67 protein-coding genes and 1 pseudogene (2 of these 68 only partly in view) are annotated in these 55,553 nt (G+C 45.0%); 60 read left to right on the top strand and 8 right to left on the bottom strand.

The genetic code is table 11. The features are described 5' to 3' along the window. The 4 genes from NQS30_RS15230 to NQS30_RS15215 form a co-directional block, all read left to right on the top strand. Positions 1 to 539, top strand: partial view of a menaquinol-cytochrome c reductase cytochrome b/c subunit gene (locus tag NQS30_RS15230; RefSeq protein ID WP_007409471.1) — the 3' portion only. It extends 229 nt beyond the left edge of the window; only the last 539 of its 768 coding nucleotides appear in the window; its start codon lies beyond the left edge, outside the window; its stop codon occupies positions 537 to 539. Between the two features lie 108 nt (positions 540 to 647). Beyond that, entirely contained in the window at positions 648 to 1,241 is a 594-nt protein-coding gene (gene lhaT, locus NQS30_RS15225; RefSeq protein WP_015240097.1) for a lipoprotein heptaprenylglyceryl N-acetyltransferase LhaT, read from the top strand. Positions 1,242 to 1,308: 67 nt separating this feature from the next. After that, positions 1,309 to 2,091: a sporulation protein YpjB gene (ypjB, locus tag NQS30_RS15220; RefSeq protein WP_007612217.1), complete on the top strand. Its 783-nt coding sequence runs from the start codon at positions 1,309 to 1,311 to the stop codon at positions 2,089 to 2,091. A gap of 29 nt (positions 2,092 to 2,120) precedes the next feature. Next, the gene (locus NQS30_RS15215; protein WP_218791277.1) at positions 2,121 to 3,296 is read left to right on the top strand and encodes an oxalate decarboxylase family bicupin; all 1,176 of its coding nucleotides are present in this window, start codon (positions 2,121 to 2,123) and stop codon (positions 3,294 to 3,296) included. A 23-nt stretch (positions 3,297 to 3,319) separates the two neighbouring features. Here the strand turns inward: NQS30_RS15215 and NQS30_RS15210 are convergent, their stop codons facing one another. Next, a complete protein-coding gene (locus NQS30_RS15210) occupies positions 3,320 to 4,192 on the bottom strand; it encodes a YitT family protein (RefSeq protein WP_003153493.1) in 873 nt (290 codons plus the stop codon). A 142-nt stretch (positions 4,193 to 4,334) separates the two neighbouring features. On the opposite strand from NQS30_RS15210, the gene NQS30_RS15205 reads away from it, so the two are divergent. The 18 genes from NQS30_RS15205 (at position 4,335) to NQS30_RS15120 (ending at position 20,550) form a co-directional block, all read left to right on the top strand. Beyond that, positions 4,335 to 4,670 (top strand): nucleotide pyrophosphohydrolase, encoded by a 336-nt coding sequence (locus NQS30_RS15205; protein WP_003153495.1) that lies wholly within the window; start codon positions 4,335 to 4,337, stop codon positions 4,668 to 4,670. 8 nt (positions 4,671 to 4,678) lie between these two features. Beyond that, positions 4,679 to 5,482, top strand: coding sequence for a 4-hydroxy-tetrahydrodipicolinate reductase (gene dapB, locus NQS30_RS15200; protein ID WP_015240095.1), 804 nt, complete (start codon positions 4,679 to 4,681; stop codon positions 5,480 to 5,482). A gap of 23 nt (positions 5,483 to 5,505) precedes the next feature. Then, positions 5,506 to 5,919, top strand: coding sequence for a methylglyoxal synthase (gene mgsA, locus NQS30_RS15195; protein WP_003153499.1), 414 nt, complete (start codon positions 5,506 to 5,508; stop codon positions 5,917 to 5,919). Beyond that, entirely contained in the window at positions 5,912 to 6,625 is a 714-nt protein-coding gene (bshB1, locus tag NQS30_RS15190; RefSeq protein WP_015240094.1) for a bacillithiol biosynthesis deacetylase BshB1, read from the top strand. The genes mgsA and bshB1 overlap by 8 nt, the downstream gene beginning before the upstream one ends. Next, positions 6,622 to 7,755 (top strand): N-acetyl-alpha-D-glucosaminyl L-malate synthase BshA, encoded by a 1,134-nt coding sequence (bshA, locus tag NQS30_RS15185; protein WP_015240093.1) that lies wholly within the window; start codon positions 6,622 to 6,624, stop codon positions 7,753 to 7,755. The genes bshB1 and bshA overlap by 4 nt, the downstream gene beginning before the upstream one ends. Before the next feature lie 4 nt (positions 7,756 to 7,759). Continuing rightward, positions 7,760 to 8,950, top strand: coding sequence for a CCA tRNA nucleotidyltransferase (locus NQS30_RS15180; RefSeq protein ID WP_059368453.1), 1,191 nt, complete (start codon positions 7,760 to 7,762; stop codon positions 8,948 to 8,950). Beyond that, the gene (locus NQS30_RS15175; protein ID WP_069007168.1) at positions 8,935 to 9,912 is read left to right on the top strand and encodes a biotin--[acetyl-CoA-carboxylase] ligase; all 978 of its coding nucleotides are present in this window, start codon (positions 8,935 to 8,937) and stop codon (positions 9,910 to 9,912) included. Before NQS30_RS15180 ends, NQS30_RS15175 begins: the two co-directional genes overlap by 16 nt. A gap of 244 nt (positions 9,913 to 10,156) precedes the next feature. Further along, positions 10,157 to 10,990: a 3-methyl-2-oxobutanoate hydroxymethyltransferase gene (panB, locus tag NQS30_RS15170; RefSeq protein WP_012117845.1), complete on the top strand. Its 834-nt coding sequence runs from the start codon at positions 10,157 to 10,159 to the stop codon at positions 10,988 to 10,990. Between the two features lie 3 nt (positions 10,991 to 10,993). Continuing rightward, on the top strand, positions 10,994 to 11,854 hold the full coding sequence (gene panC, locus NQS30_RS15165; protein ID WP_069007169.1) for a pantoate--beta-alanine ligase: 861 nt from the start codon (positions 10,994 to 10,996) through the stop codon (positions 11,852 to 11,854). A gap of 1 nt (position 11,855) precedes the next feature. Then, positions 11,856 to 12,239 (top strand): aspartate 1-decarboxylase, encoded by a 384-nt coding sequence (gene panD / locus NQS30_RS15160; RefSeq protein WP_003153510.1) that lies wholly within the window; start codon positions 11,856 to 11,858, stop codon positions 12,237 to 12,239. A 121-nt stretch (positions 12,240 to 12,360) separates the two neighbouring features. Next, positions 12,361 to 15,147: an ATP-dependent DNA helicase DinG gene (gene dinG, locus NQS30_RS15155; protein WP_218791276.1), complete on the top strand. Its 2,787-nt coding sequence runs from the start codon at positions 12,361 to 12,363 to the stop codon at positions 15,145 to 15,147. A 147-nt stretch (positions 15,148 to 15,294) separates the two neighbouring features. Further along, positions 15,295 to 15,465: a YpmA family protein gene (locus tag NQS30_RS15150; protein WP_003153512.1), complete on the top strand. Its 171-nt coding sequence runs from the start codon at positions 15,295 to 15,297 to the stop codon at positions 15,463 to 15,465. A 9-nt stretch (positions 15,466 to 15,474) separates the two neighbouring features. Continuing rightward, positions 15,475 to 15,960, top strand: coding sequence for a cell wall elongation/penicillin-binding protein regulator TseB (tseB, locus tag NQS30_RS15145; RefSeq protein ID WP_122504092.1), 486 nt, complete (start codon positions 15,475 to 15,477; stop codon positions 15,958 to 15,960). A 22-nt stretch (positions 15,961 to 15,982) separates the two neighbouring features. Next, positions 15,983 to 17,164, top strand: coding sequence for a pyridoxal phosphate-dependent aminotransferase (locus NQS30_RS15140; RefSeq protein ID WP_020955983.1), 1,182 nt, complete (start codon positions 15,983 to 15,985; stop codon positions 17,162 to 17,164). Positions 17,165 to 17,298: 134 nt separating this feature from the next. Further along, positions 17,299 to 18,591: an asparagine--tRNA ligase gene (gene asnS, locus NQS30_RS15135; protein ID WP_012117840.1), complete on the top strand. Its 1,293-nt coding sequence runs from the start codon at positions 17,299 to 17,301 to the stop codon at positions 18,589 to 18,591. 94 nt (positions 18,592 to 18,685) lie between these two features. After that, entirely contained in the window at positions 18,686 to 19,384 is a 699-nt protein-coding gene (dnaD, locus tag NQS30_RS15130; protein ID WP_003153516.1) for a DNA replication protein DnaD, read from the top strand. 18 nt (positions 19,385 to 19,402) lie between these two features. Continuing rightward, positions 19,403 to 20,062 (top strand): endonuclease III, encoded by a 660-nt coding sequence (gene nth / locus NQS30_RS15125; protein WP_007612187.1) that lies wholly within the window; start codon positions 19,403 to 19,405, stop codon positions 20,060 to 20,062. After that, positions 20,059 to 20,550, top strand: coding sequence for a YpoC family protein (locus NQS30_RS15120; protein ID WP_032870046.1), 492 nt, complete (start codon positions 20,059 to 20,061; stop codon positions 20,548 to 20,550). The genes nth and NQS30_RS15120 overlap by 4 nt, the downstream gene beginning before the upstream one ends. Before the next feature lie 77 nt (positions 20,551 to 20,627). Here the strand turns inward: NQS30_RS15120 and NQS30_RS15115 are convergent, their stop codons facing one another. Both NQS30_RS15115 and recU read right to left on the bottom strand, forming a co-directional pair. Beyond that, complete coding sequence (locus NQS30_RS15115) at positions 20,628 to 23,411, bottom strand: PBP1A family penicillin-binding protein (RefSeq protein WP_218791275.1); 2,784 nt, start codon at positions 23,409 to 23,411, stop codon at positions 20,628 to 20,630. A gap of 38 nt (positions 23,412 to 23,449) precedes the next feature. Further along, positions 23,450 to 24,058, bottom strand: coding sequence for a Holliday junction resolvase RecU (gene recU / locus NQS30_RS15110; RefSeq protein ID WP_012117837.1), 609 nt, complete (start codon positions 24,056 to 24,058; stop codon positions 23,450 to 23,452). Between the two features lie 41 nt (positions 24,059 to 24,099). On the opposite strand from recU, the gene NQS30_RS15105 reads away from it, so the two are divergent. Then, positions 24,100 to 25,062: a DUF2515 domain-containing protein gene (locus NQS30_RS15105; RefSeq protein WP_014305287.1), complete on the top strand. Its 963-nt coding sequence runs from the start codon at positions 24,100 to 24,102 to the stop codon at positions 25,060 to 25,062. A 43-nt stretch (positions 25,063 to 25,105) separates the two neighbouring features. On the opposite strand, the gene sspM is transcribed toward NQS30_RS15105, so the two are convergent. After that, a complete protein-coding gene (gene sspM / locus NQS30_RS15100; RefSeq protein ID WP_003153525.1) occupies positions 25,106 to 25,210 on the bottom strand; it encodes an acid-soluble spore protein SspM in 105 nt (34 codons plus the stop codon). Between the two features lie 205 nt (positions 25,211 to 25,415). On the opposite strand from sspM, the gene NQS30_RS15095 reads away from it, so the two are divergent. Further along, positions 25,416 to 25,661, top strand: coding sequence for a DUF5446 family protein (locus tag NQS30_RS15095; protein ID WP_015240083.1), 246 nt, complete (start codon positions 25,416 to 25,418; stop codon positions 25,659 to 25,661). A gap of 45 nt (positions 25,662 to 25,706) precedes the next feature. Then, on the top strand, positions 25,707 to 26,075 hold the full coding sequence (locus NQS30_RS15090) for a YppE family protein (RefSeq protein WP_098081526.1): 369 nt from the start codon (positions 25,707 to 25,709) through the stop codon (positions 26,073 to 26,075). Positions 26,076 to 26,113: 38 nt separating this feature from the next. On the opposite strand, the gene NQS30_RS15085 is transcribed toward NQS30_RS15090, so the two are convergent. Next, the gene (locus NQS30_RS15085; RefSeq protein WP_003153532.1) at positions 26,114 to 26,296 is read right to left on the bottom strand and encodes a YppF family protein; all 183 of its coding nucleotides are present in this window, start codon (positions 26,294 to 26,296) and stop codon (positions 26,114 to 26,116) included. A gap of 186 nt (positions 26,297 to 26,482) precedes the next feature. On the opposite strand from NQS30_RS15085, the gene NQS30_RS15080 reads away from it, so the two are divergent. Continuing rightward, on the top strand, positions 26,483 to 26,917 hold the full coding sequence (locus tag NQS30_RS15080; RefSeq protein ID WP_025284916.1) for a YppG family protein: 435 nt from the start codon (positions 26,483 to 26,485) through the stop codon (positions 26,915 to 26,917). 29 nt (positions 26,918 to 26,946) lie between these two features. On the opposite strand, the gene NQS30_RS15075 is transcribed toward NQS30_RS15080, so the two are convergent. After that, entirely contained in the window at positions 26,947 to 27,360 is a 414-nt protein-coding gene (locus NQS30_RS15075; RefSeq protein ID WP_017418017.1) for an Hsp20/alpha crystallin family protein, read from the bottom strand. Positions 27,361 to 27,498: 138 nt separating this feature from the next. On the opposite strand from NQS30_RS15075, the gene NQS30_RS15070 reads away from it, so the two are divergent. Then, a complete protein-coding gene (locus NQS30_RS15070; RefSeq protein WP_012117833.1) occupies positions 27,499 to 28,005 on the top strand; it encodes a PTS sugar transporter subunit IIA in 507 nt (168 codons plus the stop codon). A 98-nt stretch (positions 28,006 to 28,103) separates the two neighbouring features. Beyond that, positions 28,104 to 29,921, top strand: a pseudogene (locus tag NQS30_RS15065) (DEAD/DEAH box helicase); the annotation flags it as partial. Between the two features lie 24 nt (positions 29,922 to 29,945). Here the strand turns inward: NQS30_RS15065 and NQS30_RS15060 are convergent. Together NQS30_RS15060 and NQS30_RS15055 are read right to left on the bottom strand one after the other, a co-directional pair. Next, complete coding sequence (locus NQS30_RS15060) at positions 29,946 to 31,769, bottom strand: recombinase family protein (RefSeq protein WP_218791274.1); 1,824 nt, start codon at positions 31,767 to 31,769, stop codon at positions 29,946 to 29,948. A 112-nt stretch (positions 31,770 to 31,881) separates the two neighbouring features. Next, the gene (locus NQS30_RS15055; RefSeq protein WP_218791273.1) at positions 31,882 to 32,277 is read right to left on the bottom strand and encodes a helix-turn-helix domain-containing protein; all 396 of its coding nucleotides are present in this window, start codon (positions 32,275 to 32,277) and stop codon (positions 31,882 to 31,884) included. Positions 32,278 to 32,425: 148 nt separating this feature from the next. Here NQS30_RS15055 and NQS30_RS15050 point away from each other — a divergent pair, with 148 nt between their 5' ends. The 32 genes from NQS30_RS15050 to NQS30_RS14895 form a co-directional block, all read left to right on the top strand. Continuing rightward, the gene (locus NQS30_RS15050; RefSeq protein WP_218791272.1) at positions 32,426 to 32,638 is read left to right on the top strand and encodes a helix-turn-helix transcriptional regulator; all 213 of its coding nucleotides are present in this window, start codon (positions 32,426 to 32,428) and stop codon (positions 32,636 to 32,638) included. Positions 32,639 to 32,688: 50 nt separating this feature from the next. Then, the gene (locus NQS30_RS15045; RefSeq protein ID WP_212098268.1) at positions 32,689 to 32,892 is read left to right on the top strand and encodes a hypothetical protein; all 204 of its coding nucleotides are present in this window, start codon (positions 32,689 to 32,691) and stop codon (positions 32,890 to 32,892) included. 436 nt (positions 32,893 to 33,328) lie between these two features. Beyond that, positions 33,329 to 34,750 carry an AAA family ATPase gene (locus NQS30_RS15040; RefSeq protein ID WP_218791271.1) on the top strand — a complete coding sequence of 474 codons (1,422 nt, stop codon included), beginning with the start codon at positions 33,329 to 33,331 and terminating at the stop codon, positions 34,748 to 34,750. Positions 34,751 to 34,767: 17 nt separating this feature from the next. Next, the gene (locus NQS30_RS15035) at positions 34,768 to 35,001 is read left to right on the top strand and encodes a hypothetical protein (protein ID WP_218791270.1); all 234 of its coding nucleotides are present in this window, start codon (positions 34,768 to 34,770) and stop codon (positions 34,999 to 35,001) included. 3 nt (positions 35,002 to 35,004) lie between these two features. After that, a complete protein-coding gene (locus tag NQS30_RS15030) occupies positions 35,005 to 35,640 on the top strand; it encodes an AAA family ATPase (protein WP_218791269.1) in 636 nt (211 codons plus the stop codon). A gap of 11 nt (positions 35,641 to 35,651) precedes the next feature. After that, on the top strand, positions 35,652 to 36,044 hold the full coding sequence (locus tag NQS30_RS15025; RefSeq protein WP_218791268.1) for a hypothetical protein: 393 nt from the start codon (positions 35,652 to 35,654) through the stop codon (positions 36,042 to 36,044). Beyond that, entirely contained in the window at positions 36,041 to 37,030 is a 990-nt protein-coding gene (locus NQS30_RS15020) for a metallophosphoesterase family protein (RefSeq protein WP_218791267.1), read from the top strand. Before NQS30_RS15025 ends, NQS30_RS15020 begins: the two co-directional genes overlap by 4 nt. Before the next feature lie 13 nt (positions 37,031 to 37,043). Further along, complete coding sequence (locus NQS30_RS15015) at positions 37,044 to 37,316, top strand: hypothetical protein (RefSeq protein ID WP_218791266.1); 273 nt, start codon at positions 37,044 to 37,046, stop codon at positions 37,314 to 37,316. Next, entirely contained in the window at positions 37,294 to 37,572 is a 279-nt protein-coding gene (locus tag NQS30_RS15010; RefSeq protein ID WP_218791265.1) for a hypothetical protein, read from the top strand. Before NQS30_RS15015 ends, NQS30_RS15010 begins: the two co-directional genes overlap by 23 nt. Next, complete coding sequence (locus NQS30_RS15005) at positions 37,572 to 38,213, top strand: hypothetical protein (protein WP_218791264.1); 642 nt, start codon at positions 37,572 to 37,574, stop codon at positions 38,211 to 38,213. The genes NQS30_RS15010 and NQS30_RS15005 overlap by 1 nt, the downstream gene beginning before the upstream one ends. 29 nt (positions 38,214 to 38,242) lie before the next feature. Continuing rightward, on the top strand, positions 38,243 to 38,806 hold the full coding sequence (locus NQS30_RS15000; RefSeq protein ID WP_218791263.1) for a hypothetical protein: 564 nt from the start codon (positions 38,243 to 38,245) through the stop codon (positions 38,804 to 38,806). A gap of 25 nt (positions 38,807 to 38,831) precedes the next feature. Beyond that, entirely contained in the window at positions 38,832 to 39,134 is a 303-nt protein-coding gene (locus NQS30_RS14995; protein ID WP_218791262.1) for a hypothetical protein, read from the top strand. Then, positions 39,134 to 39,673: a hypothetical protein gene (locus NQS30_RS14990; protein ID WP_218791261.1), complete on the top strand. Its 540-nt coding sequence runs from the start codon at positions 39,134 to 39,136 to the stop codon at positions 39,671 to 39,673. Before NQS30_RS14995 ends, NQS30_RS14990 begins: the two co-directional genes overlap by 1 nt. Beyond that, on the top strand, positions 39,636 to 41,300 hold the full coding sequence (locus NQS30_RS14985) for a DEAD/DEAH box helicase (protein WP_218791791.1): 1,665 nt from the start codon (positions 39,636 to 39,638) through the stop codon (positions 41,298 to 41,300). Before NQS30_RS14990 ends, NQS30_RS14985 begins: the two co-directional genes overlap by 38 nt. A 14-nt stretch (positions 41,301 to 41,314) precedes the next feature. Beyond that, positions 41,315 to 41,581, top strand: a complete 267-nt coding sequence (locus NQS30_RS14980) for a DNA-entry nuclease (protein ID WP_218791792.1) — start codon at positions 41,315 to 41,317, stop codon at positions 41,579 to 41,581. A gap of 52 nt (positions 41,582 to 41,633) precedes the next feature. Beyond that, positions 41,634 to 42,374, top strand: a complete 741-nt coding sequence (locus NQS30_RS14975; RefSeq protein ID WP_218791793.1) for a hypothetical protein — start codon at positions 41,634 to 41,636, stop codon at positions 42,372 to 42,374. 22 nt (positions 42,375 to 42,396) lie between these two features. Then, positions 42,397 to 45,489 (top strand): DNA primase small subunit domain-containing protein, encoded by a 3,093-nt coding sequence (locus tag NQS30_RS14970; protein WP_218791794.1) that lies wholly within the window; start codon positions 42,397 to 42,399, stop codon positions 45,487 to 45,489. A 26-nt stretch (positions 45,490 to 45,515) separates the two neighbouring features. Next, positions 45,516 to 46,130, top strand: coding sequence for a hypothetical protein (locus NQS30_RS14965; protein WP_218791795.1), 615 nt, complete (start codon positions 45,516 to 45,518; stop codon positions 46,128 to 46,130). A gap of 4 nt (positions 46,131 to 46,134) precedes the next feature. Continuing rightward, positions 46,135 to 46,815: a sigma-70 family RNA polymerase sigma factor gene (locus NQS30_RS14960; protein ID WP_218791796.1), complete on the top strand. Its 681-nt coding sequence runs from the start codon at positions 46,135 to 46,137 to the stop codon at positions 46,813 to 46,815. A 43-nt stretch (positions 46,816 to 46,858) separates the two neighbouring features. Further along, positions 46,859 to 49,315 carry a bifunctional 3'-5' exonuclease/DNA polymerase gene (locus tag NQS30_RS14955; protein WP_218791797.1) on the top strand — a complete coding sequence of 819 codons (2,457 nt, stop codon included), beginning with the start codon at positions 46,859 to 46,861 and terminating at the stop codon, positions 49,313 to 49,315. Beyond that, positions 49,312 to 49,641, top strand: coding sequence for a MazG-like family protein (locus NQS30_RS14950; protein WP_232603432.1), 330 nt, complete (start codon positions 49,312 to 49,314; stop codon positions 49,639 to 49,641). The genes NQS30_RS14955 and NQS30_RS14950 overlap by 4 nt, the downstream gene beginning before the upstream one ends. Next, positions 49,638 to 49,889 carry a hypothetical protein gene (locus tag NQS30_RS14945; protein WP_232603431.1) on the top strand — a complete coding sequence of 84 codons (252 nt, stop codon included), beginning with the start codon at positions 49,638 to 49,640 and terminating at the stop codon, positions 49,887 to 49,889. Before NQS30_RS14950 ends, NQS30_RS14945 begins: the two co-directional genes overlap by 4 nt. After that, positions 49,873 to 50,394: a hypothetical protein gene (locus tag NQS30_RS14940; protein ID WP_218791798.1), complete on the top strand. Its 522-nt coding sequence runs from the start codon at positions 49,873 to 49,875 to the stop codon at positions 50,392 to 50,394. The genes NQS30_RS14945 and NQS30_RS14940 overlap by 17 nt, the downstream gene beginning before the upstream one ends. 33 nt (positions 50,395 to 50,427) lie before the next feature. Then, entirely contained in the window at positions 50,428 to 51,171 is a 744-nt protein-coding gene (locus NQS30_RS14935; protein ID WP_218791799.1) for a 3D domain-containing protein, read from the top strand. Between the two features lie 171 nt (positions 51,172 to 51,342). Further along, positions 51,343 to 52,788 carry a DNA cytosine methyltransferase gene (locus tag NQS30_RS14930; RefSeq protein WP_218791800.1) on the top strand — a complete coding sequence of 482 codons (1,446 nt, stop codon included), beginning with the start codon at positions 51,343 to 51,345 and terminating at the stop codon, positions 52,786 to 52,788. A gap of 12 nt (positions 52,789 to 52,800) precedes the next feature. Further along, entirely contained in the window at positions 52,801 to 53,691 is an 891-nt protein-coding gene (locus NQS30_RS14925; protein ID WP_218791801.1) for a hypothetical protein, read from the top strand. Positions 53,692 to 53,804: 113 nt separating this feature from the next. Then, complete coding sequence (locus NQS30_RS14920) at positions 53,805 to 54,083, top strand: hypothetical protein (protein WP_218791802.1); 279 nt, start codon at positions 53,805 to 53,807, stop codon at positions 54,081 to 54,083. After that, on the top strand, positions 54,080 to 54,355 hold the full coding sequence (locus tag NQS30_RS14915) for a DUF5052 family protein (protein WP_218791803.1): 276 nt from the start codon (positions 54,080 to 54,082) through the stop codon (positions 54,353 to 54,355). The genes NQS30_RS14920 and NQS30_RS14915 overlap by 4 nt, the downstream gene beginning before the upstream one ends. Before the next feature lie 12 nt (positions 54,356 to 54,367). Continuing rightward, positions 54,368 to 54,826 (top strand): hypothetical protein, encoded by a 459-nt coding sequence (locus NQS30_RS14910; RefSeq protein ID WP_218791804.1) that lies wholly within the window; start codon positions 54,368 to 54,370, stop codon positions 54,824 to 54,826. Positions 54,827 to 55,089: 263 nt separating this feature from the next. Continuing rightward, a complete protein-coding gene (locus tag NQS30_RS14905; protein WP_218791805.1) occupies positions 55,090 to 55,299 on the top strand; it encodes a hypothetical protein in 210 nt (69 codons plus the stop codon). Positions 55,300 to 55,302: 3 nt separating this feature from the next. Beyond that, positions 55,303 to 55,503 carry a hypothetical protein gene (locus tag NQS30_RS14900; protein WP_218791806.1) on the top strand — a complete coding sequence of 67 codons (201 nt, stop codon included), beginning with the start codon at positions 55,303 to 55,305 and terminating at the stop codon, positions 55,501 to 55,503. Next, a protein-coding gene (locus NQS30_RS14895; RefSeq protein WP_218791807.1) for a hypothetical protein crosses the window boundary here: on the top strand, positions 55,503 to 55,553 show its 5' end (the start). It continues 201 nt past the right edge of the window; only the first 51 of its 252 coding nucleotides appear in the window; it begins with the start codon at positions 55,503 to 55,505; its stop codon lies beyond the right edge, outside the window. The genes NQS30_RS14900 and NQS30_RS14895 overlap by 1 nt, the downstream gene beginning before the upstream one ends.

Raw genomic sequence — 55,553 nt, 5'->3', positions numbered from 1 at the left:
GGTATATTCCGCTGCCGGATTGGTATTTTCTATTTTTATACCAGCTATTAAAATATGAATATGCCGCAGGGAGCTACACCGTTATCGGCGCGATGATTATACCGGGTCTTGCTTTCGGGTCGCTGCTTTTGGCTCCGTTTCTCGACAGGGGGTCTGAAAGAAGGCCGTGGAAGCGTCCGGTTGCGGTCGGCATGATGCTTTTGGCGCTTTGCGCTACGGTCTTTTTAACGTGGCAGTCAGTCGCAACGCATGACTGGGCGAAGGCGGAGGAGCAAGGGAAAATCAAAAAAGAAGCCGCCATTGATACTGAATCAGACGGTTATAAGGTATTTAAAGAACAAGGCTGTATTTCCTGTCACGGGGATAATCTTCAAGGCGGAAGCGCCGGTCCGTCCCTGGTCGATAACGGGCTGAGCCCGGAAGAAATTAAAAAAATCGCCGTTAAAGGGAAAGGGCAGATGCCAGCCGGTATTTTTAAAGGGAATGACAAACAGCTTGATCAGCTGGCGAAGTTCATTTCTGAAACGACAGCGAAATAACGTATTGTGAAGTAGACAATAGCAGGATATACTTTTATGAAAAGAGCTGACTTGGATGTCAGCTTTTTTTGCATAATACATACTTTTTACGGACTGAGAGTTGATGGTATGAGGTGGATTTCTTATCTTTTAGGGTTGCGCGGCATGCTTCTGCTTGTTCTTGCCGTTAATTTTATCGGTACGGTATACGGCTATTATTGGTATGTGCCTCAGCTTGCGGACACGCCGTTCCGATTTCTGATATTTGTGCCTGACAGCCCGACGGCGACGTTTTTCTTCCTGTTCGTGCTTCTGGCATTTCTCATGGGAAGAAACGCGCCGCTGTTTGAAGCGCTGGCTCTTGTAACCCTTGTAAAATACGGGCTGTGGGCGGTCGGAATGAATGTCTTTGTGCTGGTCAAAATGGGGCAGATGCCTTGGGAAGGGTACATGCTGATTGCTTCACATTTTGCCATGGCCGTTCAAGGCGTTTTATACAGCCCGTATTTTCGGTTCCGGTTAAGGCATCTTGCCGTTGCCGCTGTTTGGACGCTTCATAATGATGTCATTGATTATCTTTTCGGCATGATGCCCCGCTACTCAATGCTCAATGACTATATGCAAGAGATCGGCTATGCTACATTCTGGCTGAGCATATTTTCACTCGGCCTTGCATACTATTTGGTGATTTCTAAAAGACGGATAAAGCTTGACTTACACTGATAGAATCTTGGTCTAACCTTGTCCCGCTCCTCATATTCTGTAAAGAGAAGGAGTGGGAGGGACCTCTATGAAACGAAAGCTGACGATCTGTCTTTTACTTGCTCTTATGTGTTTCATCACAACTGCCAAAGCTGAAGATGAGGGCGGTCTCAAGGAACTGAACGACCTTTCGGATACCGTTTTCCAAATGACGCGGCATTCGCAGTATGATGAGGCTCTGCAAGTGCTTGGCTACTTTAAGAAAAAAATGACACACGTAAACTCACTGAGCGGCGCCGAAGTCAGGCAGGTGACTCTGGGTTTCAATGATTTAGTGCGCGTTCTGAAACAGGCAGACGCCTCAGATACCGAAAAAATCCGGGCAGCCGCCCAGTTCAGGTTGGTAATGGATGCGATGGAAGACCACTCCGATCCGCTGTGGGGTTCGCTTGAAAGACCGATTATGGCGACATTCAGCGCCTTAAAAGAAGATGTCAGCGGAAACGGAAGTGAAAATTTCAATGAAAAGTGGAATGAATTTATATCATTATATGATTTAATTTATCCCAGCCTGACAATGGATGTGTCGGCCGGCCAGCTTGATACGGTGGCGAAACATATCGAGGTGATTGAGCAGGACGGGTTTCAGCAGATGACAAAAGGAACAAAGCTTGAGCGTCTGACGCTCCTGCAGCAGGATTTAAAGCGGGTTTTTGACAAGGTGGAGCGGGATGACGCTGACCCTTCGCTGCTCTGGGTCATTCTGACAACAGGCGGTATCATTATTACTGCGCTGACATATGTCGGCTACCGAAAATACAGAGCGGAAAAAAAGAAAGAGAAAAAGCGTGAGTATCCTAAGTCTAAATAAACACAAATTGCTGTAAAGGAGCTAAGGCAGTGAAAAAACTCATCCAGCAATTGGCTTCAAAACACCTCCCGCAGCCGATCAGAGGCAGAAAAGGGGCGACTGACGAAGGACCGCGAAACCTCGCGCGTGACTTCCAGAATCCTGACATGCTCGTTCCGCCTTCAACGGATGCAGGAACGGTTCAAAACTTGAAATTCTCATTTTCTGATACGCATATGAGGCTTGAAGACGGCGGATGGTCCAGAGAGGTGACGGTCAGGGAACTGCCGGTATCCAAAAACATCGCGGCGGTGAACATGAGACTGAAGCCGGGAGCTGTGCGGGAGCTTCATTGGCATAAAGAAGCCGAATGGGGATATGTGATTAACGGAGGAGTCCGTTTAACTGCGGTCGATCAAAATGGGCGGAATTTTATTGACAACGTAAGTGAAGGGGACCTGTGGTATTTTCCTTCCGGCATTCCTCATTCCATTCAAGGATTAGAGCAGGGCAGTGAGTTTTTGCTCGTCTTTGATGACGGCTCTTTTTCAGAAAACAGCACCTTTTCAGTAACGGACTGGTTTGCCCATACCCCGCGCAGCGTGCTGGAGGCGAACTTCGGTGTTCCCGGATATGATTTGGCTTACATCCATAAAAAAGAGCGTTACATGTTCCAGCTGGAACCGCCTCCCCAGATTGAGCGGGCAGCAGTTTCTTCCCCGGAAGGCACCGTTTTGGAGCCGTTCAGCTACAAGCTTTCCCGGCAGGAGCCCCTTGTTACCAGCGGGGGAAGAGTAAAGATTGTCGATTCAAAAACGTTTAAGGTGTCAAAAACGATTGCCGCAGCTCTCGTGGAAGTCGAACCCGGAGGCATGAGAGAATTGCATTGGCATCCGAATACGGACGAGTGGCAGTATTATCTTTCAGGAGAAGCGAAAATGACGGTGTTTGCGGCGGAGGGAAGAGCGCGGACATTTAACTATCAAGCAGGTGACGTAGGATATGTTCCTTTTGCAATGGGACATTATGTTCAGAATACCGGTGACACCGTACTTCGCTTTCTGGAAATTTTCAAAAGCGACCGTTTCGAAGACGTCTCCTTAAACCAATGGCTGGCACTGACGCCGCAGCGCTTCGTCGAACAGACGCTCAATGTCAGTCCGGCATTCGCCCGCCGATTAAAAAAGAAAAAATCACCGGTTGTCAAATGGAAACACAAACAGTAAAGGCGGCAAAAGCCGCCTTTTTATTATCGTCTGATCGGATTTTTATTTTCATCAAGCGTAAATCCTTCGCCGAGCACATCATGAACGTCGCTTACTGCAACAAAGGCGTGCGGGTCAACGGAAGTGATGACGCTTTTCAAAAGCACAATTTCGTTTTTCGGAACGACGCAGTAAAGAACGTCCCTGTCTTCTTTTGTATATGATCCCTGTCCTTTTAAAACGGTGACGCCGCGCTCCATCTCTTCAATGATTTTTTGCTGGATCAAATCGTTTTTCGAAGAAATAATCGTTGCCCCTTTTGCGGCATAGCCGCCTTCCTGGATAAAATCGATCAATCTCGCAGCGACAAAAACGGCTACAAGCGTGTACATCGCTTCCTTGTAAGAAAGATACGTAAACAAAGAAAGCAAAATGACACAGGCGTCAAAGGCAAACATCGTCCGGCCCATCGGGATTCCGAAAAATTTGTTGATCAGCCTGGCGATGATATCGACCCCGCCCGTCGTGCCGCCGTATTTAAAAATAATGCCGAGACCCGCGCCGATAAATACACCGGCGAATAAGGCGGCCAGCGCTAAATCATGCGACAGCGGCATATGAATTTCGTAGCGCTGAAAAACACTCAGAAAAACGGAAAGAGAGACGGTGCCGATAAGGGTATAGACAAACATCGTCCGGCCGAGCATACGCCAGCCGATGAAAAAGATAGGAATGTTCAATACCAGGTTGGAAATAGAAGGGCTGATGTGGAATAACGCATATAAAAGCAGCGTAATGCCGGTAAATCCGCCTTCCGCCAAATTGTTCTGCATATTAAAGTGAACCAGTCCGAATGAAAAAACAGCGGCGCCGATTAAAATAAAGCAAATGTTTTTGATTCTGATTTCTCCAAGCATTGCATCAAACCCCTTTTCCTTCCATAAGATTGCGTAAATATTATAGTGGATACAAAAGAAAACAGCAAACTGCCGTTTTTAACATTTGTCAAATGTACTTGAATTAGCTAACATGGAAGAGATGACAGGAGGTATTCGCACAGTGAGTGACAAAACGATGAAAGACTTACAAGCTGAGGTCGATGAATATATCGGCCAATTCAAAGAAGGCTATTTCAGCCCGCTTGCCATGATGGCCCGTCTCACGGAAGAACTGGGCGAACTTGCAAGAGAAGTCAACCATTATTATGGGGAAAAGCCGAAGAAAACGACGGAAAATGAGAAAAGCATGGAAGAGGAAATGGGCGATGTGCTGTTCGTCCTGATCTGCCTCGCCAACTCTCTTGATATTTCATTGGAGGAAGCTCATAACCGCGTCATGCATAAATTTAATACACGTGATAAAGACCGCTGGACTAGAAAAGAAGAAGGAAAGTAGGAGAAACCATGTCAAATGAAACCATTAAAGTCGTCATTGCAGGACCGAGAGGCAGAATGGGCCAGGAGGCCGTAAAACTTGCCGTCCGCACGCCTCATTTTGAGCTTGTCGGCGCCATTGACCATACATACGATCAGCAAACATTGCGGGAAGTGATGTCAGCTGATTCAGACGCTCTTATTTATACGGATATCCGCGCATGTTTCCAAGAAACAAAACCGGATGTGCTGATCGATTTGACAACGCCTGAAATCGGCAAAAAACATACGAAAGCCGCTCTTGAACACGGCGTCCGCCCCGTTGTGGGAACGACCGGATTTTCTGAAGCGGATTTAGAGAAGCTTCAAGCCTTGACTGAAGAAAAAGGAATCGGCGCCATCATCGCTCCGAACTTTGCATTGGGCGCGGTGCTGATGATGAAGTTCTCACAAATGGCCGCCAACTATTTTGAAGATGTAGAAATCATTGAGCTTCATCATGATCAAAAGCTGGATGCCCCGAGCGGAACGGCGCTGAAAACAGCGGAAATGATCTCAAGCGTCCGTACAGAAAAGCAGCAGGGCCATCCTGATGAAAAAGAAATTCTGCCGGGCGCCCGCGGTGCTGAATTAAACGGCATCCGCCTTCACAGCGTGCGTCTGCCGGGCCTTATCGCCCACCAGGAAGTCATGTTCGGCATGGACGGCCAGACGCTGAAACTGCGCCATGACTCCTATAACCGGGCTTCCTTTATGTCAGGAGTGAAGCTGTCAGTGGAGCAAGTGATGAAAATCGACCAGCTTGTATACGGACTCGAAAATATTATCGACTGAATCGGCAAGGGGGAGAACATCAAATGAAAATCGCTTTGATTGCTCACGATAAAAAAAAGCAGGATATGGTTCAGTTTACGACCGCATATAAAGATATACTGAGCCATCATGAGTTATACGCGACAGGTACGACAGGCCTGAAAATCCAGGAAGCGACCGGATTGTCCGTTGAACGTTTTCAATCCGGCCCGCTCGGCGGAGATCAGCAAATCGGCGCATTGATTGCGGCAAATGCCCTGGATCTCGTCATTTTTCTGCGCGATCCGTTAACTGCGCAGCCTCATGAACCGGATGTCTCGGCGCTGATCCGGCTGTGTGACGTATACGCGATCCCGCTCGCCACAAATATGGGGACAGCGGAAATCCTCGTCCGGACGCTGGACGGCGGGGCATTTGATTTCCGCAATCTTGTGCGCGGAGGAGAGCCGAATGTCTGAACACGTTGATATTCTGGCGTTCGGCGCCCATAGTGATGATGTCGAGATCGGTATGGGCGGCACGATCGCAAAATTTACGGCTCAAGGGAAAACCGCGGTGATATGCGATTTGACCGAGGCCGAACTATCATCCAACGGAACGGTAGGGATAAGAAAAGAAGAAGCGGCAAAGGCGGCCCGAATTCTCGGCGTAAAAGAGAGAATCCAGCTTACGCTTCCCGATCGCGGGCTTTTGAAAAATGAGGACGGCATCCGCCGGATTGTCAGTGTCATCAGAGCCTGCCGGCCGAAAACCGTTTTCATGCCTTATCCGAAAGACCGCCATCCTGACCACGGCAATGCGGCGGCTTTGGTCGAAGAAGCGGTGTTCTCGGCGGGGATTCATAAATACAGAGATCACCAAGAACTGCCGGCTCATAAGGCTCAGCGCGTATACTATTATATGATCAACGGGTTTCACCGTCCGGACTTTGTAATCGACATAACGGAAACCATCGATCTGAAAAAAGAAAGCCTGCACGCCTATCAAAGCCAGTTTATTCCTACGGCGCAGTCAGTGAACACACCGCTGACCAACGGTTATATCGAAATGGTGGAAGCGCGGGAAAAACTGTATGGCAAAGAAGCCGGGACGGGGTATGCCGAAGGCTTCTTTTCAAAACAGCTTCCCGTTTTGAATGATGATGTTTTTGGGGGCGGACAATGAGACCATTAAAAATAGGGATTACATGCTACCCGAGTGTCGGAGGCTCGGGTATTATTGCGACGGAACTCGGCAAGCTGCTTGCGGAAAAAGGGCACCAGGTTCATTTCATCACATCAAGCATCCCGTTCAGATTAAATACATATCATCCGAATATTCATTTTCATGAGGTGGAAGTCAACCAATACGCGGTATTTAAATATCCGCCTTATGACCTTACGCTGGCGAGCAAAATCGCCGAGGTTGCCGCGCGGGAAAATCTTGATATCATTCACGCGCATTATGCGCTGCCGCATGCGGTATGCGCTTATCTTGCCAAACAGATGCTCAAGCGCGACATCGGCATCGTGACGACGCTTCACGGTACGGACATCACCGTTTTAGGATATGATCCGTCATTAAAAGATTTAATCCGTTTTGCCATCGAAGCGTCCGACAGAGTGACGGCGGTATCAACCGCGCTTGCCGGAGAAACATATGACTTAATCAAGCCGGATAAAAAAATTGAGACCATCTACAACTTTATTGATGAACGTGTTTATCTTAAGAAAAATACAGAGAGTATAAAAGAGAAACATGGCATTTTGCCGGATGAAAAAGTCGTCATCCATGTCTCGAACTTCAGAAAGGTAAAACGTGTTAAAGATGTCATCCGCGTTTTCCGTAATATCGCAGCCAAAACAAAGGCGAAGCTCCTGCTTGTCGGCGACGGACCGGAAAAGTGCGTCGCTTGGCAGCTAGTCGAAAAATACGGTCTGCAGGATCAAGTGCTGCTCCTCGGAAATCAGGACAGGGTGGAAGAGCTGTATTCCATCAGCGATCTTAAGCTTCTTCTGTCTGAAAAAGAAAGTTTCGGACTCGTACTTCTGGAGGCGATGGCCTGCGGCGTGCCGTGCATCGGAACAAATATCGGCGGAATACCGGAAGTGATTAAAGATCAAGTAAGCGGTTTTCTGGTGGAAGTCGGCGATATTCAGGCGGCATCTGAAAAAGCGCTTGCCGTTTTAGAAGATAAACAGCTCAGCAAACGATTGACTGATCATGCGCTGAAAATGGTGGAGACCGCCTTTTCTTCGCAAAGAATCGTCAGTCAGTATGAACGGATTTATGACGAATTGGCAGGACCGGAGTGATCTTATGGAACAGGAATTTGTCAAAGCCCTCCCCATCCTTCATCACCTGATGAAGGCGGGCCATCAGGCGTACTTTGTCGGGGGAGCCGTCAGAGACAGCTATATGAAACGAAAAATAGGTGATGTGGACATCGCAACCAGCGCTTCGCCGAATGAGGTGGAGCGTCTCTTTAAGCGGACTGTCGATGTAGGAAAAGAGCACGGCACCGTCATCGTCCTGTGGGAAGATGAAACCTATGAAGTCACCACTTTTCGTGCCGAATCAGAATATAAGGACTACCGGCGCCCTGAAGCTGTGCGGTTCATTACTTCTTTATCAGAAGACTTAAAGCGGAGAGACTTAACGATTAACGCGATGGCGATGTCTGCCGAAGGAGAGCTGCTTGATTATTTCGGAGGCGCACATGATATCGGACAAAAGCTGATCCGTACGGTGGGTAATCCTGAAGACCGTTTTCGGGAAGACGCTCTGCGGATGATGAGAGCCGTCCGCTTTATGAGTCAGCTCGGCTTTCTGTTAGAAAAAGAAACAAGAGAGGCCGTCATAAAAGACAGGGAGCTTTTGGCACATGTATCAGTAGAACGAAAGACCGTCGAGTTTGAAAAGCTGTTGCAGGGCGCTTTCTCACAGGAAGCAATTCAAACGATGGTGCAGACAGGTCTGATACAAGAGCTGCCCGGCCTTTCCGGTTATGAGCAGCAAATGCTGGAAGCAAGCGGATTTCCCTTTTCTTCTTTAGATGCACGCGAAGAACGCTGGGCGGCGCTGTTATTGTTTCTCGGTCTTTGTCCGAAAAGCGCCGAGGCGTTTTTAAAACAATGGAAACTGCCGGGAAAAGTCATAAAAAAAGCGGTGCAGATCATAAGCGTTTATCCGGCGCAGCTGGAAGCGGAAGCGATGTACCGGGCGGGAGAGGCGCTGTTTTCAGCCGTTAAAATCGGGATGCTGAAAAAGCATAAGACGATTGATGAACAAAAGCTGAAAGAGGTTCAGAGCCTGTATGAGCAGCTGCCGATCAAAAGCCTTCGAGACCTCGACATTTCAGGAGCTGATCTGATGGAGCTCAGAAACCGCCGCGCGGGTAAATGGGTGGCCGAAGAACTTCGCCGGATCGAAGAAGCGGTATTGGCAGGGAAGCTCCCTAACCGAAAACATGACATAAAGGAGTGGCTCGCATCATGGGATCAACATTAAGAACCCGATTAATTGATTTATTTTCTGAGGCGGGTGACGGCTTTATCTCCGGGCAGAAAATAAGTGACGCGCTCGGCTGCTCGAGAACCGCCGTTTGGAAACATATAGAGGAACTCCGCAAAGAGGGCTATGAGGTTGAGGCGGTCAGACGAAAAGGGTACAGGCTCATTAAAAAACCGGGGAAACTCAGTGAATCCGAAATCCGTTTCGGGCTGAAAACAGAGGTTTTGGGCAAACAGCTTCATTACCGGGACGTCCTGCCGTCCACCCAAAAAACCGCTCATGAACTTGCCAATGACGGCGCGCCGGAAGGGACGCTCGTAGTCGCCGATAAACAAACGGCAGGCAGAGGAAGAATGGCCAGAGTATGGCATTCACAGGAGGGAAACGGGATTTGGATGAGCCTCATTCTGAGACCCGACGTTCCTTTGCAAAAAACGCCGCAGCTCACCCTGTTATCCGCCGTTGCGGTCGTACAGGCCATCGAGGCTTTTACAGGTGTACAGCCCGCCATTAAATGGCCGAATGATTTAATGATTCACGGCAAAAAAGCCGTCGGGATTTTAACTGAGCTGCAGGCGGAAGAAGACCGTGTCCGTTCGGTTATTCTCGGGATCGGGATCAACGTGAACCAGCAGGAAACCGATTTTCCCGGCGAGCTTCAGAACATTGCGACGAGCCTGAGCATGGAAGCCGGCGAGAAAATTGACAGAGCGGGTCTGATACAAGAGATTCTGCTGACTTTTGAAAAACGCTATCAGGATTACTTGAACCACGGCTTTACACCGATCAAGCTGCTATGGGAAAGCTATGCGGTCGGACTGGGGAACGAGCTCAGAGCGAGAACGCTGCAAGGGACGTTTTACGGGAAATCGCTCGGCATTGATGATGAGGGAGTTCTTCTCTTGGAAACGAGAGATGGTATAAAGAAGATCTATTCTGCCGATATTGAGCTCAATTAATCTTAGTTGGTACAAGCCTCGTGAATTTGGTATACTTCCTATGGGCAGTATCATAATGAACTGCACCCGATCAGCAGAACAGAGATTACGAAAAGTCTGCCTTGATCCAAAAAAGGACTGGGACAGAGGGATGACATTCGCCGAACGTTAAACAAGTGGGAATCCTTCTTATTTTACAGAAGGCTTTTTTGCTTGCGAAGAATTGGCGGCTCATCTCCTCACCGTTTAGAGGAGGAGAAACAGAATGAAAACAAAACTGGATTTCGTGAAAATGAAGGAAAACGGAGAGCCGATCGTGATGCTCACCGCTTACGATTATCCGCAGGCAAAGCTTGCGGAACAGGCGGGAGTCGACATGATTTTAGTCGGGGATTCGCTCGGAATGGTCGTGCTCGGACTCGATTCAACAGTCGGCGTAACGGTCAGTGACATGATTCACCATACAAAAGCGGTAAAACGCGGTGCGAAAAATACGTTTATCGTAACTGACATGCCGTTTATGTCTTACCACCTTTCAAAAGAGGATACATTGAAAAACGCCGCGGCCATTATTCAGGAAAGCGGCGCGGACGCGTTAAAGCTGGAAGGCGGAGACGGCGTTTTCGAATCCATCCGCGCGCTGACTCTCGGCGGAATTCCCGTCGTCAGCCATTTAGGCCTCACACCGCAGTCTGTCGGCGTATTAGGCGGATATAAAGTGCAGGGAAAAGATGAGCAAAGCGCGAAAAAGCTCATTGAAGACAGCATCAAATGCGAGCAGGCGGGAGCGATGATGCTCGTGCTTGAATGCGTGCCTGCTGAACTGACTGCTAAAATAAAAGAAGAAGTATCCATTCCCGTCATCGGAATCGGAGCCGGTTCAAAAGCGGACGGCCAAGTCCTTGTCTATCATGACGTCGTCGGCCACGGCGTGGACAGAACACCGAAGTTCGTGAAGCAATACGCCAAAATCGACGGCACGATTGAGTCGGCCCTCAGCGGTTACGTCCGTGATGTGAAAGAACGGGTTTTCCCGGAAGAAAAGCATTCCTTTCAGATAAACCAAACTGTGCTGCAAGGCTTGTACGGAGGAAAGTAAGCGATGAAACAACTGACAGAAACTCAACAGCTGAAAGAATTAATTGCACAATACCGCTCAGAAGGCCGGACGATCGGATTCGTCCCGACAATGGGTTTTCTTCATGAAGGACATCTGACGCTGGTTGAAAAAGCAAGCAAAGAAAACGATATTGTTGTGATGAGCATCTTTGTCAATCCGACTCAATTCGGACCGGGCGAGGATTACGAAGCATATCCGCGAGATTTAAAGCGCGATGCCCGGCTTGCAGAACAGGCGGGGGCAGATGTTTTGTTTACGCCGTCTCCAAGTGATATGTACAAAGGCGAGCAAAATGTTGCCGTGCAAGTGAAAAGGAGAACTGACGTGTTGTGCGGCGCCTCCCGCGTCGGCCATTTTGACGGAGTGGCCACTGTGCTGACGAAGTTTTTCAATCTCGTTAAACCGACCCGCGCCTACTTCGGCCTGAAAGATGCCCAGCAGGCAGCGGTTGTGGACGGATTGATTGAGGATTTCTTTATGGATATCGAATTGGTTGCAGTGGACACGGTCAGAGAAGAAGACGGACTTGCCAAAAGTTCTCGCAACGTCTATCTGACTGAGCAGGAACGCAAAGAAGCGCCGATGATCTATAAAGCATTGCAGCAAGGCGCCGAACGGATCAGAGACGGTGAAAGAAATCCGGAAACCGTTATAAAAACCGTCACCGATATCATCGAAAACACAAGCGGCGTCATTGATTATGCCGAACTGTACGCTTATCCGGAGCTGACTCCGCTTAAAACATTAAACGGCAAGGTCATTCTGGCCTGTGCCGTCCAATTTTCTAAAGCCAGACTGATTGATAATATCATTATTGATATTGATGAATGGGAGAGATCATAATATGTACCGCACTATGATGGCCGGAAAACTGCACCGTGCTACCGTGACGGAAGCCAATTTAAACTATGTCGGCAGCATTACAATTGATGAAGATCTTTTAGATGCCGTCGGAATGCTCGCTAATGAAAAAGTTCAGATTGTGAATAATAATAACGGAGCGAGACTTGAAACGTATATTATTCCCGGTAAGCGGGGGAGCGGCGTCATCTGTTTAAACGGAGCAGCCGCCCGTCTCGTCCAAGAAGGAGATAAAGTCATTATTATTTCTTATCAAATGATGTCTGATCAGGAAGCAAAAAGCCATCAGCCGAAGGTGGCCGTTCTGGATGATCAGAATAAAATCGAGCAGATGCTGGGTCAGGAGCCGGCACACACGATTTTGTAAAAGAGCCCCCTTCATGGGGGTTTTCTTTTAAGATTTAGGGGCAAAAGCTGTTTTTCCGCTCCATTTCTCAACAAAACGTGTTACACTTTTCTCGTATGCAAGAATTGAGGTGTCCATTTTAATGAACAAACAACGGTTCGTTGTCATAGATGTCGAAACAACAGGAAATTCGCCGAAAAAGGGCGATAAAATCATTCAAATCGCAGCGGTTGTCATTGAAAATGGACAAATAACTGAGCGGTTTTCAAAATATATCAATCCGAAACAGGCCATCCCGCCGTTTATTGAACAGCTGACCGGAATTTCGTCCGGAATGGTTGAAAATGAACTGCCGTTTGAAGCGGTCGCGGAGGAGATTTTTCATCTGCTTGACGGCGCGTATTTTGTTGCCCACAATATTCATTTCGACCTCGGATTTGTCCGGCATGAACTGAGCGAAGCGGGCTATGAGCTGCCGGATTGTGAAGTGCTTGATACGGTTGAGCTTTCACGTATTGTTTTCCCGGGGTTTGAAGGATATAAGCTCGGTGAGTTGTGCGCGGAGCTGAATATTGTTCATGACCGACCTCACCGCGCAGACAGCGATGCGGAGGTTACGGGACTGGTCTTTTTAGACATTTTACATAAACTGAAACATTTGCCTTTACCGACATTAAAGCAGCTTAGAAGGCTTTCACAGCATTTTATCAGCGATTTGACGCTGCTTTTGGATTCTTTTATACATGAAAGCAGGCCGGCGGAAGAAAAGAGCTGCATTCCATACGCCTCTTTTTCGATTAAAGAGCCCGATCACATTCCGGTTTCCCGTGCGGTGAATGCGGACATTGACCTTGAAAAGTGGAACGAAGAAAAAGAACAGATCTTATCCGGCATCATCCCCCGCTATGAAAAGCGGAAAGGGCAGCTTTCGATGATGGATGAAGTGCTTGGCGCCTTCCGCAATCGGGAGCATGCGCTGATTGAAGCGGCACCCGGCATCGGAAAAACGATCGGTTATCTCGTTCCGGCTGTTTTATTTGCCAAAGCGGAACAAACTCCCGTGATTATCAGCACGTACTCTACTCTTCTGCAGCAGCAGATCATGTCTAAAGATCTTCCGCTTTTGGAGCGTATATTTCCTTGGCCGGTCAAAGCCGCTATTTTAAAAGGGAAATCACATTATCTGTGCCTGCCTAAGTTTGAACATATTCTGCATGAGGAAGATGACAACTATGATGCGGTTTTGACGAAAGCGCAGCTTCTCGTCTGGCTGACGGAGACTGAAACTGGCGACGCCGCTGAGCTGAATCTTCCATCAGGCGGCAGATTGCTGTGGGAGCGCATGGCTTACGATGAGAATTCTTTTTTTAAAAAAGGGAAGGACTCGGCTGCCGGGTTTTATGAACGGGCTAAAGAAAAGGCGCAGGCCGCAGATCTGATTATCACAAACCATGCTTTGCTGTTTTCAGATCAAAGCAGTGAAACGAAAAAACTGCCTGCAAGCGGAACGGTCATCATTGATGAAGCGCATCATTTCGAACGCGCCGCCAGCGAGCACCTGGGGAAGAGAGCTTCATACATCGGACTGCACACAAAGCTCAGCCGAATCGGCACCTTAAAGGAACACGGACTGTTAAAGCGGATGAGAAAACTGTTTTATACGTATGAACTGCCGGCGGAAAGTTTTTTTGACGCCGATGAGTGGATGAAGCATATTCAATCGGAAAGCGACGCATTTTTCAGTTCAGTGCATTCTTTTGTCAAACGAAGAAAACCTAAAGACGATTCGAACCGTCTCGTCTATAGTCTCAATCATAAAAGCCAGGATAAAGGGTTTCACATGATAACGGACGGAGCGGAGCGGCTTTGTGCGATGCTGGATCAGCTGCTTGACATGTTTTCAGTACAAGAGAAACTGTTACATCAAAAGCTTGATCAGATGAAAAGCGGAGCGGCTTTTTTAGCGGCCGAATATGTAAAGTGTATCAGGGGGCTGAAAGAATATCGCGATACGTTCAGCAGGCTGCTGTTTGAAAATGATGAGAAAGAAGCCGTTTGGGTTGAAATTGACGCGAAGGGCGCAAAAAATGCCGTCAGCATCTATGCGCAGCCTTTGGAGCCCGGTGAAATGCTGGCAGACCAGTTTTTCGCCCGCAAAAAAAGCGTTGTGCTCACATCAGCGACCTTAATGGTGGAGCATTCTTTTCAATTTATGATTGAAAGGCTCGGACTTGCGGATTTTTATCCGCGCACCAAAAGCATCCCGTCTCCTTTTTCTTACGATGATCAGATGAACGTCATCATTCCGAAAGAGATGAAATCCGTTAAATATGACGGAGAGCGGGAAGTCATTGAGCATATTGCCAAGTATGCAGAAATCATGTCAAAGGGAAAACAGCCGAAGATCCTTGTCCTGTTTACGTCTCATGATATGCTGAAAAAAGTGTATCAGGAACTGAAACTCAGTATGGAGATATCAGGCATTCAGCTTCTCGCCCAAGGTATTTCGGGCGGGAGTCCCGGTAAATTAATGAAAACCTTTAAAACGGCAAGCCGGGCGATTTTACTCGGGACAAATCATTTCTGGGAAGGCGTTGATTTTCCGGGGGATGAATTGTCAACCGTCATGATCGCAAGACTTCCTTTCAGGGCGCCTGACAATCCGCTTCATGCCGCAAAATGCGAATTTGCCAAGAAGCAGGGGAAAAATCCGTTTCAGACGATTTCCCTGCCTGAGGCCGTGTTAACGTTCAGACAGGGGATCGGGCGCCTGCTCCGTACGGCGGGAGACAAAGGAACAATCGTTCTTTTAGATCAGCGTGTAAAGACGGCGGGATACGGACGGCTGTTTCTTGAAGCGCTCCCGACTTCATCCCTTTTGGAGCTGACTGATGCCGAACTCGGGGCTTATGTCAGCCAAACGGAATAAAAGCCGCATAATCGCGGCTTTCGTGGTGTGGGATGAGGAATTGTTTTTATAGTAAAAGCGGGTTCATGCCGCCTTGTGATTTTATTATGCCGCGGGCGCATCCCGTTATGACTAACAAAATTTGTTCGACCGATGGAGGGTATAAAAATGGAAAGCAAAATTGAAATTCTGTCAACGATTAATGTGGAGCATTCAGATGATTTATATAAAATCGTCGATACTTTAAACCGGACTTTGAAACGGGACAATCTGATGTTCGGGCTTGCGCTCGACGAAGAAAATCAAAATGAAGCGGTCTTCACCATTTATCGCACATAGGTGAAAAAGATGAGAAAAAAAGCATTAATATTTACAGCCGTATTTGGTATTATTTTTTTAGCAGTTCTTTTATTTTCGGCCAGCATTTTTAAATCTGCAATGGCCCAAAAAGAAGAAGGCCACGACACAGCTGCCGCAGCCGCTAAAGAAAAAACGGATCTGACAGATGCTGAGAAAGTGGAGACCTTTGTCGGCAAACAGAAATATTATGTTGTTACCGGAACGGATAAACATGGAAAAGATATGTATGTATGGGTTCCGGCCGACAAAAAAGCAAAAATTCTCTCAAAAAAAGCCAGTGACGGCATTTCAAGCGGCAAGGCTGCCAAGATCGTCCGGCACGAAGGGCTTGTTTCCAAGCTGAATGGCGTTCACCCGGCGAGAGAAAACAATGTTCCGTTATGGGAAGTGACCTATATCAACAAAAGCGGGCAGTATAGCTTTAGTTATGTGGACTTTACAAGCGGCAAGATTCTCAAAAACATCACACCGTGAGACGTATTAGGGGGAGTTCAAGTTGAAATTGGCAAAAAGAGTATCCGCATTAACACCGTCTGCAACACTTGCAATTACTGCAAAAGCGAAAGAGCTGAAAGCAGAAGGCCATGATGTCATCGGCCTCGGAGCAGGAGAACCGGATTTTAATACGCCTCAGCACATTATAGATGCCGCGGTGCGTTCCATGAATGAAGGCCATACGAAATATACGCCTTCAGGCGGTCTGCCGGCGCTGAAAGACAGTATCGCAAAAAAATTCAAAAACGACCAGGGGATTGAATATAAGCCGTCAGAAATCATTGTCTGCACCGGAGCGAAACACGCTCTGTATACATTATTTCAGGTTATTCTCGATGAAGGGGACGAAGTGATTATACCGACTCCTTACTGGGTCAGCTACCCTGAGCAGGTGAAACTGGCAGGGGGGCGTCCCGTCTATGCAGAAGGGCTGGAATCCAATCAGTTTAAAATTTCACCGGAGCAGCTGAAGCAGGCTATCACCGAGAAAACAAAAGCGCTCATTATCAATTCACCGAGCAACCCGACAGGTGTTATGTATACGAAAGAAGAGCTTGCGGAACTCGGAAAAGTGTGTCTGGAGCATGGCATTCTGATCGTTTCCGACGAGATTTATGAGAAGCTTACATACGGAGGAAAAAAACACGTCTCAATCGCACAGCTTTCAGATGAATTGAAAGAGCAGACGATCATCATTAACGGCGTGTCCAAATCTCACAGCATGACGGGCTGGAGGATCGGCTATGCGGCGGGTTCGGAGACGATTATTAAAGCGATGACGAGCCTTGCGAGCCACAGCACATCAAATCCGACGTCTATCGCTCAATACGGCGCTATTGCGGCCTATAACGGTCCGGCTGAGCCGCTGGAAGAGATGAGACAGGCATTTGAGCACAGACTGAACACCATTTACGCTCAGCTCAGTGAGATTCCCGGATTCACCTGTGTCAAACCTGAAGGGGCGTTTTACTTGTTCCCTAACGCCAAAGCGGCCGCAGAAAACTGCGGATTCAAAGATGTCGATGAATACGTCAAGGCGCTTCTGGAAGAAGAAAAAGTCGCCGTCGTGCCGGGCTCGGGCTTCGGCTCACCGGACAACGTCCGTTTATCTTACGCAACGTCACTCGATCTTTTAGAAGAAGCGGTCGAAAGAATCCGCCGCTTCACAGAAAAACACAGCTGATTCTGAAAAAGCGGCTTTTAAAGCCGCTTTTCACTTGCATTGACCCCGTTAGAGTAGAACGGGTATAATAAAGTGATGAAAAAAGAGATTCAGGCAGATTCCTGAATGTCTTTCTTGTTCTGGAGGGAAAGAGTTTGAAAACAACAATCAACCAAGTGTATAAACACACAGGCGAGGAAGTAATGATTGGAGCTTGGGTCGCTAATAAACGCTCAAGCGGTAAAATCGCATTTTTACAGCTGAGAGACGGTACCGGCTTCATTCAGGGAGTTGTCGTCAAAGCTGAAGTAGAAGAAGACATCTTCCAAATCGCGAAATCAGTGACGCAGGAAACGTCACTTTATGTAAAAGGAATTGTGAAAGAGGACGAGCGTTCACCGCTTGGCTATGAGCTTGCTGTTACATCCATTGAAGTCATTCACGAAGCGACTGATTATCCGATTACGCCTAAAGAGCACGGTACGGAATTCTTAATGGATCACAGACATTTATGGCTCCGTTCGAAACGCCAGCACGCAATTATGAAAATCCGCAACGAAATCATCCGTGCGACTTATGAATTTTTCAACAAAGAAGGCTTCGTGAAAGTTGATCCGCCGATTTTGACGGGAAGCGCTCCGGAAGGCACGACTGAGCTGTTCGCGACGAAATATTTTGATGAAGACGCCTTCTTGTCTCAAAGCGGCCAGCTGTATATGGAAGCAGCTGCAATGGCGCTCGGAAAAGTATTCTCTTTCGGACCGACGTTCAGAGCGGAAAAATCGAAAACGAAACGCCATCTCATCGAATTCTGGATGATTGAGCCTGAAATGGCATTTGTTGAATTTGAAGAAAACCTTGAAGTTCAGGAGAATTATGTTGCATACATCGTACAAAGTGTGCTGGAACATTGTAAGATCGAGCTGAACACATTAGGTAGAGACACATCGAAGCTTGAACAAATCAAAGCGCCATTCCCGCGCATTACGTACGATAAAGCGATCGAATTCCTGAAAGAAAAAGGCTTTGACGATATTGAGTGGGGAGATGACTTCGGTGCGCCGCATGAAACAGCGATCGCAGAAAGCTATGACAAACCGGTGTTTATCACTCATTACCCGACGTCATTAAAACCGTTTTATATGCAGCCTGCCAAAGATCGTGACGATGTCGTGTTATGTGCCGACTTAATCGCTCCGGAAGGCTACGGGGAAATCATCGGCGGTTCAGAACGCGTTCATGATATGGATTTATTGGAAGAAAGATTAAAAGAACACGGTCTGGATTCAGATGCTTACAAATGGTATGCTGAACTCAGACAATACGGTTCTGTTCCGCACTCCGGCTTCGGCCTCGGACTTGAGCGGACAGTGGCTTGGATCAGCGGAGCGCCTCACGTGCGTGAAACGATTCCGTTCCCGAGACTTCTGAACCGTCTGTATCCGTAATAGTTTTAAAAAACGAAGTCTCCTGCAAGGGAGACTTTTTCTAAGTAAAGGGGAAAGCTCCCGGAGATAACCTTTTACAGTAAGAGGTGTAAGGATGAAAAAACAGCAATTTATAGATATGCAGGAACTCGGCATTTCAAGCATTCCCAACCTGCTGCTGACACATTACCGGCAGCTCGGGCTGAATGAAACCGAATTGATCCTGCTTTTGAAGATTAAAATGCATTTGGAAAAGGGCTCTTATTTTCCGACGCCGTTTGAACTTCAGTCAGGCATGTCCATCTCTGCTGAAGAATGTACAAGCTGCCTGAGAATGTTTATTCAAAAAGGTTTTCTGTTTATTGAAGAATGTGAAGACCATAACGGCATAAAGTTTGAAAAATATTCTCTGCAGCCGTTATGGGCGAAGCTGTATGATTACATGCAGCATTCACAAAACGAAACGCAGGAAAGAACGTCAGAAAGAGAACAAAAAAGCCTGTATACCATCTTTGAAGAAGAGTTCGGAAGACCGCTGTCGCCGCTTGAATGCGAGACGCTGGCCATATGGCAGGACCAGGATCAGCATGATGCGATTCTGATTAAACACGCCTTAAAAGAAGCCGTTTTATCGGGGAAACTCAGTTTTCGCTATATTGACCGTATTTTATTTGAATGGAAAAAGAACGGCTTCAAAACGGTTGAGCAGGCAAAGGCGCACAGCCAAAAATTCCGGCGTGTTCAAACAAAACAAAATGATCCGCAAAAAGAGTATACGAGGCAGGTGCCTTTTTACAATTGGCTGGAACAATAACATGAGAAGGGGAGAAACGTGTTAAATTTAAAGCAAATTGAATATTGTCTTGAAAAAATCGGCGATATGTTTCCGCACGCAGAATGTGAACTTGTCCATTCAAATCCTTTCGAATTGGTTGTGGCAGTCGCATTATCCGCGCAATGTACGGATGCTCTCGTCAACAGAGTGACAAAAACGCTATTTCAAAAATATAAACGGCCCGAAGATTATCTTGCCGTATCGCTGGAAGAACTCCAGCAAGATATTAAATCAATCGGCCTGTACCGTAATAAAGCCAAAAATATTCAAAAGCTGAGCAAAATGATCATCGAAGAGTACGGCGGAGAAGTGCCGAAAGACCGGGATGAGCTTGTGAATCTGCCGGGTGTCGGACGGAAAACGGCAAATGTGGTCGTGTCTGTTGCTTTCGGCGTACCTGCGATCGCAGTAGACACTCATGTGGAGCGGGTCTCTAAACGGCTCGGTATCTGCCGCTGGAAGGACTCTGTTTTGGAAGTAGAGAAAACATTAATGAAAAAAGTGCCGAAAGAGGATTGGTCTGTTACGCATCACAGATTAATATTTTTCGGCAGGTATCATTGTAAAGCGCAATCTCCCCGCTGTGCGGAATGTCCTTTGCTTCCGCTATGCAGAGAAGGGCAGAAGCGTGACAAAAAAGGGCTGGTGAAACGGTGACGGCGATTGACATTCTGGCAGGCTATGAAACATACCTGCGCAGCCTTACGGACTTGGAAAGCCTCGAGATCAAAACGGCGCTGCGCCGCCATCCGCTGTATATGGATTTCAGCGGTCAGCCAACCGTGCAGCCATGGAGGGAAAGGGGCGAATATGTCCCGTTTCTGTTTCAGATTTGGAATGAAACGAAAGAAACGCTGCTTCCCGTTTTTCAAACAAGAAAATCGAGATGTGATCAAAATGACATGCTGAAGGGAATTGCCTGTCTGATTGCCGCTTTTCACTGGACGGCAGGGGAGCGGGTCACATCACTCGACTGGACTGTGCTTGAAACAAAGCATTTTCCCGCCGAACCGATCAATTGGGCGGAGCGAATGGCGTTTATTTTAACGAAACCGACTCAATATCACTCGTTTATTCAGCTTGATGAATTGATGACGGAGATGAAGAAACAATATCATAAATATGAAGCCATGAACAAAGGTTAAAAACCTCCTTTTCTCATAAGGAGGTTTTTTTGTATGAAAAAAATCCTTCACCTGGTTGAGGTGAAGGATTTCGTCCGCTAATGAGCGGAATTTGACTGGATGGTTGACGAATTTGACTGCCCGTTGATATTTGAAGATGAGTCTTGGTTTTTGTCCGTTTGACCGTTGTCAGGTTTATTTGAGCCGTCTGAACCGGAATCGGAATCATTATCAGAGCCGTTATCTTGCTGTCCGTTGTTATCGGTCCCGTTACCGGGCTGATTCTGATTGTTGTTATCTGTTTGATCCTTATCGGATTGATCCTGATTTTTATCCGAGTCATCAGTTGGTGTTTGATCCGATCCGTCAGACGTATCTGTCTGATTGTCATCTGTGTTTGAATCATCGGTTTGCGTTTTGTCTTTGTCTTTATCTTCATCAGACTTCTGTTCATCGTCAGTCGCTTTATCTTTATCCGCATCGTCTTCTTCATCTTTCGGGACTTTGAAAGAAGCTGATGCCGTATCGCTTTTTCCGTCATCGTTTTCCGCTGTCACCTGGAAGCTGTATGTGGAGCCTGGTGTGACATCTGAGACGACGGCTTCTTTTGCTGAACTGTTTTGAATGTCACTGTAGCTTCCGCCGTCAACGGATTGTTTGACATTGAATGTTGCATCACCGTCATAATTCCAGCTTAAAGTTAATGATTTTTTATCTTTGTCGTATTTCACTTGCAATCCTGTCGGTTTATCGGCTTTTTCTTTCGTGTACGTTTTAGAAACGGCAGTTGGCTGCGTTCCTTTCACGAAGTACTCCGTCACTTTTTTATCATCCGGCGTATTCGGTCCGGCTAAAGCGGCAGGATTCGAGCCTTTCTCAACTGTTTCTTTGACGACGCTGTCAGGCTGCTTGAAGCTTCCTTTACCGTCATCAACGTATGAGATCAGCTTTTGGAAAATCCGTTTTGCGACTTGCTGGTCAGCAGAAGACAGTGATTTCTTGCCTGCTTTGTTGCCAGACTCAACTCCGGTCCAAACCGCCGCTGTATATTGAGGGGTGTATCCGACAAACCATGAGTCTGGGACTCCGCCCGGAGCAATGTTATATTTTTGAATGTCCTCTTTAGTAAAGTTGGTCGTACCCGTTTTACCGGCGACTTCCACGTTCGGCACCTGAGCCAGTTTACCTGTTCCTGATTCGACAGCTGATTTGAGCATATCGGTAATCATAAACGCTGTGTAGTCGCTCATAGCACTTTTCGGTTTCGGTGTTAAATCAAGCTTAGTGCCGTCATTAAATTCAATCGATGTGACCGCGTGCGGTTCGTTGTACGTTCCGTTATTTCCGAACGCACTGTAGGCGCCTGCCATGGTCATAGTAGATACACCGCGGTTACCCTCACCAAATCCCCCGATAGAGTAGGGTTCATATACTTGATCTTTGTTTAATCCCAATCCTAAGTCGTTTGCGAAGTCGACGGCATTATCTTTTCCTGCTGCTTGGTATGCTTTTAAAGCAGGAATATTACGTGAGTCTGCGAGGGCCTCTCGCATAGATATCTGACCTCTGTATTTATTGTCCCAATCATGAATCGGTGTGCCGTCAGAGTACGTATAAGCCGAATCATCAATCTGCTCATACGTCGACCATTTTTTGTTTTCAATGACCGGCCCGTAATCAAGAATTGGTTTTATCGTTGAACCAGGCTGGGTTTTACCTTGTGTTGCATAATTGAATCCCCCGGTAGTTCTGTTCCGTCCTGCTCCGATGGCGCGGATTTCTCCGTTTGTCGTATCAAGGAGAGTGACGCCGCCCTGCATGCCTTCCGAAAAGCCGGCTGTATCTCCGTTCATCAATTGATCAAGATAATCTTGTGCTTTCGTATCAAGAGTCGTGTAAATTTTCAATCCGTCAGTTGAAATATCGACGTCTTTCTTTTCTTTTGTCTCAATTTCTTTCATAACTTCTTCGACAAAAGCGCTGTATTTATTTGTGTCCTTTTTATCGTATTCCTTTTGGCTGACGACGCCTTCATCTTTCATGGACACTTTCTTTGCTTTTTGGTAGTCAGAATTTGAAATGAATCCTTGTTTTTCCATTAAGCTGAGAACAATGTTTCGGCGTTTTTCGGAAGCCTTCGGATTTTTAACCGGGTTATATCCGGTCGGGCTTTGCGGCATTCCGGCAAGCGTCGCCGCCTGTTCAACCGTAAGCTTGCTCAAATCTTTTACGCCGAAGAATTCTTCAGCCGCTTTACCGACGCCATAGGCACGCGGTGAGAAATAAATTCTGTTTAAATACATTTCTAAGATTTCATCTTTAGAATAATGGCGCTCCAGCTGCAGTGAAAGCCACACTTCCTGTGCTTTCCGTTTAATCGTTTTCTGATGGGTCAAAAGCGAGTTTTTCACAACCTGCTGGGTGATTGTGCTTCCTCCCTCTGAACCGAATCCATCCGTAAAGTTGGCGACCAAGGCGCCTCCGATCCGGATCGGGTCTATACCGTGGTGCTTATAAAAACGGGCGTCTTCAGTTGCGATAAATGCTTCTTTCACAACATCGGGTATATCCTTAATCGGGACGTAGGTTCGTTTTTCACCGCCCACTTCCGCGATTTCTTTGCCGTTTTTATCGTAAATCGTTGAAGAGTAAGGCGTTTTCAGCTTGGCTTCGTCCAAAGACGGCGCGCCGGAAACCAAAACGGCAAATGCCGCCGCTCCGCCGACTATGCCAAGGACAAACAGAATAACCAAGGACAGCACAATCTTTTTGAATAAACCGCCTTTACGCTGTTTCTTGCCTTTTTTCGGTGAAGAGGGCTTAGTGCTTTTCGTCTGCCTTGCCTTACGGCGTTCTTCACGGCTCGTAAATTGATCTGACATAACATCTCAACCTTTCGTTTATCAACCTTTCGCTCAGTCTACTGTTCCTGCGAAAAATAAAGCTGTTCAATAATACTAATATAATCAATTCTCGGTGAGTATCCAAGGGAAATCGGAAAGGAAGCATCTTCTAATTCGTCTTTGCGAATTGATTTTCTGCCATTGTTCTCCTTTCTCTCCCAAAAGACAAACAGCTTGTCGGCTTCGAGGAAATAAACCTTTCCGAAAGCGGATATAATAACAAAACAAATGCCGTCTTGTCTGACCACCTGCTTCATATGCTCAATTTGATGATCATGAAAATTCTGCAGGGGAAATGCCGTTTTGTTTTTTGTTTCTTTTGCCTCAAAATCAATGTAGCGCCCTTTATAAATGCCGTTGTAGTCAGTTGTGGAAGACTGTTTAAAATAAGCTTCCTTAATGACTGCGGCGCTTCTTTTCGGATAGTGGACGTTTACAATCTGGACGGGTGTCGGCTTTTTGTGAATGACAGCAATTTGGTTAGCCAGATAATACTTATTCGTTTCATTCAGGTCGTCTTCGAGGGTCATGCCGCGATTACTGTATGAATGAGACCGTTTCTGGCTGTTTTGGGATGAAACCGTTTTGTTCGGCTGAAAAGTTTTTCCATTCGGGTACCGAATCACTTTTTCCATCCTCCTTATCAAACTAATAGTGACGGAAGTGAATGAACGTGCATAAACGACAGACCGTAACCGCCATTCTTCGCCTGATCGAAAAAGAGACGAAAATAAAAAATGCCGATAATATTTCCCGGACGAATGCCTATAAAGCATATTATGACCGCCATCCTGAGATCAAGTGGCCGCTTTTGGCATCGTTTGTGTCCCGCAATGCGGGCTGGTCGATGACTGATTTAAGAGGCGTCCTTTATCAGGAGGGCCTTGACAGCAGTCAGAAAAACTGGTTTTTCCTTTCGTATGAAAGGGCGAATTGGCTGATTTTTTCTGATGCCTATCCTCAGCTTCTGGTCTACCAGTGGTCAAAACAAATCGGCGAACCTCTTTTCCGTCATCTTCCTTATTTCCGCGTCTCGGCTTTTATGCAGGAAGAATGGTTCCGCTTTTGGCGTGACGGAGATACGGAACGGCTCATGTATGCTCTTATTATAAATGAACAAAACACTATCCAAGCACCTATTATACAAAATCCTTCGTTTAAAAAGAATGTTTTTGGCACGATTCCTTTTTATTTAAGTGATTGGTTTCACTTTAATACGGTGATATTCCCTTCATTTGACGGACATTTATACGGAATCTCCGTCAAACGGTTTTCGAAAACCGAAGAAAGAATTACGCTCGGAAAACAGCTGGCCCGTCTTCTGTTCAGCCCTGATCTGCACGCTTCTTTTTACCGTTTTCTTGATACCGTTCCTCATACCGGTTCACGCTTTGATATGGAGAAAATGATCGGCATCAAAAAAAGAACATCACCGATGCTGAGGACAACCTATCCCATTGTTGCCCACCCATTAGACGGCGAAAGGGCGGATTGGTTTCAAAAAAGGTTAAGAAAAGGGGCTTTCTTACAGGAGAAAATGCCGAAACAGCTTGAACTGACGGACTGGTACTTCCAGAAAAGACGGGAGCTCCATGCGCTCTTCGCGGTTAAAGAGTGGCTGAAGAAATGAAAAAGCCCGAAACCGTTCGCTGGGGTTTCGGGCTGCTGATGTGTTACGTGGAAGGGCGGTTTGGGCCGCCTAATTTTTTATCAAGCGTATCAGTCGTTTTTGCTTCGGTTTTTTGCTGTTTACCTGCATTTTTCGGTCTCGTTTTCATACGGCACCTCCTCAACTGTATCGTTTGCATTAACGTGCCGGTTCATACAAAGTTTGCGGCACTTTTTTGTCGAAAGGCACGCCTTTTAGGATAATCTCTGTTTGTTTGCCGAACTGCTTCTAGTTTTGTCATGTGCAGAGGAGAGCGGTATGAAAACGAGAATTATATTCTAAAGAGACGCAAGTGATAAAAGGGAGGAACATGAATGTCTGTTTACACGAGCAAGGCTGATATTCTCCGTCTGCTTTCTGATATCGAATTCCGGATTTCTGCTGCTGAAAAGACGCTTACCCAAGCAGTCAGATCCTGTCAGGCGGAAGCTGAAGAAATCAGACAGGAGAAACTTTCCCGCCTTGAGGAAGAGGCGCGGGAGCTTCATGTTTGTATTGATGACCTGTTTTTGGCTGACCGGCGTAAAAAGGATTTGCCGAAAGCCTGCCGGATCAGCTGATTTTATGCAAAAACTTTGGTACCATATGTACTGAGGTGAGTCCGTTTGCAGACACAGTCGTTATTGGAGCTGACAGAACAAATGATAGAGGCGGTTCTGGAAGCCGAAAAAAGGTATCAGGATGGAAAAGAGTCAGGCCGTTCATATGATTTTTTTGAGATTATTAAACCCGATGTTGAAAAAAGAGACCGGCTTTGCGCGCTTTGGACAGAAGCAGCGCTTGCGTTTATTCAGGAAAACCGTCCGAAATACGTTCATCACGCACAAATTCAGGCCGTTACAGAAAATTTCGGAGAGCTGATACTCCAATCATATGTTCATCATATTCATAAAAAAAGATACAGGGATTTAACTGAATCTGTTTTATATACGCTTCGTATATTAAGGGATGAAATTGAAAAAGAAGGCAGCTGAAAACGGCTGCCTTCTTTTATATAAAGGGGTCGGGTATGTTATTCATACGCCGGGTTTTCTGCTCCACTTGCTTCGAGAACCTTCATACTGTTTCGAAATTCGGTTGCGGTGAGATGGCCTTGAATATAGAGGAATTTTGCAAAGTCCATCAGTTTATCTGCACAATCTGTTTCATATTTTTTCACTTCAGCAAAACGCTTTCTTAAGTATGATACGTTCATAATGGTGCATCCCCTCTCATGTATGTTGAGATTATGGTAACATAACGATTCGACTTTTTTCTGTTTTTAAAAAATTAAGACTTTCGACAGCATTTGACAAAAATCAGAATCACCGAAAGCACATAACCACGGCGGAATTCATACATATATAGCAGAAACTTAGTGAGAGACAAGGGGGAATGTCATATGCAATGGAGAGCAGAGCCATATCAAAATATGTACCAGCAGCCGGCGGGATATTTCTACCCGCAGCAGATACAGCCATTACAGCAGCCGTATCCGCAGCAGATACAGCCATTGCAGCAGCCGCCATATCATCAGCAAGGGCAGTACCCGCAGCAATTTTATCCGAATCAGGAATACGGTCATGTGCAGCAGCCGTTTGCTCCCTCTCCTCCTCAGGCAGCCATGCCGGGGGGGCAGCCGGGGTTTGTGAATCCTTACCCCGTTCCCAGACCGAATCAGCAGCAGTCTTCCCAATTCTCAGGCATACTCTCCCAGTTTAAAAAAACGAACGGACAGTTTGACTTTAATAAAATGATAGATACAACGGGGCAGATGGTAAGCGCCGTAAATCAGGTCGGATCGCTGGTGAAAGGCTTCACCAGTATCTTCAAATAAAAAGCATGAATGATATCCATCATTCATGCTTATTTTTTAGGGAAAAAGAGGGTAAGCGTCTGTTCATTCCAGGATGTTTCCATATCTTCTTCACTCACCTTATACGGGAGGACAACGGTTCTTGTCATGCTTGAAGACACATGGGATGAATGAGCCTGTTTATGATCGTAGCGGATTGTAACGTGAAGGTAGCACCCCTTCGTTTCCACCAGCATATCACCGTCACGGAATGTCTCGGGAACGCTGATATCAACCGCGAGGCCCGTCGGCTCTTCTCTGACGTCAATCGTCACTTGCGCTTCAGTAAAAGCCGAATTGACAAGGTGCTGAAAACCCTGCATCAATTCTGCGAAGGGACCTGAGTGAAAAAATTGGTCCATCGCATGGCTGATGATGTCCTCATTTCTTTGCGGATCAAGTTTATCGTTTTGTGATTGATCCATATGACCACCGCCTTTTTACAAACAGACTATGCGATGTTATGCCGTATGGTTAAGAATTGAAGGAAAAAAGAAAGTATGGTTAAATAGTGGAGAATAAACTGGTAACGGATTCACATTTAGGAAGGGGAGCACAACACATTGCTGAAAAAATTATTCGGATTGGGAGACAGCCGGAAAAAGCCGGCCGAGGAAGTGATCTTTTCTCCGGCTGACGGAGCGGTGATGGATTTGGCTTCAGTGCCGGATCCCGTATTTTCACAAAAAATGATGGGGGACGGGATCGCCGTCGAGCCTGCAAACGGAGACATTGTTTCACCGGTTGAGGGAGAAGTGATTCAGCTGTTCCATACAAAACATGCTGTCGGCATCCGCACCCTTTCCGGAGCGGAACTTTTGATACATGTCGGTTTGGATACCGTCAATATGAACGGTGAAGGCTTTGAAGCGCATGTAAAAGAAGGAGACAAAGTGAAAACAGGCGATCTGCTTTTAACGTGCCGGCTGGATTTAATAAAAGAAAAAGCAAGCAGCACCGTCATCCCTATGGTGATTATGAATGGCGATGCCGCAGAACCTTTGCAATTTGCAGGCGCAAATGAAGCGAAAAAAGGACAAACAGAGCTTTTTACGATAAAAATGAAGTAGGCAGGGGCTGATTCCCTGCTTTTTTTCTTGTGCAGGATTTTCATCTAGCCAGGCAAACAAATATTCGGTAAACTGTACCTCATAAAGAGGTGTGAACGATGAAGAAAAAATCACTGAGCGAACTGATTCAGGAATTAAAAAATCATGAAAATATTGTGCATTGGCATGAAGAGGAACCGCGGGAGGCGAAAACCATGCCGATGCCGGAGCAAGTAGATCGGAAAATTCGGGCGGCTCTCGAAAAGAGGGGGATCGAGCGGCTCTTTACACATCAATACTCCGCTTTTCAGACGGTTCAAAACGGAGAAAGCATTGTGGCCGTCACACCGACGGCCTCCGGAAAAACACTGTGTTATAATCTTCCGGTTCTTCAGTCTATCGCGGAAGATGCCTCAAGCCGCGCGCTTTATTTATTTCCGACAAAGGCGCTCGCGCAGGATCAAAAAAGCGAGCTGAACGAAATCATAGACGAGACGGGCATGGACATTAAAAGCTTCACCTATGACGGAGATACGTCTCCGGCCATCAGGCAGAAAGTCAGAAAGGCCGGGCATATTGTGATCACAAATCCCGATATGCTTCATTCAGCCATTCTTCCCCACCATACAAAATGGGTGAGTCTGTTTGAAAACCTGAAATATATCGTCATTGATGAATTACATACGTACCGGGGCGTATTCGGCAGCCATGTGGCGAACGTCATCCGCCGTTTAATGAGAATCTGCGCTTTTTACGGAAGCAAGCCGTCATTTATCTGCACATCCGCCACAATCGCCAATCCGAGGGAATTGGCGGAGCAGCTGACGGGAAAATCAGTGCGCCTGATTGACGATAACGGCGCCCCGGCCGGAAGAAAGCACTTTGCTTTTTACAATCCTCCGATTGTAAATAAACCGCTGCATATTCGAAAAAGCGCCACCGTGGAAGTGAACGAACTTGCCAAAACTTTTTTAAAAAATAAGATCCAGACGATTGTTTTTGCCAGAAGCCGTGTCCGGGTTGAAATTATTTTAAGCCACATTCAGGAGATCGTAAAAAAAGAAATCGGCGCGAAGTCTGTCAGAGGCTATCGCGGCGGATATCTTCCGAAAGAAAGAAGAGAAATAGAGCGGGGGTTAAGAGACGGCAGCATTCTCGGCGTTGTCAGCACAAACGCGCTGGAGCTCGGCGTTGATATCGGCCAGCTTCAGGTCTGCGTGATGACGGGGTACCCGGGCAGTGTCGCGAGCGCATGGCAGCAGGCGGGCCGGGCCGGGCGGCGGCAGGGAGAGGCGCTTATCGTGATGGTGGCGAACTCTGATCCGATTGACCAATATATTGTGCGCCATCCTGATTATTTCTTTAAACGCTCGCCTGAATCTGCAAGGATTAATCCCGATAATCTCATTATACTGGTCGATCACCTGAAATGCGCCGCGTATGAGCTGCCTTTCAGAGCCGATGAAACATTCGGAGAAAATGATGCAAGAGATATTCTCGAGTATTTAGAAGAAGAAGGGGTGCTTTACGAAAACCGCGAACGCTATCACTGGGCGAGCGAATCTTTTCCCGCCTCCAACATCAGTCTCCGTTCGGCGTCACAGGAAAACGTGGTCATCGTTGACCAGTCAGAGACGGCTGATGTAAAAATCATCGGAGAAATGGACCGCTTCAGCGCGATGACGCTTCTTCATGATGAAGCGATTTATCTTCATGAAGGGGTGCAGTATCAGGTTGAAAAGCTTGATTGGGATCATAAAAAAGCGTACGTGCGAAAGGTCGATGTCGAATATTATACAGATGCCAATTTAGCGGTGCAGCTGAAAGTGCTGGACATTGACAGAACGGACAGCAGAAAGAAAACGGCCTTACATTTCGGCGATGTAACCGTGAACGCACTTCCGACAATATTTAAAAAAATAAACCTATGCACTTACCCACCAAAAGAAATATAATTCCCCCTATTGCATATCGAATTTTTCTTTTATTCTACGCACAGTTGTTGTAGACATCCCTGTATCCCTTGAAATTTGACGTAGAGACGCGTTAGGATTCTTCTGTACATATTCCTCAAGAATCTTTCTTTTCCCCTCAGGATCGTGTTTAATCGCTTTTATCTGGTTCTCGAATTCCCCGTATTTATTTCGTAACCTTACGATTGTGCTTGGAGCGATATTTAATTCAGCCGCTATTTTTGACTGCGGTATACCAGGATTATCTTTCATCATTTGCTGTATTTTTTGATATTTCCCCCAAGGGTCCCTGTTGTCCTTCTGATTACCATTACGCCGCTCATAAGGGTTTGGGTCTACTTTAACGCTTATCTCCAAGGGAGCGCCGTTAGGAAGTTCGCCAGCCATCACGATATGATCTGAGTAGACAGTAGTCTGTGGAAACAGCTTACCGATCATGTCCATTTGTTCGTTTTGTGTTAACCAAGTGTCAAAACGCTCAGCGATCTTAAAATACTCTAGAATTAAATCATAATTGAATTGTTGCGATTCGACGATTGATAATTGTGCATTTAATTGTTTAACTCTTTTTTCGTGAGTGGTGATCTCATTCATCAGAAAACCGTGCTGCTTGTCCAATTGCTCTTTAGGGAATTTTCCGTCTAAATAAAGAGGGAGGAGACGATCTACTTTTTCACGTGCGTCAGCTAAAGACTTTTTCGCAGCTTTCACTTCATCTCTAAGCCGTGCAGCGTCACTTTCATCAAAATCCATTTGAATATGATCTCTTGCTAGTTCCTCGCTCTTGATAATATTCTTAATTGCGGAGACAATATTTTGTTCAACACGAATCATATTGATAGACAAGTCGCACTTAAAATCGTCTTTTTGACGTTCTGGTCGGCCGTGCGTGATATAAAAATGTATTCCGTACTCTTTTGTTCCTGACATGTGTATTGTCAATTTACGGCCGCAGAGACCGCATGTCATATACGTACGTCTTAACAACTGAGGGACCTCGTTTTCACGGGTCTTTTTTTGGTATTTCAGTTCTCTCACTTCTTGAAGCTTCTCATACGACTCTTCGCTTCTGAGTTTTGGATAAATATTCTCGATTTCAATTGTTTCCCCGTTAGAGAAAGTCTTTCTCATGATTCCGTGATACGCTTTATTCTTTAATTTAGAGGCTATAACAGTATCAGACCATTTTTTACCCGTAGGTGTTAAAGTGATTTTGTTCAGCTCTTTGGCGATCCGTTTGAAACTGTAGCCCTTATTTAGATACAGATCATCGATGAAAGGGATAACCCAAGACCATTTCTCATTAACACTGTATGTTCCAGTATTTTTGTCGTAATTATATTCGATAGGAGTCTTTCCCCATCCTTTACCTTCACGTGTGCGCTGACGTTTACCACGCATCATACGTCTATTAATAGCACGTTTCTCCCGCCGTGCTATCAGGTTTTTAATGTCGCTGATAAATTCGTCGTCTTCATTGTCTAGATCAGTTATGCTGCCTGGCTCAGCGATTCGTACATTATTTTCTCGGAGTGCAGATTTTAAAAATTCCCATGAAACGGTATCTAAACGGCTAAGTCTGTCTTGGTCGATACACAAAACAACGTCACAGCCGCCTTCCTCCACAAAATCAAGAAGAGCATTAAGTCCGGACTTGTCCAACTTTGCTCCGGAGTCCACGTCTCTAAATTCTTTTGCAATTATCCAGTTCTGGGATTCCGCGTATTTTCTTAATTCTTGTTTTTGTGCTTTTAAGCTGTACTTATGTTCTTGCATTTTTGTGGATACTCGATAGTAAAGAGCTGCGCGCATTTTTGAACCTCCTATAGGGATTAGATACTTATGTATAAAAATAATAAAGCCTGCTACAAAACAGGCATAGTGAGCGTTATTATGTGATTATTTGTGTCTCTTATAGGGATACCTAACGGTCTTTTCTTTGGGAGAGCAGGTACTTTATATATTTGACCGCGTCTTCAGCCTCTTCCTTTGTCAGTATGGATTCATTATCGTCGCCTGTTTTGTACTCTTCAGCTAACTCACTTACTTTCAAGTTTAGTTCTGAAGGAAATAGCTTCGTGTATTCATTGACAAAGCTTTTCTCAGATTCGCTATAATGTGGGTTTTCTTCGTCTATAAAATAATCCACAGATACCTCAAAGACTTTAGAAAGCTTAACCAAAGTATCTCTGGAAGGTTTCTTTTTATTTAGTTCGAACTGCGATACTGCGGTTTGATGTGTTTCTAAGCAGTCAGCAAGGTCGCCCTGACTCATGTTTCTTTCCTTACGTAATTTCTTAATTTTCTCCCCCAGTGTCATTGTATAAACCTCCTCAATGTCCAAAATACGGAAACGAAAAAAAGAATTTCTAAATAATTGCTAAATAAAGGTTGACTTTAAGACTACAGGTCTTATAAAATAAGAATCACCAAGTAAGACCTGTAGTCTTAAAAAGGGTTGGTGGTCAATGGTAAACAAAAGACTAATCAAACTTAGAAAGAACTTTGACCTGAGCCAAGAAGAACTTGCAGATATTATAGGCGTTCACCAGACTATGATTAGTAAATGGGAGCTAGGTTTAAAGGATCCCAATAAGGTTCATAAGATCAAGCTCGCTAAGTTCTTCAAAGTGACAGTCGAATATTTATTTTACGAGTCTTATTATGACACCGTGTCATAATTTTTCTTTTAGTCATTTTAAGACCTGTAGTCTTGAAAGGAGGGTGTAATATGCCTGATTACTTAATAAACCCTGAAACGATTCGGAAAAGTGCTCACTTACCGGATAAACTCAGTGAATTGTCCAAACACGATCCTCAGGCAGCTCTTGAAATCCTCCAATTTTGGGGAGACGGTGTTAAACCAATTGTTGAATTATGGGATCTCGTTTGTGACAAGCTTCAAAAAGTACAACTGTCAGTTAAGCACGGCTAGCGTTATTAAGAAATTTACCATAAACGCATTTGAGTATAAAACACTTAAAGATATTTTTTATGAAAATAAATCATATTTTTAATAAAAGTACGAAATATGAGATACGTTTTGGTTAACGTAATAATAACATCATTATGTAATGAAGTAAATACAAAAATGAAAAAACCTAGAAAAATGTGTAATTTTTATTAGGTGGTTGTAACTGAAAGGGGGTGAGAATTAGCTTTGAACGACGGGAGCGGGGGTTCTAACAGGAGGCAGGAGAGAATTTTTGCAAGCAGGCTTTGTAGGGCATCTGATGTGACAGAAGCTTGTAAAAGGGCGAAGCTTCTTTTTACAACAGGGAACGCTGACGATTACGTTATCGCTCACACAATAATTCTTCGGTTGGCTGGCCCGAAATCGCGACAGTTTTCTGAAATGGAGGTGGGCAGTTATGACAGCAGTCAAACAAATACTAATTAAAGGATTTCAGTCACATATTGAATCAAACATAGGGTTATCCAACGGATTAAACGTTATTACAGGACCTTCAGACAGCGGAAAGACAGCAGTTCTAAGGGCTATAAGGTGGGTAGCGTTTAATGAGCCGGCAGGGGAAGCTTTTCTGAATAGGGTTGTAGGAGAAACAGAAGTTTCAATCAAGCTCGAAACGGGACAAGTTATCACGAAACGCCGTAGAAGAGGCAAGACATCGTATTTGTTTCAGCAAAATGAGGATGACGAAGGTAGCTTATTTGAAAAATCCGAGGTTCCAGATGAAGTAAAAGCGGCGTTGGGGATTCGAAAAGAGACCTTCGGGGATTTTGAGACAACTTTAAACTTTGCGTATCAGCTTGACGCGCCTTTTCTAATAAGTGAAACGGCCAGCGCTGGAGCTAAAGTGCTCGGGAAACTGGCGGGAACGGCAGCGGTAGACATGGCAGTTAAGTCAGTGAATAAGGATACAGTTGCCGCTAGAAATGAACGATCAAGGGCGACACAGGATATCGAAAAGATAAATGGTGAGTTGTTGAAGTTCGCAGGTGTAGATGAAGCGAAGGAGCAGTTAGAGTTAGCGCAATATGTACTGGATGAAGCAGAGCGGAAGATTGAACGCTTATCAGAATTAAAAGGTTTTCTTGAAACTTATGGGTACCAGTTGCAAGTATTCAGGGCAGCAGCGGAAAAACTGGATAAACTGCAAATTGTCTCAGTACTCACTGAGAAATTAGAACAAATAGAAAAAGCCCAGTATAAGCGAGTAGGATTACTGGACTTGAATTGTCAGTTGCAAAAAGCGGCTGCAACCGCTAAAGAGACTGACAAAGTATTGAGCAACCTTACCGGGATTCCGGTTGCAACCGAAATCCTAACCGGTGTAGTAACCAGTCAAGAGAAAGGTCATTTGTTAAATAGCTTATACAAAGAATACACGAAATATACCCTTCTCGTAAATAATTCTGTTGAAAAACTGCAACGTATAGGAGACTTGCCTTCTCTGAGTAGCCTCTTAGATTCTGTAGAAGAAAGTCTGTATACACAAAAAACACTTTCAAACACAGCTGAGGAGTACAGAGCCTCAAATAATAAGCTCAGGGCGTCGCAGGATCGTTTGGAAATGTTCCGAGACCTATGGAGAGGCCATGTTCTATTAAGCGTCCTAGAAGCTAAGAGTGCATCTCTAATCGATTTGAAATCTCTAGCCAGCTCTTACGATAAGTATCGGTCATTTATTTCTATGTCAGAAGATGTGGTCAAAGATGCCGAAGAAAATGTTTCTAAGGCTCAGGCAGAGATAAAACAGGCATTCGAAGAAGCTGGCGGTATTTGTCCGCTTTGTCAAAGCCCAGTAGTTTGTTCGCATAAATTTAAATGAGAAAGGGACGATGTCACGTGAATACCCAGGAACGTATCGAAGCAGCCAAAAGCAACTTAAATAAAGCAGAAAAAGCAAAGCTCCAGGCTGAAACGCAAAAAGAGCATGCTGAGAAGCAACTTGAAGAAGTAAAGCAAAAGATGGCGGTAGCTGGCGTTACTCCGGAAAACATTGAAAGCACAATTCAGGAATTGGACGAATCAATAAAAAAAGATTTAGAGAAAATCGAAAATCTTATCCCGCAGGTGTAACCAATGTATCAACTGATGAGAGTGAAAGCCGATGTAAGGCAGGCATCAGATAAGATATCCGCATTAATTGGTCAGCGTGATCTTCTTAGAAAGCAGAAGGAAGAAGCTCGGAACAGATTGGAAGCGGCTCAGCAGGAATTAAACAACTTTGATTTAGTTCAGATCTTGCTGCAGAAGACAAGCGAGTACGCCCGGCAACAGGCAAAAAAACAGATTGAGGATATTGTAACCAGTGCTTTATCTGTTGTGTTTGGTAAGGATTATCGGTTCAACGTAAATATCGAGGTTAAAGCGAACCAGCCAGTAGCAGAATATTGGCTTACATCAGAAGGTGTCACCACACAATTGAAACCGCCAGATTACGATAGGGGCGGTGGAGTGGCTGACGTTGTTAGTCTTGCCTTAAAACTTGCGGTCGGTGAATTATCCGGGGTTCGGGGCCCGTTGTTTCTTGATGAAGCTGCTAAGCATGTTTCACAAGAATATGTGCAAAACGTAGCATTTTTCCTGAAAGAGTTCAGTCAAAAGTTTAACAGACAAATGGTCCTGGTCACCCACTCTTCCGTTTTGGCGGAAATCGGGGATACAAGTATCGGAATAAGACAGGTCAATGGAAAAAGCATAGTTGAAACGATATAGGGGGTTATCCAATGAGTATTCGTAAAATTTTAGCTGATATTTTGAGACCTACGGATAATAAAGAAAAAATTTGCCGTGTAGATGATGGACTGTTTCTGAATTTAGCAATCGCAGAACACGAAGTGGATTTCGTGAAAAATAAAATAGATGCGTATATACGTTACCTTGTAGCGAAAGAAGTGGAAAATCCGATTTCTGACGCGGGAGAAAAATACAATGCGGAGTTTAATAAGGCTTTAGAGAAACTTCGGGTCGCATGGAATGATATTCACAAAAGCGCAGGACTTTCGGATAAAGAAATTGAGGATTATAACTATTCAGTATCAAGCTTCGGGAATTTATATCGGTATAAACCCACTGAAGCAGGTGAGGATCCCGCTACAACAAAAGGGTGTTGTGGATGACTCGGTTACTTTACACAGGAGATTGGCATCTTCGCGGAACCACGCCAAGAAACCGAAAAGACAACTACAAGGAGTCACTAAAAGAAAAATTGTTGGAGATTTTCAACTTAGCACGGTACCGACAGGTAGACGCAATTATAACAGCCGGTGACACATTTCATACTCCTGAAGTAGCAACGGGTGTACTCCTAGAATTTGCGGAGCTAATCGCTGAAAACTGCCCAGTCCCGCTATACACTACAGCAGGCAACCACGACATCTACGGATACAACTTAGATACATACAACAGGACAAGCCTGAGAGTTTTGGAAAAAATAGTGCCACAGCTTGAAGTAATAAACGATCCGAGTGTTCCCAGGTTTCTCGGTGGCAGAGGGGATTTTCCAGAAGTGCAGCTTACGTTTACTCCATACAGTGCGGAAATTGATAAAAAAGGATACGGATACGCGCCGGCTTGCAAAAGTAATGCAGACTTAAAGATCCACATAGCTCACGGGATGCTGCTGGATCATACGCCTCCGTTTGATCGGTTTACGTTAATCAAAGACGTGGAGACAACAGCAGATCTTGTACTCACTGGGCACGATCACACTGGTTACGGAATTTATGAGCGGGCTGACGGTAAGACGTTTGTAAACTGCGGGGCTATCTGCAGGCTTTCCGCTTCTCAAACTGAGATTACGAGAAAAATAGAAGTTCTTCTGATCGATATTCAAAACCGGAAATACGACTTGGAATTAATCCCGTTACAATCGGCGAAGCCAGGAGAAGAAATTCTGGATCGTAGCGCGATAGAACGTGAGCAGGAGCGGCAGTACGCAATGGAGGAGTTCGCATCGTTGATTCAGTCAAACACCGGGGAGAAAGTCTTAGTGGACGTTAACTCCATTATTGAGAGTATCGCAGAACAGGAGGGGTATCACCCCTCTGTTGTAAGGATCGCTTTAGAGAAAATAGCGGAATCAAAAGAAACGCTGAGAGCATAAAGGAGGCCCAAAAATGTTAGTGAGTAAACCGCAGTTTGACGAAGAAATATTCAAATATGACACGCCGATTTCCGTAACGGAAACAACAAAAACCTGGAATGGTCTTGTTATAGAAAATAATGGGACGCATTTATCTGTCCTTCGCCTTCCTATGGCCTCCAGTGCTTTAAGGTTTAGCCCTCCACATACAGTTAAAATCTCGGCATCTAAAGTGGACGAAGGAAAAATAAAGCTCGCACTGCTTGTGCCAAAGGAGAATAAAAATGAGCGATATTCTTGTAAATAAACCGCAGTTTGATGTAGACACTCTCTCACCTGGAACTGCAGTATGTGTTAACACGAGATCCTACGATTTTTTAAATCTACTAGCGAATAAGGATTTTAATGCGATTGTATGTAAAGTCTCACCTCTCGAGTTAAACATCGTTTTTGTAAGGGACGAAGCACACTGCACAGAAACACTGTCAATTACAGACGTTGTAAACGAGCATTTAACTATCACGTTATTAGAAAAAGTGAAACCGAAGGAGGAAACGAAATAATGGCTATTTCTTATCTTACATTCATCAAACACGCGGAAAAAATGGTGAAAGACATCGGTTTTGCAAAACCAGCTTTAAAAGGGGTTTACCATGCTCACGACGGATCTGTTGTAGTATCCGATGGAAATCGTATCTATGCAGCAAAGAACGTACAAAGTCGAAATGACGGTGCCTCGATTGATCCAGAAACAGGGGAGCTACTGGATGGTGTTTATCCAAATGTTAATCCATTAATTCCTACAGGTTTTATCGATCAGCTCCAAGTTCAAAGTACGACGTATCTCCATCTAGTTACAGATGCATTTATCAAAGCCGGAGTTGTTCCGAAACAGGGCGAGAAAAAAGGCAAAAAAGAAGATGTAGTGCTTACGTTGTCATCCTGCGTATCGGGGAAACATACAGAACTTTCTGTGAAAAGTAAGTCTCTAAACGCTGATATCGATTTAGGACCTACGCAATACAATAATGATTTTGAATATGAAATCAACGCAGAGCAGTTTTTGCAAGCTTTGAAGCTCTTTAAGGACGCGGGTTATGAAGAGCTGTGTATTAAATTCTACCAAGACGAGTTTGCAATCAAACTAGTCAGCACCGACGACAAACAAACACTTACTGCTGTTATCCCAGTCGTACTTGACTAATCCCATTATATGAAGGAGTGTACAACCTTATGCGATTAAATTTAGAAGATAAAATCACAGCTCTTGTAGGAGAGTATGGCAAAGAAAAAGTAATGAACGCTGCTGAAGAATTGCTAAACGCTGCAATTAAAAAAGTCCCTGCCGGGTATGACTCAGTAGTTTCTCCTGAAAATGTCCAGTTTGTAATTCAGGCTATCGACGCAGCTGTTGCTGATGTGGTTGCGGAAGGGGAGAAAGTTGACTCAGCTTACGGTGAGCGTGCAAGACTCATGAAAGAAAAAACAACACTGGAGACTGCGGTCCAGTTAAAAGAAGCCGAGGCTATCATGCAGATTCAGGGAGAAGGGCGTAGCCAGTACGTGATTTGGAAAGGTGAGAAGATTGCACTAACAAATGACACTCTCAGGGATTCTTACCGCCGATCTGCCGCAGAAAGCGAGCACAGGCAATTGGCTAATGTAAAGGCTCAATTAGCAGAAATTGAGGTCAATATCATGGCGGCAAAAGACATGTATGCAACAGCTAAAGAAGCAGCGGATCTACTTAAAGCGAAAGCTCACGTACAGGGGAATTTGCTCAAGTTTTTAGCTTAACACAAAGACATTAGGAGGTTTTACTATGAGTGGAAAAGTTGTAGAACGGGCGCTAGTACAAGGATCGGTAATCTTCAGTGTAAGCTGTGATGATTTAATGGGACTTGTTCCTCCAGAAGTAGCAAGCGACGATCAAAAGCTGGAGGAATGGCTTGAGGATAAAGCATTTAAGATGATTGATACTGCGGACACTTCTGTAACGATAGACAACGATGTTCGTGTATCGCTATCTGAAGCCACTGCAGACGTTTGGACAAACGAAATCATCACAGACAGTCAATGGTCTAAATTCTTACAAGAATCGAAACAGAACAAAGGCGAAGTGTAATGGATCCCAAGCAACAAGCAATGCGCAATAAGCAAAGGGAGCGGCGGCAACGCGGCAATGATTTTGAAGCTGAAATAAAACGAAGTTGGCCTTTGGTGGAAAACGTTTGGCATATGAAACTAAAAGATGGGGGCGGCAGTACAAACGCCGCTGATCGGATAGTTTTAACCAATGAAGTAAACATACTAATTGAAATGAAAAGGACCAAGAGTAAGAGCTTTGAACTTGGATTTCTCAGACAAAATCAAATTAAAGGCCTGATTGATTTCGACCAGGTCATCGATCGAAACTTCGGTATAGTCACAGTCAGCTTCCATAATCCTGACATCGGTCTCGACGAAACATACGCATTTCGTCTCACTGAAGCGCTGAAGTTCATGCGCCACAACGACAGGCTCAATATTAGATTAACAGAGTTTCAATCTGAAACGCTCCCTGCTGTAAAAATACCAAGAATTAATACAGAGCAACCGCGGTATGACTTAAAGGAGTTGGTACAATTTGTTACAGATATTTATCAGTTGGAATATCAGAATTAAAGGTGCAACAACTCCGTTAAAAGCGGCAATTACGAAGGCACTCACGTATGAGAATCCTGCGTACGCGGCAGCCAAAAAGCGAAGGCGTCGGGTGTGGGGCGTTGATCCTAAAATCGAGCTGTACCTTTACGATCGCGGTGACTTGATTTGCCCGAGAGGTTTCGAAAAAGAGTTAAACGATATCCTGATTAATCACAATCAGGATCCTGAAAAAGTGATAGTCCGGAACACGCAGAAAGGCCGTGAGGTAGATTTTGGTCCATGGAATGATTCTTTTAAAGTGAGAGATTATCAGGCTCCTTTTGTAGAATCTCTGTTAAAAGGCAGCGGTGTCGGGATCGCGCCTGCCGGATCAGGTAAAACAATCATGGGGATGCGTACGATTTTCGAATACGGTCGTTCAACGCTCTGGCTGACGCATACAAAAGATCTAATGTATCAGACAGCAAAGAAAGCGGAATTAACGCTGAGAGGGGTCGGTCGAATAGGTTTCTTCGGAGATGGAAAACACGAGTGGGGAGACGGGAAACTGATTATTGCCACTGTTCAAACACTTGGAGCTAATCCACACTTGGTAGCTGCTTTGAACGACTTTATCGGAATGGTGATTATCGATGAAGCTCACCACTTCCCGGCAGTTCAGTTTATCGAAACAGTAGGGAAGTTCAAAGCGGACAAGCTGATAGGCGTAACAGCAACTCCTGAGAGAAAAGACGGGCTGCATTTTTACTTGTACCAAGGGGTAGGGCCGGAACTTCATCGAGTGGACCGCTCGACGCTTTATACACACGGAGAACTCATAAAACCGGATGTGAAGTTTGTTTTTACAGATTTTGATTACGAGACAGCTTCTCTACGTAATGAAAACAATAGCGTAGACGCGGGCGGCGAAGATCTTGATTATACAGATTTAATCAGGCATCTGATTGAAGACGAAGGACGGCTCGAACTGGTTGCAAAGTCTATCCTTGATAATGCGGCAAATAATCACAGTATCGTAATTACGGAAAGTGTTCGATACTGCTACATGATTAAAGAGAAGATCGAACAGCTGACCGCCTCTGGAAGCTGCCCGACAATGGCCGTGGTACACGGAGGGATCAGTCGTTATAAATGGGTAGCAAACCCGCCACCTGCACATTTGATTCTCGAAGAGAAAGCAACAAAGACAGGTTTTAAGTTTAAGGTTGAAGCTTACACGGAAGACGAATTTAAAAACTGGCAGGTCAGCAGCAAGGAAAGAAAAGAAATCTTGGAGGCTTGCAGTAAGAAAAAAATCGATATCTTATTTGCTACTCAGCTTGCTCGTGAAGGCTTAGATATGCCGCACCTTACAATTGGTCACATGGTTATGCCTAAGCGAGGAGACAAGCGAGGAGACGCTTCAGGATCTGCAGTTGAGCAGGAGATTGGGCGGATCATGCGACCAGACCTGAGTAACCCCGACAAACAAGCAACCTGGTTCGATTATGTAGACTATAAAGTCGGCGTATTTAAAGATCAGTACTACAGCCGTCGCCGAGTTTACACGCGCTTAGGATTAAAGGTTCCTAAAAAACCGAGAACAGAGCAACAACTGATTGAGGACTTTCTCGGTAGTTCTGCTATATTTGATCTTCCCATTTAAGGAGGTGGGTGACGATGGAGGCAGCCGTAACAGTTGCCGCTGAGACTTATGAGTATGACGTTTGTGGGAGAATGAAATACCATCCTGATTTTCATTTTAATCACGGGAAAAAGTTTTCAGAGTCTGATCTAGAATACCTTTGCAAGTATTATGATTCCGATCATGCTCAATCCATTGCTTTTGCGTTAGGTAAAACTGAACATGTTATAAAACAAAAAGTTTCCGATTTGCGAAAATCTGGTCGTTATGAGCACTTCAAAAACATGAACAAGCACTGGTGAACTATTATTCTCGTGTGTAAAAAAATTCAAAAAACGAAAGAGGTTAAGAACCATGACTGAACAAATGAACAATGAAAATGTACAAAACACAAATGAAGTAGCAGAAACAAAAAACCAATTAGCGGCGGTAAAAACCGGTAGCAATTACATCACTGCGATTTTAGAAGACATCCAAAACGGGTTTATTGAAGCAAACGCAGGTCTGGATATGGACTTTGTTCATATGGGAGACTGGCTCACGAAAGATTCAAAAGGAAATTTCGTTGAAAAAGACGATGAGTCTGTTTCCTACGGTGACACAATTGATATCGTTGTTGGCCAAGGTGAAAAACGTTATTCCCTTTGGGGCTTAGAAGGTAGCCCGGAAGATGGAGAGTTGATTGTCGCAGAAAAAGAATTGGCAGATGCACAGGAAAAACTCACATTATGGCTTGCGGAAAATCCTGACGCCGCTGATCGCTACGGACTTGAAGACATTAAACTTCGTTACATGGCCTTTGTAGTTCCAGTAGATACATTGAAGCCTGATGACTTCCCAAAAGTTTATCTCATGTCATTCTCGCCAACAGATACAATCCGATGGGGTCAGTTCGCATTTGGTGTCTACAAAGGAAAGTACAAAGCATTGAACATTCCGCGAGGTACTGGCGTTAACAAGATTGTAACGCGGCTGATTACGAAAGAATACAAGGGTGCTTCAGGTGGTCAGAAATTTATCGGCTTAGAGTTCCAGGCAGTCGGGCTGTTCAAACCTGAAGACTACGGCATTAATCCGGACGAGCAACAAGCGTAAGTATTGAAAGGGGCGTCACGTAATGGCAGCAAAGAAAGAACCAAAGCTCAAAGATTTTAAATATGTTGACGCCTGGCATATTGATCCGCACGGGAAAAACAACTCATGGATTCGAATGGAGTCAAAAGACGTTCTACGGTGGCAGCAGGAAGAAGCATTGAACTTTAACTGTTTCGCTACCGTACAGCGTTTTGCAAATTCGGAAAAAGTCGAGGGAGAGCCTTTCCTGGCTCCTCTCTACTTCGACTTAGACTATGATCGGGATCCCGCGGTCAGCCAGGCTGATGCCATAAAGTTGATTGAATTTTTTACCCAGGAGCTTGATGTCCGAGAAACTGACATTCATATTTATTTTTCAGGATCCAAAGGCTTTCATATTCTAATTGGATCACAGGCAGTCGGGATTAAACCGAGAGCGGACCTACACAAGATTTTTAAACATATTGCAGGGTATCTTGTTCACCGATTGGAACTCACTTCACTTGATTTAGTCGTATATACCAACAGGAGGCAGCTACGCCTACCGAACTCCATTCACGCGAAAACGAAACGATACAAAATCGAACTTAGTTTTGAAGAAATCAAGACTCTAACTTTAGAAGAAATTCAGGAATTAGCGGAAACCCCACGTAAAAGAGAAGACTTGCCATTTACAGCAGATGAACGTAACGGAGCCGCTGGCATCCGGGGGAAAACAAACCATTTTTACTCTGATAAAGTAACGGAATATGAACAGGCTGCTGCTACACAAAGCAAGCGATACGATAAAGAAGAATTTATTTTCAAGAAAGGCCGGCCGCCAGTGTGTGTTCAGGACATCTTGGAGAACGGTTGGAAAAAAGAAGGCGACAGAAACCAGGCGACTGTACAGCTCGCTTGTTACTATAAAGACGCTGGTCACACCAAGGAAGAAACAATGAAAGTCCTTGAGGAGTGGGTGCTGCGCTTTACGTCTGCGGATAGTAATTATCAGCAAAGGCAGCGTGTAGCGAATACCCGCAGTGTGATCGATAGCGTATTCAGCGAAGATAATGATTATAAATTTCACTGCTCCTTTATTCGCAGTTTACATGGCGAAAAGAAACCAGGCGAAAAAGATTATGACCGGGTGGCATGTGCGGGTGAACTTTGTCCATGTATCAAGAAGCACAAAGAGGAAGAGGTAACAGAGGTCATGCATCTGGCGGAGACCGGGAACGCGGATCATGCTGGTAAAGCCGTCAAAACGCATGTCATGGTTGCCGGCAAGAAACATACGCCGTATATCGTTCCTAAGAAAATCGAATATCATTGCTGGGGCCGAGATAACTGTAAGAAGACGCACTGCCCGCTTTACGATATTCCGAGCCACACGCTATACAAAGAGCTCGGCGTGCAGGATAGAGAACTGATTCAAATGACAAACATCGGTGACGACAACATTAAGGGTATCCTTCGAGACATTTCAGGAATTCCAAACTGCGCTAAATACAATTTAGAAGTTGAAGATAGTACAAACGTAGAAGAGTTGCTGGTCATTCCGATGGCTGAGGACGAATCAGACGGGCAGAAAGAAGATAATTCAGACGGGAAATACGTACTTCGTCGAGTGTATGCGATTGGCGGTCTCCCAGTCTCCGAAAATAAGTACTACGAGCTAACTGGATACGTGTATCCGCATCCGAAAAACCAAGAGAGTACTTTACTACTCAGAGATGCTAAACCTCTTCAAGACGTCGTAGAAAGCTTTTCAATGACAGACGAGGTTAAGGAGGACTTTAAATCTTTTACTCCACAGGATTATACGGGAAAAGGGATTGAAGAAAAAGTCGCCGCTCTATGTGCCGATCTTACATACAATGTGACACACATCGTAGAGCGGGACGAGACACTTCTAGGTGTACTCCTTACAATGCATAGCGTTCTTCGATTTAAGGTTCCGTGGGATCTAAATCCAATCCGCGGCTGGGTAGAATTAAAAGTCGTGGGCGATACAGGAACGGGAAAAAGCGCGTTGATCGAAAAAACAATGAAATACGCAGGCCTTGGTACTCGAGTCAACGCGGAGAGCACGAGCCGAACAGGGCTAACCTATAAGATGGAGCAGTCAGGATCAGGTGGTGCCTGGTACATTGTCTGGGGTGCGTGGCCTTTAGCAGACAAAGAAATGATCTGGATTGATGAAGCAACAGGAATTACCAAAGACGATTACGGGGAAATGACGCTTGCCCGCTCCGACGGAAAACTGGAAGTCAAACGAGCTGTAACAGCCGAAACACCGTGCCGCGTACGCGCTATTATGTCGGGAAACGTACCTAGAGGCCGCCGGCTTGCCGATTATGCACAAGGTGTTGAAGCATTAAAAGATATTTTCAATAACGAGGATATTCGCCGCTTTGACTTTGCCATTTTTATGAGGTCGACAGATGTAGATTCTGAGCTTTATAACCAAGAATTAGGAACCTATCCTAATATGATCAGCAGTCGTGCGTTAAAGAATAATATTCTATACGCGTGGTCTCGGAAACCGGATGATGTGTTATTCGCAGAAGGAACAATCGAAAAAATGCTTTCCGTTTCGACTGAGCTAAGTAAGGTATACGGGAATGCAACAGACGTACCACTGGTAAGCCCATCTGATCAGAGAAACAAGATTGCGAGATTGTCGGTAGCATTGGCCGCTCTAACCCACAGTGTTGACGAGTCAGGCGAGCGTATCCAGGTCTGGCCGGGGCATGTAGAGTTTATTGAGCGGTATTTAAAGGCTCTTTACAATAGCCCGGGTTGCGGCTTGAACTATTATTCTAAACTCGCAATACGTGAAGAAGAAATGACGGAAGCTCGCTACAACAGAATAACCGGCGATCTAAAGAAGATCGACACGCTGAAAAATGAATTTAAATTTTTTGAGTTAATTAAGCTGTTCGCACAGCAAAAAGCACTGCGTCTGAATGACATTGAAGCGATGCTATCAATCGATCGTGAGGAAGTCAAAGAAATTATAAACACGTTAACTCGCATGCGGATGACAATCAGTACATCAGGCGGCTTCCGAAAAACGCCGCGGTTTAATGCTTATATAGCGTACTGCATGCAGATCGGACTATTTGATCAAATGGACGATGACGACTATTAAAAAGAACGGAGAGGAGTGGAAGCAGGTTGGCTGATAAATTAACTGTTGAGTCTTATCAGGAATTAAAAATCAAGGGACACACGGAAACGGATATCGCGAAACACTTCGGGGTATCGTACCAGACACTTCATAAGTGGAAAAAGAAGAATTTAAAGGGCAAGCCAGTGAAAAAAGACATTCCTCTTGAAGAAACTAAGAAGACAACAGAACTCTTGAGGTCTTCAAAACTAAATCTAGAGAGTGACAATTCGTTAAAGGATCAGTTAAAAAAAGCAAAAGACGACATTGCGGCATTAGAACAGAGGCTGAAAAAGGAGCAAGAGGAACAGCAGCGTCTTCAGGCTCAATGCTCAGATCTGGATAGACGTCGGAACGTACTTCGGGAAACAGCGGAGAACCTGAAAAAGGAAAAAGCAGAAAATGAAAAGCGCCTTAATGAATTGAGAATTGAAAATAGTCAGTTCAAGCAGGAGATCGAAAAGCTCAAGAAAGCGTCAAAAACATCGGGAACATTGAAAGCTGATTCACTGGCCGCTTTAGGCGTTTATAAAAGAGCAACGTTGCAGTTATTAAAAGAGCAAGTCGATAGCGGTGATGCAGTAGCAGAACTGTTGCACGAATTGCTCCAAAAGGAGGAGTAACATTGTGGAAAAGTTGATTAACGGCCGCATGATGACGCGTGATGAGGCTGTGATGAGTAATATGCCTCTTGTTGCAAAAATTGCTAAAAACAAAGCGTCCCAATTACGTTTTACAAGTTTAGAAATTTCGGATTTAGTAAGTGCGGGAAGTGTTGGTCTTATGAAAGCTTACGACTCTTATGATTCGAAACAAGGTGCGAAATTTTCACATTACGCGTATATACAGATCGAAAGTGAGATTAATTTTGAAATTACAAAAAACGGATATAACTCAGTTTATTTTCCAATTTGGTTAAAAAGACTTGCGCGAAAAATTGCCGCTAACAAGTGGACCGAGCTATCGTGCGAAGACTTAGCTGAACGTCTGAATGAAACGATTGAAAACGTTCAGTTTGCGAAAGCATGCTTAGCTGCACAGCGAAGTTATGTGAGCTTTGAAGGAGAAAGAAATCTCTCAGACATTTTGGGCTATACACAGGAATCAGAGTTGATCATAAGAGACTTCATATCGAGACTGGAGAAAGTCGATCAAGAAATTCTAACGATGAAACTCCAAGGGGTGAAACATACGGTTATAGCAAAACATGTGGGATGTACCGCAAATAATATCAAACACAGGTTAAACAAAATTAGAGAAAAATATTATGCGTATACGAACGGGCATCATGTAAGTGTTCCTGTATAACTGGTGTGTAGAAAATTTCAAAATATAAATAGGGTGTGAAATCATGAGACTCGGAAGTTTGTTCGGGACACCGAAAACTTTAGCATCTAATGTCAAAAAGAAACCTGCTGAGCCGGCACAGCCGCATAATAACGTTGCTAATGTTCTAAAGGAAAAGCCTAAGCCGGGCGAGTTTCGAATTGTTTGGCCGAAATTAGAACCGCAAAAGGTGAAGGATTACAAAGCAATTCTGACTCTGAAAGACCTGGAAGCATATCTGAACCGCTGTCTTGAGACGGGGTACGCATCTTTTGACTGGGAGACAGCGGCAGACGAGGAAACACGAAACTGGTTCTTCAGCCTTTCTGAAGAGGAGAAAGAGCAGCATAGAAAAGAATATCTTCGATCACCTTTGGATCCATGGAAAGGTGAAATTTGTACACTGTCGATCGCAGCAGCACCACATGAAACACGTGTTATTCCTATCAGCCACAAGAAAGGCCGTAACTTTGAAGGACATTTAACGAGAGACAAGGCTCGCCAGCTGGTCATGGACACACTCGAAAAGATGATTTTTACAAACAATAAGGTCTTAAAGATCGCGGTAAATCTATCGTTCGAAACGAAATTCGCAGCGAAGTACGGAAAATATATTCTCGGCCCAGTCGCTGACCCCCTCATGATGTGGGTAAGATGCCTGCAGGTAGCCGCTCCACAAAAGATCATTGATCCTAAAAAGCCGAATAGCGGTTGGGGTCTGAAGCCGGCCACGAAAAAAGTTTTCGGCGTAAACATGAACGAGTTCACAGAGCTTCTGAAAAAGAACGATGCGGACTTTTTCGACGAGATTCCGGCAGATTCGGGTGAGGGGTTGCTATATTCGGCCGAGGATAGCGATTACGGTCTTCAGCATTACCTTTACTGGAATGAGATTGCGAAACAAATCCCGCGTTATGAAGAATGGCTGCACAACATAGAAATGCCTTTCCAAAGAGCGATCGGAATTATGGAGTATTGGGGCATGAAGTGGGATGCTGATCAAGCGGATGTAAAACGTCAGGAAGCGGAACTAATGCAGGAACAGGCCGCTGCTAACATCAAAAAAATTGCCTTCGACGCATTAGGGCTTAATGTCGACACGGGAGCGTCAGGAAAAACCAAAGAGGTAAAGAGTGTCATTTTCGACCATTTCAAGCTTCCAGCAGCAAAGTGGTCCGAAAAAACCGGAGCGGCAAGCCTTGATCTAGAGGCACTTATTGATATGATCTTCATGCTTGAAAACAATCTGGAAGCGATTAGTGAGGAAAAATATTTGGCGGTTCCGCTACCCGAAGGATGGGAGAACATTGACCCCGACGCTTCGTACGGGCAGCCCGGTTTTAACGGTGAGATCACAAAAGATGAACGATATGCGATCCGAATTAAAAAGCGGCAACCGCATCCGTACAAAGAACAGGGCATCGCGCTACTTCGTGAGCTAATGAAAATCCAAAAGTATTCCACGCTGCTCTCCAGTCATATAAAAGGTCGCGAGAAACATGTGAACCGTCGGAGCGGCCGAATACATGCAGGATATAGCACTTTTACTGAGACGGGACGTTGTAACAGTTTTAATCCTAACGGCCAAAACGTTCCACGGTTAGATAACGATGAGTTCGGAATAAGAAATTTTCACGTCCCGGATAAAGGGAAAGTTTACTTCCTAATCGATTTCTCAGGATTTGAGCTGCGTTTAATGGCTTGGAAATCCGGAGACGAGGTCATGATTGATCTATTTTCTAATAACGGGGACATGCACAAAAGGACAGCGTCTGTGATGACCGGGAAACCGGAAAGCGAAATTGTGAAAAAAGAGCGTTCTGACGCAAAGGCAGGCAATTTCGGTATTGCATATGGCGGGACAGAGCACGCACTGCAAAAGACCTTTAAAACGAAATATTTTGTCCGAAAAACCCTTGATGAATGTGCAAATATCGTAAACGCTGTAAAAAAAGCATACAAGCGAATACCGGAATATCAAAGAAAAATTGTATTGGAGTCCCGCGAAAAAGGCTACGTGCAAACAATATACGGATACATTCGCCTTCTTCCCGGAATTAACAGCGCCAACAGGTATGACCGCTCCAGTGCTGAACGTCGAGCGGCCAATACGCCGATTCAGGGTAGTGCTGCTGACATTATGAAAAAGTGTCAAAACGCTGTATATGAAAAGATCGGGAGAGACACCTACAATTCAAGACTGGCTGAAGTCACCGACAAAGACACAAACCAATTCGAGAGCCCCGTTTTATTTATTCACGGCCATGTTGACATGATTGCTCAGATACATGATGAAATGATTTTCGAAATAGATGACGATCCTGTCCTTATTGAAAATGTAAAGGACTGGGTTCAAGGGGTTATGCAAGAGCCGCCGCTTCCAAATTTTCCGGTTCCTGTAGTAGCTGATCCATCAGTCGGTTACCGCTGGGGAGAGAAAAAAGATTACGCAGATTGGGAGAAAGAGAGGCTGACTGTATGAGTGTTCGAAAAGATTTAGAGAATTTAAGTCAAAAGGTCCCGAACACCGTTTCACGCCCTACAAAATTAATGCTTCTTGTAAATGATGAAGTGCTGATTGAGCGAACAAAACAAAATGAGAAATGGGGTATCCAGCGGCACAGTTACGGCGACTGGCTAATGATTTTAGGTGAGGAGTTCGGGGAAGTGTGCGAAGCAATGCAGCGGAATAAAGCCTGGGGCAAGAAAACAGATGCTGTTGATCTTCATAAGGAATTAATTCAATTGGCGGCAGTTGCTTCCGCTATTGCTGAGCATGTCATTGATGAAAGAGAGTTGACAACATGATTAAAGCGAAAATTAAGTATCGTAAAAAACCAAGCCGTCGTGTAGGATACATTGCTCGAAGACCGGTAGATCACTGTCCTGAACGATATAACCCTTTGGTGTTATTTTGGAGCGTTAATGGATACCGGAAAGATTACGAGCAAGTGTTAAAACAGTCGGCACGATCCACCCGCTTGCCGCCGTATGAACAATTATTGTTTGATCATACCTTCAGGAAATGGAGAGAGACAGATGAATCAAAGTTTTAACATGGACAAGCCGCCTGCTGACTGGGATTTATTTTTGGCCGAGGCTACTGACACTTTCGTTAGTAAGGACATTGACTACGACAGCCGCTTCATGAGGGGCATGATTGATTTAGACGCAAAAACCTTGTGGGCCTGGGAAGTGGATAAGAAACTGGATCGGATCAGAACTTGGGCAAAGCGCGGGGAGCTCCAGGTAAAAGGCGAGGGCGTTACAAACTCCGTTGTAGATCTGTTTAATTACACGGTGCAGTATTTCTATTTCTCGAACACGTATCGAGGTGAACCAGGTAAAGAGTCATTCATAACGCTTTGGAAGAACAACAGGGAAAGGCTTTTTTATAAAACAGCTTATAATTACTCAATTGAAGAATGGCTGCAGTTTTTAGTTAGTTCGGGCCGGATTTCCGAGAATGAAGATTTGCTTCTTCTTACGCTCAGAATTTACATGGGTGATCGTATTGTCGTTAGGGACTATAAGAAAACAATCAGATCAATTTTGTCTTAGCCGTGTGTCACAATATTTAAAAGATAAAAGGATGTGTTACCTATCTCTGTTTTGATAACCTGCTCTTTAATTTTTACATTGGGGGTGCTGGCTCATGGCGAAAAGCAAAGCGAACAACCGCAAGAAAGGATATCAGAGGAGACAACAAGACAGGCAGCTCGAGCGGGAAAAGCGCCAATTATGCAAAGCGAAGAAGAAAAACGAACAGAAGATCATTGTAAAAGGCTTACGGAAAGAAAACAACCTGCATCAATCTTGCCAAGACTTAGCCGACCAGCTTCACGAATCGAGGCAAAACGAGGCTTTGTTGAGAAAGTACCTGAAAACAGAAGAACAAAAGAACGAAAAGCTTCAACTTCAGATCGAAAAGCTCGCAAAGAAAAACAAATATTTGAAAAACAGCCTATTGGTTCACAGAATGCAACTAACAGCAGCACTTCTGGCGGTGATCGTTCTAATGATATCGGCGTTTTTAAGATAACAGCTTACACAGCTGGAGTAGAAAGCACCGGGAAGCAGCCGGGTGATGAGGGTTATGGAATTACAGCCGACGGTTCTATGGTGCAAGAGGGCATCACAGTGGCAGCGGATCCTGCTGTCATACCGTTAGGAACTGTCGTTTATATAGATGGAATCGGCAAGCGGACAGTACAGGACACAGGCGGCGGAGTTAAGGGGAATCACCTAGACATTTACATAAACAACTTGGATCAGGCCTTGGCGTTTGGCGTACAGAAAGCCGCTGTACATGTCATTTCTTGGGGAGGTAATCAATGACGAGTGTAAGACGTAATGACAAATATAGAATGCTGATGTCTATAGGCATCGCCTATGTACCAAAATCAGAAGCTAAAGAATTCAGGAACCTCCTCAAAATACAGAATGTTAAGAACTATAAAGAAAAAACCATCGGCGAGATTGTAAAGTTCGAGCGGTAGGGGGCAAGTCATGATCAGTAAAACGAAAGAAATCATTGTTGACAATTTCGCCGGAGGCGGCGGAGCCAGTACAGGTATTGAATTGGCTACTGGTGTCTCGGTAGATATCGCTATTAATCACGATCCTGACGCTATTGCTATGCACATGGTAAATCATCCCGATACAAAACATTATTGTGAATCTGTTTGGGATGTGGACCCTCGAGAAGCGGCTGCTGGCAGGCCCATAGGTCTAGCGTGGTTCAGCCCCGACTGTAAGCACTTCTCCAAGGCGAAGGGTGGAAAACCAGTAGAGAAGAAAATACGCGGTCTAGCTTGGGTAGCTGTGAGATGGGCAGCTACAGTGAGGCCGAGGGTTATCATGATGGAGAACGTAGAAGAGTTTCAGACGTGGGGCCCTCTCCGAAAAGACGGCCGACCGGATCCCGTGCAGAAAGGTCGTACATTCCGATCGTTTGTGAATGCGTTAAAGGTCCACGGATACAGTGTGGAGTGGAAAGAGCTTAGAGCCTGTGATTACGGTGCACCGACAATACGAAAAAGGTTGTTCTTAATAGCTCGATGTGACGGTAGGCCTATCATTTGGCCTGAACCGACACACGGAGATCCGGAAAGCGTGGCTGTTAAGACTGGGAAGCTGAAACCTTGGAAGACAGCTGCAGATATTATGGATTGGACGCTCGAAACAAAATCAATTTTCAACAGAAAAAAGCCTTTATCTGAAAATACAATGCGGCGCATTGCCCGCGGCATCCAGCGTTTTGTTTTGAATAATCCTGATCCATTTATCATTAAAGTCAATCATTCTGGTGATTTTTTTAGAGGACAGAAACTTGATAAGCCCTTACAGACTGTAACAGCGAAAAATGGTTGGGGCGTAGTAGACCCAGTGTTAATTCAAATGGGTTATGGTGACCCGGAAGGCCGGCGCGTGCTTGACCTAAAAAAGCCGCTCGGCACTATAACTGCACGCGGCAATAAATTCGCCATTGCCACAAGTCACTTAATCAAGTTGCGAGGCACATGCAAGGACGGTCAAGCGGTAACGAACCCGATGCCTACCATAACGGCGGGCGGCCTGCATGTCGGTGAGGTTCGAGCTTTCTTAACGAAATATTATGGATCAGATATCGGCCAGGCCCTCGATATCCCGTTGCATACAGTCACCACGAAAGACAGGTTCGGGCTAATCACGATTAAAGGCGAAAACTATCAAATCGCAGACATTGGAATGCGAATGCTTCAGCCTCATGAACTATTCGCCGCTCAAGGGTTTCCAGCGGGTTATGTGATCGATAGAGATGCGAACGGTGTGAAATATTCAAAAGCGAAACAGGTTGCGCGTTGCGGTAATGCTGTCCCGCCGCCCTTTGCCGAACAGCTTGTTCGTGCAAACTTACCCGAACTTTGCGGACAGGACGTACCGATTTTTAGAGATAGTAAACAAGCAAACTAGGAGGTTGATTTTATGAATTTACCAGAGAAATTAGTAATCAACGGCATGCCATATAAAGTTCTGCAGGTGGAAGGATTTATCGAAGAGGATCACAAAAGCGGCGTACAGTTGGGAGACATAAATCCATGGAAACAGCAAATACAAGTTTCGAAAGAAGCTGAGGGTGAGTACGCCGCGAAAGTCCTTTTACACGAAGCAATTCACGGAATCCTGAGCGAATACGGACTCGACCGGATAAACAACGAAAGAACGGTAAGCGTGTTGACTGCTGGGTTTTACGACTTTATAAAAGCAAATGATCTTAATTTTATACGCAAAGATTCAGGGGTTAAGCCTAACAAAAATCAATTTAAAGCAAAGCGCATTGCTCTTCTTGAAGGGAATGAACTGGTTTTACCGTTAATTGCAAGTCACAAAGATCCCGAGAAAAAGATTTTAAATTCGTACCAGCAAACAGAAGAGAAACCAGTATCAGCTACAGAAGCGACAAAGCGATTCCGTGCCATGCAGCAGGAAGAGAGCCGATCACGACAATTGCCGCTCCTTGGCTCCGAATCAACCGGCTTTTCGATCGCCGAGAGGCTTCAAGGTTCGTTTCTACAAACAGAGCAGGAGACTGCGGTACAAGAAACAGAGGAAATGAGTGAGAATCAGGAACCTGAACACTGGAAAACTGGAATCAAGAAAGATAACGGAGAAAAATACTACAAAACGTACTATATCTGTCCAAACTGCGGTGACCGTAGTCGCAGGTATGTACTTTCGGAAAATGAGTACGTAAAGTGCCATGAATGCGATACAAAAATTAAGAAGATAGAGGCGACGGCTAAAGGTTTCCCTGATCGTGATGCTTTCGGTAACTTTTTCAATGCATTTGATTTATATGAGGACGGTGCCGAATGAGATCCGAGACATGCCTCCTTATCGGCATCATTTCAAGCTCTGTTGCGCTTATCCTGTCTATCATTGCGTTAATTATGTCTCTAAATTAAAAACATTCAATGGAGGGCTTCTTTATGAAAAAGACCGAACTTGTACAGGCATTCGAAAAAGCAACGGAATTGGGTGTCTCTTATATAGGAATTCGAGTCAGAATGAAAGGTTATCCGGATGACGAATTGATTATAAACCCGCTGTCGAATTTCTCAATGAAACTTGAATACTATCAGAAGGTTTATGATGACGATCTTCAGCACAAATTTTCTCCAGATGTCCGAATCATAGATGCTGCTTACGGCAATAGCCTCGCGTTCATCGAAGAAGCCATTAAGCATAAAGGAGAGAACGCCCAATGAAAAAACGTATCACGTTAATAATTACCGCTGTTTTATTACTTTGTGGTTTAGTTGGCTGCGAAACTTGGGATCGTCTCATGAAGGATACGAGTTCCAGTGTCAATGGGTTGAAACGTACAGCTGTCGTATATGATCAAAACGGAAATGCCATCAAGACATACAAAGGAAAGTTCGACGTTGAGATCAATGAGTACGGGAATAAAGTGAAGTTCGATATAGACGGAAAGCGTGTCATGATTAACAACGCTGTTGTAATTGTGGAAGAGGACTGAAGGAGGTAGACGATGGAAACTAAGGACGCTTTTCTGAAGAAATTAACAATGGACTATCCGATTGACCTTGAAGATGCCAGTGCAATTTTTGAAGCCGCGGGTAAGGATCGCAACTATGCAAATAGAGCGGCCGCTCTTACATTGTACGGAATAAACGCTGATAATGTCATTTACTTTCTGAAGGGACAATCTGAGATATTCCGAGATGCTGCTGTTCCTGAAGAACTCTTCCGCGCTTATCAATGCAGCTGGACAAGCCGGGACTTTCGAGAAATCCAGGAGCAGTATGCGACCATTTCTTCAATTATCGACTCACGTGGCATAGAAGCCGCGTTGCTTGATCCGGATAAGGCGATCGTTACCCCTGAAATGACCGACGATCCTGCATTAAAAACCGCAATAAAGGCTGCACAGCACACCTTTCGTAAGATTCAAGCCATTTTGAATCCTTACCGGGAAGAAAAAAAGTAGAGGAGTCGTTGCTATGACGGTTATTCTCGTGATTATAGCGTTAATCGCGCTTGCCGAGTATCCTCCCGAGGTTGCTCTATTCTGGGCTGTCTTATCCGCAGGGAGCATGGTTAGTGAAGCTATTGGAGACACAAAGGACAAGAATCATGGGTTAAAGGCTGCTCCAAAAACTCGAAGACCACCAAAGCCGCCTAGTCAAAATTAAAATGGGTAAGATTTTCTTGTACAGACAGTAGTGATTTAAATCGAAAGGACGTTAGATTATGAAAAAATACACAGACATCGAGCTTGAAATGATGAAAGAAGGAATAAAGAAGGAATTACCTGCAATGGTGATTCTCATCCCAGAAGTGTCACAGGTCGCTATCCGGTTTTATGACGAATTTAAAAGTAGCAACAAAGTCAATGAAAAAGACGTTGTTTCCTTAGCAGTCAAAATGACCGCAACCTTTCTTGGTATGGATGGCCGTTAACCCTTGAAAGGCAGCGAGGCATTGCTCCGGGCGATCGCCGCGGAAGGTGGTACGATCGCCGCGGTTCGCCTAGATGAATGGATGAAGATGCTGCAAGGATCCGGGTTAGTCAAAGCTTCAATGAATCAAGACGATAACCTTTTCTACTGGGAACTTACAGATAAAGCAAATGCTTTTCTTAAAAAGAAGGGAGCGGTTAAATAATGGATTGGTACAAACTAGCGTTTTGCATACTGCTGGCCGGCCTGTTTGCG

Source organism: Bacillus sp. B1(2022) (genome assembly GCF_040259625.1).
Lineage (GTDB): Bacteria > Bacillota > Bacilli > Bacillales > Bacillaceae > Bacillus > Bacillus velezensis.
The sequence above is the reverse complement of the archived record's forward strand: the minus strand, read 5'-3'. Positions and strand labels throughout refer to the sequence as shown.

Excerpts from the sequence above, each read along its gene's own strand:
- ypjB (WP_007612217.1), top strand. The coding sequence starts at position 1,309 with ATGAAACGAAAGCTGACGATCTGTCTTTTACTTGCTCTTATGTGTTTC.
- NQS30_RS15075 (WP_017418017.1), bottom strand. The coding sequence starts at position 27,360 with ATGGATCAATCACAAAACGATAAACTTGATCCGCAAAGAAATGAGGAC.
- panB (WP_012117845.1), top strand. The coding sequence starts at position 10,157 with ATGAAAACAAAACTGGATTTCGTGAAAATGAAGGAAAACGGAGAGCCG.
- NQS30_RS14995 (WP_218791262.1), top strand. The coding sequence starts at position 38,832 with ATGAGTGGAAAAGTTGTAGAACGGGCGCTAGTACAAGGATCGGTAATC.
- NQS30_RS15025 (WP_218791268.1), top strand. The coding sequence starts at position 35,652 with ATGAGTATTCGTAAAATTTTAGCTGATATTTTGAGACCTACGGATAAT.
- tseB (WP_122504092.1), top strand. The coding sequence starts at position 15,475 with ATGAGAAAAAAAGCATTAATATTTACAGCCGTATTTGGTATTATTTTT.
- NQS30_RS15115 (WP_218791275.1), bottom strand. The coding sequence starts at position 23,411 with ATGTCAGATCAATTTACGAGCCGTGAAGAACGCCGTAAGGCAAGGCAG.
- lhaT (WP_015240097.1), top strand. The coding sequence starts at position 648 with ATGAGGTGGATTTCTTATCTTTTAGGGTTGCGCGGCATGCTTCTGCTT.
- NQS30_RS14905 (WP_218791805.1), top strand. The coding sequence starts at position 55,090 with ATGAAAAAATACACAGACATCGAGCTTGAAATGATGAAAGAAGGAATA.
- NQS30_RS15055 (WP_218791273.1), bottom strand. The coding sequence starts at position 32,277 with ATGACACTGGGGGAGAAAATTAAGAAATTACGTAAGGAAAGAAACATG.
- NQS30_RS14980 (WP_218791792.1), top strand. The coding sequence starts at position 41,315 with ATGGAGGCAGCCGTAACAGTTGCCGCTGAGACTTATGAGTATGACGTT.
- NQS30_RS14910 (WP_218791804.1), top strand. The coding sequence starts at position 54,368 with ATGGAAACTAAGGACGCTTTTCTGAAGAAATTAACAATGGACTATCCG.
- NQS30_RS14955 (WP_218791797.1), top strand. The coding sequence starts at position 46,859 with ATGAGACTCGGAAGTTTGTTCGGGACACCGAAAACTTTAGCATCTAAT.
- NQS30_RS15150 (WP_003153512.1), top strand. The coding sequence starts at position 15,295 with ATGGAAAGCAAAATTGAAATTCTGTCAACGATTAATGTGGAGCATTCA.
- NQS30_RS14915 (WP_218791803.1), top strand. The coding sequence starts at position 54,080 with ATGAAAAAACGTATCACGTTAATAATTACCGCTGTTTTATTACTTTGT.
- NQS30_RS14975 (WP_218791793.1), top strand. The coding sequence starts at position 41,634 with ATGACTGAACAAATGAACAATGAAAATGTACAAAACACAAATGAAGTA.
- NQS30_RS15040 (WP_218791271.1), top strand. The coding sequence starts at position 33,329 with ATGACAGCAGTCAAACAAATACTAATTAAAGGATTTCAGTCACATATT.
- NQS30_RS15175 (WP_069007168.1), top strand. The coding sequence starts at position 8,935 with ATGGGATCAACATTAAGAACCCGATTAATTGATTTATTTTCTGAGGCG.
- NQS30_RS15045 (WP_212098268.1), top strand. The coding sequence starts at position 32,689 with ATGCCTGATTACTTAATAAACCCTGAAACGATTCGGAAAAGTGCTCAC.
- NQS30_RS15105 (WP_014305287.1), top strand. The coding sequence starts at position 24,100 with ATGAACGTGCATAAACGACAGACCGTAACCGCCATTCTTCGCCTGATC.
- NQS30_RS15095 (WP_015240083.1), top strand. The coding sequence starts at position 25,416 with ATGTCTGTTTACACGAGCAAGGCTGATATTCTCCGTCTGCTTTCTGAT.
- dinG (WP_218791276.1), top strand. The coding sequence starts at position 12,361 with ATGAACAAACAACGGTTCGTTGTCATAGATGTCGAAACAACAGGAAAT.
- dapB (WP_015240095.1), top strand. The coding sequence starts at position 4,679 with ATGTCAAATGAAACCATTAAAGTCGTCATTGCAGGACCGAGAGGCAGA.
- NQS30_RS15020 (WP_218791267.1), top strand. The coding sequence starts at position 36,041 with ATGACTCGGTTACTTTACACAGGAGATTGGCATCTTCGCGGAACCACG.
- NQS30_RS15180 (WP_059368453.1), top strand. The coding sequence starts at position 7,760 with ATGGAACAGGAATTTGTCAAAGCCCTCCCCATCCTTCATCACCTGATG.
- bshA (WP_015240093.1), top strand. The coding sequence starts at position 6,622 with ATGAGACCATTAAAAATAGGGATTACATGCTACCCGAGTGTCGGAGGC.
- NQS30_RS14970 (WP_218791794.1), top strand. The coding sequence starts at position 42,397 with ATGGCAGCAAAGAAAGAACCAAAGCTCAAAGATTTTAAATATGTTGAC.
- panD (WP_003153510.1), top strand. The coding sequence starts at position 11,856 with ATGTACCGCACTATGATGGCCGGAAAACTGCACCGTGCTACCGTGACG.
- NQS30_RS14950 (WP_232603432.1), top strand. The coding sequence starts at position 49,312 with ATGAGTGTTCGAAAAGATTTAGAGAATTTAAGTCAAAAGGTCCCGAAC.
- NQS30_RS15060 (WP_218791274.1), bottom strand. The coding sequence starts at position 31,769 with ATGCGCGCAGCTCTTTACTATCGAGTATCCACAAAAATGCAAGAACAT.
- NQS30_RS14945 (WP_232603431.1), top strand. The coding sequence starts at position 49,638 with ATGATTAAAGCGAAAATTAAGTATCGTAAAAAACCAAGCCGTCGTGTA.
- NQS30_RS14940 (WP_218791798.1), top strand. The coding sequence starts at position 49,873 with ATGAATCAAAGTTTTAACATGGACAAGCCGCCTGCTGACTGGGATTTA.
- sspM (WP_003153525.1), bottom strand. The coding sequence starts at position 25,210 with ATGAAAACGAGACCGAAAAATGCAGGTAAACAGCAAAAAACCGAAGCA.
- NQS30_RS15015 (WP_218791266.1), top strand. The coding sequence starts at position 37,044 with ATGTTAGTGAGTAAACCGCAGTTTGACGAAGAAATATTCAAATATGAC.
- NQS30_RS15085 (WP_003153532.1), bottom strand. The coding sequence starts at position 26,296 with ATGAACGTATCATACTTAAGAAAGCGTTTTGCTGAAGTGAAAAAATAT.
- NQS30_RS14925 (WP_218791801.1), top strand. The coding sequence starts at position 52,801 with ATGAATTTACCAGAGAAATTAGTAATCAACGGCATGCCATATAAAGTT.
- NQS30_RS14990 (WP_218791261.1), top strand. The coding sequence starts at position 39,134 with ATGGATCCCAAGCAACAAGCAATGCGCAATAAGCAAAGGGAGCGGCGG.
- NQS30_RS15210 (WP_003153493.1), bottom strand. The coding sequence starts at position 4,192 with ATGCTTGGAGAAATCAGAATCAAAAACATTTGCTTTATTTTAATCGGC.
- NQS30_RS15050 (WP_218791272.1), top strand. The coding sequence starts at position 32,426 with ATGGTAAACAAAAGACTAATCAAACTTAGAAAGAACTTTGACCTGAGC.
- dnaD (WP_003153516.1), top strand. The coding sequence starts at position 18,686 with ATGAAAAAACAGCAATTTATAGATATGCAGGAACTCGGCATTTCAAGC.
- bshB1 (WP_015240094.1), top strand. The coding sequence starts at position 5,912 with ATGTCTGAACACGTTGATATTCTGGCGTTCGGCGCCCATAGTGATGAT.
- NQS30_RS15010 (WP_218791265.1), top strand. The coding sequence starts at position 37,294 with ATGAGCGATATTCTTGTAAATAAACCGCAGTTTGATGTAGACACTCTC.
- NQS30_RS15030 (WP_218791269.1), top strand. The coding sequence starts at position 35,005 with ATGTATCAACTGATGAGAGTGAAAGCCGATGTAAGGCAGGCATCAGAT.
- panC (WP_069007169.1), top strand. The coding sequence starts at position 10,994 with ATGAAACAACTGACAGAAACTCAACAGCTGAAAGAATTAATTGCACAA.
- NQS30_RS15005 (WP_218791264.1), top strand. The coding sequence starts at position 37,572 with ATGGCTATTTCTTATCTTACATTCATCAAACACGCGGAAAAAATGGTG.
- NQS30_RS14920 (WP_218791802.1), top strand. The coding sequence starts at position 53,805 with ATGAAAAAGACCGAACTTGTACAGGCATTCGAAAAAGCAACGGAATTG.
- NQS30_RS14930 (WP_218791800.1), top strand. The coding sequence starts at position 51,343 with ATGATCAGTAAAACGAAAGAAATCATTGTTGACAATTTCGCCGGAGGC.
- mgsA (WP_003153499.1), top strand. The coding sequence starts at position 5,506 with ATGAAAATCGCTTTGATTGCTCACGATAAAAAAAAGCAGGATATGGTT.
- NQS30_RS15000 (WP_218791263.1), top strand. The coding sequence starts at position 38,243 with ATGCGATTAAATTTAGAAGATAAAATCACAGCTCTTGTAGGAGAGTAT.
- NQS30_RS15080 (WP_025284916.1), top strand. The coding sequence starts at position 26,483 with ATGCAATGGAGAGCAGAGCCATATCAAAATATGTACCAGCAGCCGGCG.